The 55,309-nt window shown below is 65.6% G+C and carries 55 protein-coding genes, 5 tRNA genes, 1 other RNA gene and 1 pseudogene (1 of these 62 cut by a window edge); 24 read left to right on the top strand and 38 right to left on the bottom strand.

Annotated features, from left to right (window positions below):
* The 6 genes from SRU_RS00300 to rpmH all read right to left on the bottom strand — a co-directional run.
* Positions 1–150: the start of a zinc ribbon domain-containing protein gene (locus SRU_RS00300; RefSeq protein WP_162713321.1), read on the bottom strand. 483 nt of this gene lie to the left of the window's left edge; 150 of the gene's 633 nt are visible here — the first part of the coding sequence; it begins with the start codon at positions 148–150; its stop codon lies beyond the left edge, outside the window.
* A gap of 264 nt (positions 151–414) precedes the next feature.
* Positions 415–1,161 carry an acyl-[acyl-carrier-protein] thioesterase gene (locus SRU_RS00295; RefSeq protein WP_011402843.1) on the bottom strand — a complete coding sequence of 249 codons (747 nt, stop codon included), beginning with the start codon at positions 1,159–1,161 and terminating at the stop codon, positions 415–417.
* Positions 1,162–1,351: 190 nt separating this feature from the next.
* On the bottom strand, positions 1,352–2,737 hold the full coding sequence (gene mnmE, locus SRU_RS00290; RefSeq protein ID WP_011402842.1) for a tRNA uridine-5-carboxymethylaminomethyl(34) synthesis GTPase MnmE: 1,386 nt from the start codon (positions 2,735–2,737) through the stop codon (positions 1,352–1,354).
* A gap of 194 nt (positions 2,738–2,931) precedes the next feature.
* A complete protein-coding gene (yidC, locus tag SRU_RS00285; RefSeq protein WP_118825822.1) occupies positions 2,932–4,896 on the bottom strand; it encodes a membrane protein insertase YidC in 1,965 nt (654 codons plus the stop codon).
* Between the two features lie 178 nt (positions 4,897–5,074).
* Entirely contained in the window at positions 5,075–5,515 is a 441-nt protein-coding gene (locus SRU_RS00280; protein ID WP_011402840.1) for a ribonuclease P protein component, read from the bottom strand.
* Positions 5,516–5,527: 12 nt separating this feature from the next.
* On the bottom strand, positions 5,528–5,692 hold the full coding sequence (rpmH, locus tag SRU_RS00275) for a 50S ribosomal protein L34 (protein WP_043551668.1): 165 nt from the start codon (positions 5,690–5,692) through the stop codon (positions 5,528–5,530).
* Positions 5,693–5,864: 172 nt separating this feature from the next.
* On the opposite strand from rpmH, the gene SRU_RS00270 reads away from it, so the two are divergent.
* Positions 5,865–5,936 (top strand) — tRNA-Gly (locus SRU_RS00270).
* A gap of 96 nt (positions 5,937–6,032) precedes the next feature.
* Positions 6,033–6,106 (top strand) — tRNA-Val (locus tag SRU_RS00265).
* Between the two features lie 141 nt (positions 6,107–6,247).
* Here SRU_RS00265 and SRU_RS00260 read toward each other — a convergent pair.
* The 3 genes and pseudogenes from SRU_RS00260 to SRU_RS00250 form a co-directional block, all read right to left on the bottom strand.
* Positions 6,248–6,802, bottom strand: a complete 555-nt coding sequence (locus SRU_RS00260; RefSeq protein WP_112902660.1) for a PKD domain-containing protein — start codon at positions 6,800–6,802, stop codon at positions 6,248–6,250.
* A 61-nt stretch (positions 6,803–6,863) separates the two neighbouring features.
* Positions 6,864–7,709, bottom strand: a pseudogene (locus SRU_RS15865) (PKD domain-containing protein); the annotation flags it as partial.
* Positions 7,710–8,011: 302 nt separating this feature from the next.
* On the bottom strand, positions 8,012–9,079 hold the full coding sequence (locus tag SRU_RS00250; RefSeq protein ID WP_183956962.1) for an aminopeptidase: 1,068 nt from the start codon (positions 9,077–9,079) through the stop codon (positions 8,012–8,014).
* A gap of 333 nt (positions 9,080–9,412) precedes the next feature.
* Between SRU_RS00250 and SRU_RS00245 the strand changes: the two genes are divergently transcribed.
* Positions 9,413–9,619 (top strand): hypothetical protein, encoded by a 207-nt coding sequence (locus SRU_RS00245; protein ID WP_237701796.1) that lies wholly within the window; start codon positions 9,413–9,415, stop codon positions 9,617–9,619.
* Positions 9,620–9,658: 39 nt separating this feature from the next.
* Here the strand turns inward: SRU_RS00245 and SRU_RS00240 are convergent, their stop codons facing one another.
* Positions 9,659–10,228: a hypothetical protein gene (locus SRU_RS00240; RefSeq protein WP_118840449.1), complete on the bottom strand. Its 570-nt coding sequence runs from the start codon at positions 10,226–10,228 to the stop codon at positions 9,659–9,661.
* A gap of 165 nt (positions 10,229–10,393) precedes the next feature.
* Here SRU_RS00240 and SRU_RS00235 point away from each other — a divergent pair, with 165 nt between their 5' ends.
* The gene (locus SRU_RS00235; protein ID WP_162713315.1) at positions 10,394–10,852 is read left to right on the top strand and encodes a DoxX family protein; all 459 of its coding nucleotides are present in this window, start codon (positions 10,394–10,396) and stop codon (positions 10,850–10,852) included.
* Between the two features lie 712 nt (positions 10,853–11,564).
* Positions 11,565–11,786: a hypothetical protein gene (locus SRU_RS00230; protein ID WP_043551662.1), complete on the top strand. Its 222-nt coding sequence runs from the start codon at positions 11,565–11,567 to the stop codon at positions 11,784–11,786.
* Between the two features lie 104 nt (positions 11,787–11,890).
* Here the strand turns inward: SRU_RS00230 and SRU_RS00225 are convergent, their stop codons facing one another.
* From SRU_RS00225 to SRU_RS00190, 8 genes are all read right to left on the bottom strand, one after another.
* A complete protein-coding gene (locus SRU_RS00225) occupies positions 11,891–13,327 on the bottom strand; it encodes a DEAD/DEAH box helicase (protein WP_011402834.1) in 1,437 nt (478 codons plus the stop codon).
* A gap of 216 nt (positions 13,328–13,543) precedes the next feature.
* The gene (fabG, locus tag SRU_RS00220; RefSeq protein WP_011402833.1) at positions 13,544–14,293 is read right to left on the bottom strand and encodes a 3-oxoacyl-[acyl-carrier-protein] reductase; all 750 of its coding nucleotides are present in this window, start codon (positions 14,291–14,293) and stop codon (positions 13,544–13,546) included.
* Positions 14,294–14,476: 183 nt separating this feature from the next.
* A complete protein-coding gene (locus tag SRU_RS00215) occupies positions 14,477–15,283 on the bottom strand; it encodes a hypothetical protein (RefSeq protein WP_237701795.1) in 807 nt (268 codons plus the stop codon).
* Positions 15,284–15,383: 100 nt separating this feature from the next.
* On the bottom strand, positions 15,384–16,322 hold the full coding sequence (gene fabD / locus SRU_RS00210) for an ACP S-malonyltransferase (RefSeq protein WP_237701794.1): 939 nt from the start codon (positions 16,320–16,322) through the stop codon (positions 15,384–15,386).
* Positions 16,323–16,408: 86 nt separating this feature from the next.
* On the bottom strand, positions 16,409–17,413 hold the full coding sequence (locus SRU_RS00205; protein ID WP_011402830.1) for a beta-ketoacyl-ACP synthase III: 1,005 nt from the start codon (positions 17,411–17,413) through the stop codon (positions 16,409–16,411).
* 43 nt (positions 17,414–17,456) lie between these two features.
* Entirely contained in the window at positions 17,457–18,473 is a 1,017-nt protein-coding gene (gene plsX / locus SRU_RS00200; RefSeq protein WP_011402829.1) for a phosphate acyltransferase PlsX, read from the bottom strand.
* A 276-nt stretch (positions 18,474–18,749) separates the two neighbouring features.
* Entirely contained in the window at positions 18,750–18,947 is a 198-nt protein-coding gene (gene rpmF, locus SRU_RS00195) for a 50S ribosomal protein L32 (RefSeq protein WP_011402828.1), read from the bottom strand.
* Positions 18,948–19,116: 169 nt separating this feature from the next.
* Complete coding sequence (locus SRU_RS00190) at positions 19,117–19,620, bottom strand: YceD family protein (RefSeq protein WP_231847231.1); 504 nt, start codon at positions 19,618–19,620, stop codon at positions 19,117–19,119.
* Between the two features lie 370 nt (positions 19,621–19,990).
* On the opposite strand from SRU_RS00190, the gene rplM reads away from it, so the two are divergent.
* From rplM to dnaB, 13 genes are all read left to right on the top strand, one after another.
* Positions 19,991–20,437, top strand: a complete 447-nt coding sequence (gene rplM / locus SRU_RS00185; RefSeq protein ID WP_112902658.1) for a 50S ribosomal protein L13 — start codon at positions 19,991–19,993, stop codon at positions 20,435–20,437.
* Between the two features lie 54 nt (positions 20,438–20,491).
* The gene (rpsI, locus tag SRU_RS00180; protein ID WP_011402825.1) at positions 20,492–20,890 is read left to right on the top strand and encodes a 30S ribosomal protein S9; all 399 of its coding nucleotides are present in this window, start codon (positions 20,492–20,494) and stop codon (positions 20,888–20,890) included.
* A gap of 272 nt (positions 20,891–21,162) precedes the next feature.
* Complete coding sequence (rpsB, locus tag SRU_RS00175) at positions 21,163–22,125, top strand: 30S ribosomal protein S2 (protein WP_118825819.1); 963 nt, start codon at positions 21,163–21,165, stop codon at positions 22,123–22,125.
* A gap of 67 nt (positions 22,126–22,192) precedes the next feature.
* Positions 22,193–23,023: a translation elongation factor Ts gene (gene tsf, locus SRU_RS00170; RefSeq protein ID WP_011402823.1), complete on the top strand. Its 831-nt coding sequence runs from the start codon at positions 22,193–22,195 to the stop codon at positions 23,021–23,023.
* 184 nt (positions 23,024–23,207) lie between these two features.
* Positions 23,208–23,987: a UMP kinase gene (pyrH, locus tag SRU_RS00165; protein WP_011402822.1), complete on the top strand. Its 780-nt coding sequence runs from the start codon at positions 23,208–23,210 to the stop codon at positions 23,985–23,987.
* A 48-nt stretch (positions 23,988–24,035) separates the two neighbouring features.
* A complete protein-coding gene (frr, locus tag SRU_RS00160; protein WP_011402821.1) occupies positions 24,036–24,605 on the top strand; it encodes a ribosome recycling factor in 570 nt (189 codons plus the stop codon).
* A 66-nt stretch (positions 24,606–24,671) separates the two neighbouring features.
* Positions 24,672–24,760 (top strand) — tRNA-Ser (locus tag SRU_RS00155).
* Positions 24,761–24,879: 119 nt separating this feature from the next.
* Positions 24,880–25,764, top strand: coding sequence for a YicC/YloC family endoribonuclease (locus SRU_RS00150; RefSeq protein ID WP_011402820.1), 885 nt, complete (start codon positions 24,880–24,882; stop codon positions 25,762–25,764).
* A gap of 89 nt (positions 25,765–25,853) precedes the next feature.
* Positions 25,854–26,420: a guanylate kinase gene (gene gmk / locus SRU_RS00145; protein ID WP_011402819.1), complete on the top strand. Its 567-nt coding sequence runs from the start codon at positions 25,854–25,856 to the stop codon at positions 26,418–26,420.
* A gap of 133 nt (positions 26,421–26,553) precedes the next feature.
* Positions 26,554–26,847 (top strand): DNA-directed RNA polymerase subunit omega, encoded by a 294-nt coding sequence (locus SRU_RS00140; RefSeq protein ID WP_043551655.1) that lies wholly within the window; start codon positions 26,554–26,556, stop codon positions 26,845–26,847.
* Between the two features lie 182 nt (positions 26,848–27,029).
* The gene (gene coaBC, locus SRU_RS00135) at positions 27,030–28,271 is read left to right on the top strand and encodes a bifunctional phosphopantothenoylcysteine decarboxylase/phosphopantothenate--cysteine ligase CoaBC (protein WP_011402817.1); all 1,242 of its coding nucleotides are present in this window, start codon (positions 27,030–27,032) and stop codon (positions 28,269–28,271) included.
* 24 nt (positions 28,272–28,295) lie between these two features.
* Positions 28,296–29,159: a uracil-DNA glycosylase gene (locus SRU_RS00130; protein WP_011402816.1), complete on the top strand. Its 864-nt coding sequence runs from the start codon at positions 28,296–28,298 to the stop codon at positions 29,157–29,159.
* A 114-nt stretch (positions 29,160–29,273) separates the two neighbouring features.
* Complete coding sequence (gene dnaB / locus SRU_RS00125) at positions 29,274–31,898, top strand: replicative DNA helicase (RefSeq protein ID WP_112902653.1); 2,625 nt, start codon at positions 29,274–29,276, stop codon at positions 31,896–31,898.
* A 182-nt stretch (positions 31,899–32,080) separates the two neighbouring features.
* On the opposite strand, the gene SRU_RS00120 is transcribed toward dnaB, so the two are convergent.
* The 11 genes from SRU_RS00120 to nusB form a co-directional block, all read right to left on the bottom strand.
* A tRNA-Cys gene (locus SRU_RS00120) sits at positions 32,081–32,151 on the bottom strand.
* A 415-nt stretch (positions 32,152–32,566) separates the two neighbouring features.
* A tRNA-Pro gene (locus SRU_RS00115) sits at positions 32,567–32,640 on the bottom strand.
* Positions 32,641–32,659: 19 nt separating this feature from the next.
* Entirely contained in the window at positions 32,660–32,809 is a 150-nt protein-coding gene (locus tag SRU_RS15170) for a hypothetical protein (RefSeq protein WP_011402814.1), read from the bottom strand.
* Positions 32,810–32,812: 3 nt separating this feature from the next.
* Positions 32,813–32,977, bottom strand: a complete 165-nt coding sequence (gene rpmG / locus SRU_RS00110; protein WP_011402813.1) for a 50S ribosomal protein L33 — start codon at positions 32,975–32,977, stop codon at positions 32,813–32,815.
* Between the two features lie 74 nt (positions 32,978–33,051).
* Entirely contained in the window at positions 33,052–33,288 is a 237-nt protein-coding gene (rpmB, locus tag SRU_RS00105) for a 50S ribosomal protein L28 (RefSeq protein WP_011402812.1), read from the bottom strand.
* A gap of 193 nt (positions 33,289–33,481) precedes the next feature.
* Complete coding sequence (locus tag SRU_RS00100) at positions 33,482–34,303, bottom strand: phosphosulfolactate synthase (protein WP_011402811.1); 822 nt, start codon at positions 34,301–34,303, stop codon at positions 33,482–33,484.
* Positions 34,304–34,416: 113 nt separating this feature from the next.
* Positions 34,417–35,676 carry an ABC transporter permease gene (locus SRU_RS00095; protein ID WP_011402810.1) on the bottom strand — a complete coding sequence of 420 codons (1,260 nt, stop codon included), beginning with the start codon at positions 35,674–35,676 and terminating at the stop codon, positions 34,417–34,419.
* Positions 35,677–35,751: 75 nt separating this feature from the next.
* Positions 35,752–36,603 carry a hypothetical protein gene (locus SRU_RS00090; RefSeq protein WP_237701793.1) on the bottom strand — a complete coding sequence of 284 codons (852 nt, stop codon included), beginning with the start codon at positions 36,601–36,603 and terminating at the stop codon, positions 35,752–35,754.
* A 413-nt stretch (positions 36,604–37,016) separates the two neighbouring features.
* Positions 37,017–38,111: a redox-regulated ATPase YchF gene (ychF, locus tag SRU_RS00085; RefSeq protein ID WP_103015428.1), complete on the bottom strand. Its 1,095-nt coding sequence runs from the start codon at positions 38,109–38,111 to the stop codon at positions 37,017–37,019.
* Between the two features lie 85 nt (positions 38,112–38,196).
* The gene (locus tag SRU_RS00080; RefSeq protein WP_011402807.1) at positions 38,197–38,859 is read right to left on the bottom strand and encodes a metallophosphoesterase family protein; all 663 of its coding nucleotides are present in this window, start codon (positions 38,857–38,859) and stop codon (positions 38,197–38,199) included.
* Between the two features lie 52 nt (positions 38,860–38,911).
* On the bottom strand, positions 38,912–39,394 hold the full coding sequence (gene nusB, locus SRU_RS00075) for a transcription antitermination factor NusB (protein ID WP_011402806.1): 483 nt from the start codon (positions 39,392–39,394) through the stop codon (positions 38,912–38,914).
* A gap of 212 nt (positions 39,395–39,606) precedes the next feature.
* Between nusB and SRU_RS00070 the strand changes: the two genes are divergently transcribed.
* On the top strand, positions 39,607–42,051 hold the full coding sequence (locus SRU_RS00070; protein ID WP_011402805.1) for a DNA internalization-related competence protein ComEC/Rec2: 2,445 nt from the start codon (positions 39,607–39,609) through the stop codon (positions 42,049–42,051).
* Between the two features lie 665 nt (positions 42,052–42,716).
* Here SRU_RS00070 and SRU_RS15165 read toward each other — a convergent pair.
* The 4 genes from SRU_RS15165 to ffs form a co-directional block, all read right to left on the bottom strand.
* Complete coding sequence (locus tag SRU_RS15165) at positions 42,717–42,881, bottom strand: hypothetical protein (RefSeq protein ID WP_011402804.1); 165 nt, start codon at positions 42,879–42,881, stop codon at positions 42,717–42,719.
* A gap of 52 nt (positions 42,882–42,933) precedes the next feature.
* Positions 42,934–44,181: a 3,4-dihydroxy-2-butanone-4-phosphate synthase gene (ribB, locus tag SRU_RS00065; protein WP_011402803.1), complete on the bottom strand. Its 1,248-nt coding sequence runs from the start codon at positions 44,179–44,181 to the stop codon at positions 42,934–42,936.
* Positions 44,182–44,235: 54 nt separating this feature from the next.
* Complete coding sequence (gene yajC, locus SRU_RS00060) at positions 44,236–44,571, bottom strand: preprotein translocase subunit YajC (protein WP_011402802.1); 336 nt, start codon at positions 44,569–44,571, stop codon at positions 44,236–44,238.
* Between the two features lie 150 nt (positions 44,572–44,721).
* An RNA gene (ffs, locus tag SRU_RS00055) (signal recognition particle sRNA small type) lies at positions 44,722–44,821 on the bottom strand.
* Positions 44,822–45,128: 307 nt separating this feature from the next.
* Between ffs and SRU_RS00050 the strand changes: the two genes are divergently transcribed.
* Positions 45,129–46,181: a hypothetical protein gene (locus tag SRU_RS00050; RefSeq protein ID WP_011402801.1), complete on the top strand. Its 1,053-nt coding sequence runs from the start codon at positions 45,129–45,131 to the stop codon at positions 46,179–46,181.
* A 48-nt stretch (positions 46,182–46,229) separates the two neighbouring features.
* On the opposite strand, the gene SRU_RS00045 is transcribed toward SRU_RS00050, so the two are convergent.
* Positions 46,230–46,853 carry a hypothetical protein gene (locus SRU_RS00045; RefSeq protein ID WP_112902645.1) on the bottom strand — a complete coding sequence of 208 codons (624 nt, stop codon included), beginning with the start codon at positions 46,851–46,853 and terminating at the stop codon, positions 46,230–46,232.
* A 53-nt stretch (positions 46,854–46,906) separates the two neighbouring features.
* A complete protein-coding gene (locus SRU_RS00040) occupies positions 46,907–47,185 on the bottom strand; it encodes a metal-sensitive transcriptional regulator (RefSeq protein ID WP_043551648.1) in 279 nt (92 codons plus the stop codon).
* Between the two features lie 291 nt (positions 47,186–47,476).
* Between SRU_RS00040 and rpe the strand changes: the two genes are divergently transcribed.
* Together rpe and SRU_RS00030 are read left to right on the top strand one after the other, a co-directional pair.
* A complete protein-coding gene (rpe, locus tag SRU_RS00035; RefSeq protein ID WP_051010737.1) occupies positions 47,477–48,151 on the top strand; it encodes a ribulose-phosphate 3-epimerase in 675 nt (224 codons plus the stop codon).
* A 119-nt stretch (positions 48,152–48,270) separates the two neighbouring features.
* Positions 48,271–49,194, top strand: a complete 924-nt coding sequence (locus SRU_RS00030; RefSeq protein WP_112902643.1) for an SDR family oxidoreductase — start codon at positions 48,271–48,273, stop codon at positions 49,192–49,194.
* 67 nt (positions 49,195–49,261) lie between these two features.
* Here the strand turns inward: SRU_RS00030 and SRU_RS00025 are convergent, their stop codons facing one another.
* Entirely contained in the window at positions 49,262–50,188 is a 927-nt protein-coding gene (locus SRU_RS00025; RefSeq protein WP_103015433.1) for an SCO family protein, read from the bottom strand.
* 312 nt (positions 50,189–50,500) lie between these two features.
* On the opposite strand from SRU_RS00025, the gene SRU_RS00020 reads away from it, so the two are divergent.
* Positions 50,501–51,136 (top strand): RNA polymerase sigma factor, encoded by a 636-nt coding sequence (locus SRU_RS00020; RefSeq protein ID WP_011402795.1) that lies wholly within the window; start codon positions 50,501–50,503, stop codon positions 51,134–51,136.
* A 242-nt stretch (positions 51,137–51,378) separates the two neighbouring features.
* On the top strand, positions 51,379–52,374 hold the full coding sequence (locus SRU_RS00015; protein ID WP_011402794.1) for a tetratricopeptide repeat protein: 996 nt from the start codon (positions 51,379–51,381) through the stop codon (positions 52,372–52,374).
* 93 nt (positions 52,375–52,467) lie between these two features.
* On the opposite strand, the gene dnaN is transcribed toward SRU_RS00015, so the two are convergent.
* Entirely contained in the window at positions 52,468–53,601 is a 1,134-nt protein-coding gene (dnaN, locus tag SRU_RS00010; protein WP_011402793.1) for a DNA polymerase III subunit beta, read from the bottom strand.
* A gap of 132 nt (positions 53,602–53,733) precedes the next feature.
* Positions 53,734–55,308, bottom strand: coding sequence for a chromosomal replication initiator protein DnaA (gene dnaA / locus SRU_RS00005; protein ID WP_011402792.1), 1,575 nt, complete (start codon positions 55,306–55,308; stop codon positions 53,734–53,736).
* Position 55,309 lies beyond the last annotated feature (1 nt).

The following is a 55,309-nucleotide window of genomic DNA, read 5'->3' as shown; positions in this document are numbered from 1 at the left end:
CCAGTCGCGCGCCAGCAGGTCTCCGAGCTGCCAGGTGGCAAACAGGAGGCAGCCGACAATCCCGGCGGTGAACGCCACCTCAAGTCGCGTCCACTGCAACGCATCATCCGTCAACGAAGAGGCGCGCGAATCCGGCTGGGTCGACGTCACGATGGGTCCAATTGGTGTGGGAGAAGACAGGCCCTCACGGCCCTGGACGCAAAGGTTGATTCGGATGCCAGCCTGCGTGCGTCGTCGGCACCGCTTCACGTTGCCCAACCGTCCTCATTGCCAACGTACGTTGCGGGCCTCCTGCATTGCAACCCGGGGCCCTGCCTCCGGAGTCCGCAGGGACTTGGAGCGCGTTCGGCGGCCAGCGGCGATGGAACGGGACGCGTTCTCGTCCCGGGGCGGCGCACCGCACGCGAGGGATGCTCACAGCCACGTCGTTCGGACGAGCGCGAGCGTCTGATCCGACTCGGCGTGGGCCAGGCGGTGGCGCACGCGTAGCGTACCGCCGTCCTCGATCTGTTCGGCGGACGCCCGCACCGGGTCTCCAAGTCTGGTCTCCGCTTCGAACTGGACGGCGAACCCGAGGCAGCGTCGCTCGTCGAGCACGGCGGCGGGCAGGGTCTCCAGCGCCCACTCCAGATAGCGAACGTTGTTGACGTGCCGGTTCAGATCGAGGTCGTGGTACCGCGCCGTGAAGGTCTGTTCGCGGTCGGTGTGCGCCGGCGCCGAGAGGGCATCCAGATCCTGATCGATAGGACCTGGGCGATCGGGCCCCTCGATGTCGGCGAGAACGCGAGGGGGCCGCACCGGACGTCGCCGGTCTACGTCGAATACAAACCAGCGACTGGTCCCGCCCGCAAGAACCGTCCCCTCCTCATCGTGGAAAACGAACTCGCGGTGGGCAGACGCGCTTTCGAGCCCCGAGGGCCACGTTTCGATTCGGAGGGATTCGTTCTGGTGCGGGAGGCGCTCGACCTGCATGTGCATGAACGCAAGCACCCAGGCCTGCCCGTCGGCCCGGAGGTCCGTCATGGACACCCCGAGCTCAGCCGCATGCCGGCCCGCCGCCTCCTGGAAGTAGTCGGCGAGGGTGAGGACAGAGGCGGTGCCCTGCGGGGTTACGTCGTACGAGCGAACGCGGACCTCGTCGGTCCAAATGCCGGCGGTCACGAGCGGGATGCAGCTTGGAGAAAGAACCTACGGGCTGGCCTGAGGAGGAAAGGGCGGGGCGCGACCGGGCGGCCTGTGCGTCCCACCGTCGTCGTGGAGGGGCGGGCCTGCCCGGGTCCGACCGGCCAGGGCGGCACGGACCCGCACAGACCGGCGCTCCTGCGCTCGCGGTGCTGCTGCTCCCCCGGACTCACTTGCCGATGCAGAAGCGGGAGAAGATCTGGTCGAGCACGTCTTCGTTCGTGATCTCGCCGGTGATGGCGCCCAGCTCCTGGAGGGCCGCGCGCAGGTCGAGCGTCAGCATGTCGCCGGAGACGCCCGCGTCGAGCGCCTCTCGGGCCTGCTGCACGGCGTCGAGGGCGTCCCGGAGGTGCTGGCGGTGGCGCTGGTTCATGACGACCGGCGACGCCTCTGCGCGGCTCAGGTGCTCGGCGACCGTGTCCGTGAGGTGGTCGAGGAGCGGCTGCACCTCGTCGGCGTCCTCGCGCGCCTCCAGGGCGGAGAGCTTCAGCGACGTGAGGCCGTCGAGGGTGGCCACGGGCAGGTCGGGCGCCCGGTCGGCCTTGTTGCCGATGACGACGGGCTGCACGTCCGACCCGTCGTCGGCGAGGTCCTGGAGAAACGCGATCTCCTGGGAGTCGAGGCCGACCGTGAGGTCGTAGAGGTAGAAGAGCACATCGGCCTCCTCGATGGACTCGGTGGCGCGGCGCACGCCCTCCGCCTCGATCTCGTCGGCGGTGTCGCGCAGGCCGGCGGTGTCGACGAAGCGGAAGAGCACGCCTTCGATCTCCGCCTCCGCCTCGATCTCGTCGCGCGTGGTGCCGGGCGTCTCGCTGACGATGGCGCGGTCGTGGCCCACGAGCGCATTCAGCAGGGTGGACTTGCCCGCGTTGGGGCGCCCGCCGATGACGACCTGCACGCCGTCCTTCAGCTTCTCCCCCGTCGGGTAGGTGTCGAGCAGGTCTCCGAGGATCTCTTCCGTCTCGTCTAGCAGATCCTCCAGGCGCTCCCGGTCGGCAAACTCGACGTCCTCGTCCGAGAAGTCGATTTCCAGTTCCACGAGCGAGCAGAGGTTGAGCAGCTCCTCGCGGAGGTCGCCGAGCAGGTCGGAGTAGCGGCCCTTGAGGTGGGTGAGCGACGCCTGGTGGGCCTTCGTAGAGGTGGCGTCGATGAGGTCGGCCACCGCCTCGGCCTGCGCCAGGTCCATCTTGCCGTTGAGAAACGCGCGCTCCGTGAACTCGCCGGGCTCGGCCATGCGGGCCCCGTGGTCGAGCAGGCTCTGGAGCGCCATCTTCGGCGCCAGGTCGCCGCCGTGGCACGACACCTCGACGACGTGCTCGCCGGTGGCCGAGTTGGGGGCGCGGAAGACGGTGGCCACCACCTGGTCGATGTCGGTCCCCGCCTCGTCCGTCAACACCCCGACGTGGGCGGTGTGGCTGTCGGCGTCCGTAAGGGCGTCGCCCCGGAAGCACCGGTCGACGATCTCGATGGCGGCCGGCCCGGAGGTGCGCACGACGGCCAGCGCCGCCCGTCCCCGCGCCGTCGCGATGGCCGCAATCGTATCACTCTGACTCATCGTGGAACGTGGGACCGGTGAGGGGAGGATTGATCGGTCGCCCCCCGCAGAAGGCCACGGCCCCAAACGACCTCGGCCCGCGGATCTTTCCTCAATGACGGACACCGGGCCAACGATTCCGGGGGAGCCCGGACGGACTGTGCAGGACAGCCCCGCGGCGATCGGTTCCCTTTCCACCGCTCAACCACCCCGCTCTACTTCTGCTGTTTCTGGACCTCCTCCGCCCGTTCCATGAGCCGGGCGAAGAACCCCTTCTCCCCCTCGGCCTCCCCGTCCGAGCGCCCGTTCGTGAGGTTGCCGTCGTCGTCCTTTTCCTTCTCCAGCTGCATGTTGATCCACTTCTGCTGGGCCGCCGTGACGATGTTGTAGAAGAGGTAGTACAGGCTCAGGCCCGAGGCGAACCGGTTGAAGATGAAGAAGATGACCCCGGGCATGGCGTACATGAAGATCTTCGCCTGCCCGCCGGCCGCGCCGCCGCCGGTGGACTGCACCCGCATCGTCACGATCATGGCCAGCCCCATCAGGAGCGTGAAGCCCGCCACGTAGTCGCCGTAGAATGGAATCTCGAACGGCAGCTGCAGGATCTTGTCCGGCGCCGAGAGGTCCGCCGCCCAGAGAAAGCTCTCCTGGCGGAGCTGGATGGACTTCGGGATAAACTGGTACAGCGAGATGAGGATGGGGTACTGCAGGAACATGGGCAGACAGCCCCCGAGCGGGTTCACGCCCGTCTCGCGGTACAACTGCATCATCTCCTCCTGCTGCTTCTCCGGCTCGTCGTCGTACTTGTCCTTGATCTCCTGCATCTTCGGCTGCAGCTCCCGCATCTGCGCCATGCTACGGTACGACGACTTGGTGAGCGGGTAGACGACCGTCTTGATGAGGACGGCCATCAGGATGACAATCACGCCGTACGGGAGGCCGCCCCCGAAGAGCCAGGACGGGAGCCCGCCCCCGAGGTACGTGAGCATCGGGATGTAGAGGTACTCGGCGAGCGGCTTGGTCATCCACTCGAACCAGTCCCACCCGTAGTTGACCATGCCGTACAGGTTTCGGCCGTAGTCGGCCAGGCTGTAGTAGTCGATCGGGCCCGCGTAGAGGTGAAATTTGTCGACGTGGGTGGTCTCGCGCGGGAGGGGCATCTGGAGCCGGCCCGTGAGGTCCTTGAAGGCCGCCTCGCTGGTCGCCCGTCCTTCTTTTCGGCCGGTCAGGGAGGCCCCCAGGGCGGTTGCCGGACGGTCCGGCATGACGGCCGCGGTGAAGTACTTGTTCTTCACGGCCATCCACGACACGTCCCCTTCGATGCGCTTCTGGTTCTGGTCCGCGTCCGAGAGCGTGAGGCTCTGGATTTGTTCGCCGTTGCGGGCGAAGAGCCCCGTGTACCGGAGCTCGTCCTCCTCCCCGCCCTCCGAGTAGGGCATGCCGCCGTGCCAGGTCAGCTCGTACCCGTCGCTGGTGAGGAAGCTGCGGGGCCGCTCCTGCTCGATGGCGAGCCCGAGGTCGTAGTCGTCCGGGTGGAACGTGTAGGACTGGCGGAGCGCCCCGTCCCCGAGCTGCGCCTCGAAGGTGAGGGTCTTCGACTCGTCCTCGATCCGGACCGTGTCGGCCTCGGTGTCGGCCGAGAAATAGAGCGACCGGGTGTCGACGCGGCGCCGGGTGGGCGTCGTGAACGACAGCGAGAGGGTGCCGCCCGCCGTCGTGTCGACGATCTGGACGGGGTCCTCCTGGTTGAACTGCTTGTACTCCTTGAGCGTGAAGCGCTCGATGGTCCCGCCCTTGGTGGAGAGGACGACCGTGTACAGGTCCGACTCCACGACAATCCTGCGCTGCGTGCCTTCAAGGGCCGCGGCCGTCACGGAGTCCGGGGCCGGGGCCTCCGGCTGGTCCGCTTCGGGCTGCGAGGCGTCCGCGCCCGCATCCGCGGTAGACGGGGGCGCCGCGTCGGACGGCGCGTCGTCCGCCCCCGTGTCTGCCGCCGGGGCGGACGGGTCGGTCTGCTCGGTCGTGTCGGCCGGGCCCGCGGCCTGTTGGGACTGTTGCTGCTGGGGCGACGGGCTAAACCAGAAGATCCAGGCGAACATGATCACGGCGACCAGGATGGTCGCGATGATCACGTTGCGCTGGTCTTCCGGCTCGGGGTTGTTGCGGAGCGGAGAAGCCAAGGGACAGGGACGGGTTGGTGAATGCGTTCTCACATCGTGGGCCGGGGCCGGGCGTGCGGCGCCGGGCTCCGGGCCACGGCAGAGCCGATGTAACAGGGTAGGAAACGAGCGGCCGGGCGCAACGTGCCCGGAGCCGTTTCAAAATCGGCGTAGGATGGTCACGGCCGGCGCGGCGCCTTCAGTCGGCACGCTCGTCGAGCGAGGCGGCGGCGCGCCGCAGGGCCGGCGGCAGGTCGCGCCCGATGCCGTCGTCCGCCTGCTCGGGGGCGCCCCGGAACAGAATCATGACGATGAGCGCCTCGGGGCCACATACGAAAGGGTCCACCAGGGTGTACTGATGCACCCGGTAGACCTCTCGGAGGAGCCGACGGATCCGGTTGCGTTCAACACCGCTCTCGGCACGGGGGCCGGGCGCAAACCCGACCTGAAGCGGCACGTCGTGCCCGAGCACCGCCCGGTCCACGACGCGGTACAGGAGCCGCACGCAGCCCTTCGCGACCGTCCGGACGTCGTCGCGGGTCCGGTCGAAGAGGGACCGGATCAGGCGTCGTCGCTTCAGGCGGTACGACGGGGGAAACGTGAGGCGTCGCTGTTCGACGCGGTCGGGAACGTCGGACACGGGCACCGCCGGTTACACGGGCTTGCCGGAGTCTTCGTCGCTCACCGAGAGCTTGTCGCGGCCCTTCTTGCGGCGCCGCTTGATAATCTTCCGGCCTTCCTTCGTCTTCATGCGCTCCAGGAAGCCGTGCTTCTTCTTGCGCTTCTTCTGGCTGGGCTGGTAGGTGCGCTTTGGCATAACGGCTGCACGGTCGATGCGTAAGAAAATTTGTGCAACGAACTCTAACGGTGGGGGCACCGCCTTGTTTTGCCCACGGGCGACAAAGACACCGTCAAGACGCGGGGAGGTCCCGGCCGCCGCGCCGGAACCGACGGCCCATCCTCACATTTTAAGAAGTGAACTTTTTGATGCGGGAGTAGCTCAGTGGCAGAGCATCAGCTTCCCAAGCTGAAGGTCGCGGGTTCGATCCCCGTCTCCCGCTCCGTCTCTTTTGTTTTGGGTTGAGGGTTCAGGGTTGAGGGTTCAGGGTTGAGGGTTCTCTCAGTCAACCCTCAACGCGAGACCCTCAACGCACCTCGGGCGGTTAGCTCAGCGGTTTAGAGCACCTGCCTTACAAGCAGGGGGTCGCTGGTTCAAATCCAGCACCGCCCACTCTTGTCTTCAGGGCCTCCCTGGCGTTCAGGGCCCCCCTTCGAGCGAACGCCGAGTGAGTCCGATCAGAGTCGACCTCAGGCCCGGCGGGTTTCTTCTTTCCCGGCGCTCAGTGTCGCGGTCCACGTCTCCTTTGCGCCGTCACTCAAGCCGAACGGCCCACGCCTTGGGGGGCAGCGCCCGCCGGTACGTCTCGCGGGCCTGCTGCGCGGCCGCCTGCGTCTCGTAGCGGCCGACGACGACCCGAAAGTGGCGCTCCTGGTCGAGCATGTGCTCGACGATCCGCACCGACACCGGCGCGTCGGCGAGCCGATTTCGGTACCGCCGGGCCATCCGCTCTGCACCCGCAGGGTTGCGCATGGAGGCGACGCCGACCGCCCACAGCCCCGCCGGTTGGGGAGAGGGCCGCTTGGCCGTCCGCCGTTCGGCCTGCACCGTCATGGATCGCGTCTGGGTTCCCCCGTCGTTGGAGACGCGGACCTGGACCGTGTGCCGGCCCGGCCGCTCGAACGTGTAGGTGGGCGCCGGCCCCCTGGTGGCGGTGGTGCCGTCGACGGTCCATTGGTAGCTGAAAGGCTTTTCCCCCTCGACGGCCGTGCGGAGCTGCACCGGCTCGCCCACCCGAACCGGGTTGGGGCGCGCGGTGAGCGAGACGACCCAGGGCGCCTCCGGAGGCGACGGGGGGGGGCGACGCACGAGTGACCCGAATCGTCGTCGACGCCGTCGCCTCCCCGGCCTCGTTGTGGGCCGAAACGGTCACGGGATAGGTGCCCGGCCGGCGATACGTGTGCGTGACGGTCCGGCCCGTGCCCTCCGTTCCATCCCCGAAGCGCCAGCGGCGGTCGAGCGGACGGGCGGCCTCCTCCTCGTTGATCGTGACCGTAAACGTGGCCGTCGTGCCCGCCTCCACCTCGGCGGGGGCGTCGAGCGCAATGACCTCGGGCGCGGTCGGCGTCGTGAGGCTGAACCGGAGGCCGAACCCCAGGGGCTGGTTGACGGTGTCGAACGACCATCCCTCCGCGCCGCGCCCCCTCCCGTCGACTGCGTCGTCCGGAACGGTTGCGTGGAGGCGAGACTCGACGTAGAGGGAGACGGCCCGGCCGGCCCGAATGTCAATGCCGCCCCCCACGGAGGGGCCGATTCCGGTGTGCGTGGGCCCGCCGGCGGTCACGTTGAGGCCGGCGTCCAGGTAAAACGCGACCCGTCGGTCCGGCGCGCCGAAGGTGTAGCGCCCCAGCAGGTGGGACGTGTACCGCCGGTACGAGTCGGTCGCGGGGGCGGCGTTTCCCACCGACACGTAGCTGCCGGCCTGCCCGCCCAGGGCAAGGCCCCAGCGTGGAGACAGCTGGTACCCCAGCTCCCCCACCGCCACCAGGGGAAGACGACCTATCGCATCGGCACCGAATTCCTGGGGCGCACCGGCCCGCGGGCCCGCCAGGTCGCCGGTGTAGCCCGAGAGGCCGGCCCCGAGCTTGCCGTAGAACCCGTTGTCAAGGTGCTGGGCCTGCGCGGTGCCCACGACGCCCGAGAGCAAAAGCGCGACCCCGAGGAGCACGAGACGGCCGCCCCGCGAGCGGGGCACGTTGAGACTGCAAAGGTGCATGACGCGTCCAGGTTGATTCGTCCTCCCCCTCGAACGGGGAAGCCCAAGAAGTGAACCGGACATCCGGCGGGGACATCCGGGGTTCTGTTATCGCTGTCATGCGGAGGACATTAAGGACTGCAAGGCTGAGGGGCAGACGTTCTGGGGCGTCGCCCACTGTATCTCGGCCGAACGTCCGTCCACCAAACAGCTTTTGAAGGCGCTTTCGGGACGGCCGGCATGCCTCCAGGACGCGTGCCACGGCCGCTTCTCCTCTCACTCACGGCTCCGGAGGGCTCGGTTCGAGACGCGTCGGGGAGGCGCTACTCCCACACGAACTGCCCGCCCTCCTGGATCACCTCTCCGTCGAACTCGATGCGGCCAGCGCTCGTGTCGAGGATCATGTCGACGTGCACGGCGCTGTCGTTGCCGGTCTGCCCCTCCCCCACGTTGGCGTCGTAGGCCCGCCCGAGGGCGAGGTGGACCGTCTCGCCCATCTTCTCGTCGAAGAGCATGTTTTTGGTGAACCGGTCGATCTCGCGGTTCGTCCCGATGCCGAGCTCTCCGAGGCGCCGCGCCCCGTCGTCGGTATCGAGCAGGTCGTCGAGGGCCTCCTCGTTGCGCTCGGCGGCGGACTCGACCACCTCGCCGCCCTCGAAGCGCAGGCGCACGCCCTCCATCTCGCGCCCCTGGTGAATGAGCGGCTTGTCGAAGTGCACCGTGCCCTCCACACTGTCGGGCACGGGCGCGGTGAAGACCTCCCCGCTCGGCATGTTGTGGCGGCCGGCCGAGTTGATGGCGTGCATGTGCTCCACACTCATCTCGATGTCGGTCTCCCCGGCCACCACACGCACCGTGCGCGCCTCTTCGAGCCGCCGGCGGAGCTCCTCCTGGTACTCCTCGACCGCCGCCCAGTCGCGCAAAATCGCCCCGTACACGAAGTCGCGGTACGCCCCGAGCGGCAGGTCCGCGGCCTGGGCGTACGCGTTCGTGGGGTGCTGGGTGAGGCACCACCGCTTCGACAGGCGCTCCTCGATGATGGGCTTGTGCGCCCGGGAGCGCTCCGCGAGGCGCGTGCCGGAGACGTCGTTGAGGGCGGCCAGGTTTGGGGACGACCGCACGTGGATGGCCACGTCGCACGCCTCGTAGAGGGCGAGTGTGTGCTCGGGCAGCGAAAAGTCCCCGTCGTGGGCCTTGAGGTGCGCCCGGGAGGCCTCCCCCGAGGAGTACAGGGTCATCGGATTCGCCCCGCGGTCGCCGAGCTCCCGGTGCAGGGCCACCACAAGGTCGTGGGCCTCGGGGCCGGCCGCAATCACGACGTCGTCGTCGCGCTGAACGTCCGTCGACCAGTTGAGAAGAGTGCGGGCGTGCTCTTGAATGCGCTCGTCCATAACACGTATTCGATGCGGGGAAAGACAGTCGGGCGCCTGCGAGGGAGAGGTGCCGAACGGAACGACACACGGCGGTTCACGGTCGGGCCGGTCTCGTGTTCGGAACCCGTTTCGCCCGGGTTTCGGAGGCCCCGCCGCGCGGTCGTCCGTTTTATTCACTCGCATTCAACGACGTGTTCACGGATCCACAACGAAAAGGGTTGACAACCCGGGGGTCGATTTTGCTATTATGAGTAGTGAGATACTAATAGGAAAAGTGAGCCAGCCCCGCAGGGCGGGCTTTTTTTATTGCGGGCTCCCTTTTCTCCCCTCTCGTTCTTCAGCCCCCGTTCCGTGCACAACGTCGCCTACCGCCTCGCCCTGCTGATCAGCGTGGGCGGCCTCGTGCTGCTGGCAATGGCCGGGCCGGGCGATGACCTCCAGACGACCCTGGGCGCGATGGGGCTCGTCGGCGCGGGGCTTCTGGTGGGGCTTGGGGCGCTTCTCAGATTCCTGGGGTACATCGAAGAAGGGGCCGCAGACAGGGACGGGTCCCCGTGAGGGGGCGGGCCGATCCAAAAAACAATCCCGTCGGGGCTCCTAAGCGGACGCCAGGAGCACGGCCCGACGGAGCTCCGTCCAGCGGCCGTCCGTCTCTTCGGGATGGTGGGGGTTCTTTTCCCGCAGCCACATCTCCACGGTCGTGAGGTGCACGTCCCCCTCCGCACGCCGGGCCACCTCGCGGTATACGTCCGCGGTGGTCTCCGCGTCCGTCTCCCCCATCACGTCCCAGGCAAGGGTGGCGTAGTGTCGGGTGGTGGGGGGCACCTCAATCTCCTGTTCCACCGCGGCGGGGCCGAGGGCGCGGCGCCGCAACTCGTGGGCGACGAGCTGCTTCCGCACCTGCAACGCGTGGTACTGAAGGGCCGCCTGGACGTGCTCGGCCTGCTGCTCGGCCGTCATCGGGCCCTTGGTTTCGACGGGGCCCGGATCGGGAAGGCGTTCCTCCACCCGCTCCATTTCTTCCCCAATCGTCGCCCGGAGGGCCCGCAGGTCCGCAAGGCCCATGTCGTCGACCTGTGCGGCGGCGCGGTCGCGGGCCGTTTGCAGCCGCTCGCGCCACTCGGCCCGAAGCTGCTGGAGAGATCGGGGCGGGGCGTGCTCACCCATTGCGGACGGATCGGCAGTATATGGACTTGTGTGCGAGGAGTTGGTTTGACACGCCCCGGTCCGGCAAAGTGGTTCCGCCCCCCATCCAGCCCGAGACGGATCGTCCCCCGGCGGACACTTGTTACAGATCTGTTCGCCGCACCCGTCAACGCACATCTCCTGTCCATGCTTCGCAGTCTTGAAGCCCAGCGCGACCTCGTTCTCGACGCCCTCCGCGTGTACCTGGGGACCGGCTTGTTTTTTCGGGGGCTTGCCCTGCTGATGACAGACGGCGGGCTGCAACAACTGCTGGGCGCTACGGAGCCGGGCCTCGGACTCACGGGACTGTCCGTATACGTGATCGCGGCGCACCTCGTCGGCGGCGCCCTTCTCGCCGTGGGGCTCTATACGCGCCTCGCCGCCCTCGTCCAACTGCCCGTCCTCGTCGGGGCCGTCTTTCTGGTGCACTGGCGGGACGGCCTGTTGTCGGCGGACCAGTCGCTGGAGTTTTCGGCGCTGGTGCTGTTCCTGCTGCTGCTCGTGTGCACGTTCGGGAGCGGACGCTGGTCGCTGGACGCGAAGTGGCGACGCCCGCCGGCCCCGGTCGTGCCGGGGTCGCCCCGGCGCCCGGCGCCGCAAAACTGAAACGAGCGCCTCGTGCCCGTCCGCGGCAGCGTCCGCCCCCCCCACCGCAATTGGGGCCGGGAGCTACGCTCAGTCCCTCGTCCCCAGACCCCGGATGGGTGAGACTACAGTCCGTCGCGGGAGAGCAAACGGGGCCCTTCCTACGCCGGAGCCGTCCAGCATGCAGAAAAAGGGGCGCACTCGGCCCCGCTCAGAGCGATCTCGTTGCCCGCGGCAAGGGGACAGCCCACTCAGATCGACGCGAGCGTGCCTCGCACCTCCCACCGTGCCCGAATCTTACCCCAAAAAATGCCGACTCTGGACGTTGAGGCAGAACTCGGGGCCCGATTGAGCGACGCGACGACCCCCCGAAAAAGGGGGAGGTTAAGGACACGAGGCCCGAGAGAGGTGGAAAAACCGGACCAAAATAGGAAAAGCACCCTTGCGGCGAGGGCGCACTTTTTACTACTGTGACTGACCGTAGTATAACAAAACCACCCCCGGGGAACGCTTAATTTTAGCGTGACGATCTTGTAACGCTACCAGAGAGAAAAAGGGATGAGCTGTGCCGACGCTGCCGCCCTGCCCCACCTCTCTCACTCTTCACTCCCGCGCCCTCTACACCTACGCCCGCTCCCCGTTCGACCATTTACAGCTCGTCGGCCGTTTGCCCTTATCTCCCTGTCCTGCTAGGTTCACAATCCATAGCTTCCATGCACGAACCTACGCCCCCATGCCCGATCAATCTCTAACACCGGGTCAGGCGCTCGGCCGGTGGATTCTGCACGTCGTTGTTTTTCTTCTCTCCGGGGGCGTCGCGGCCGGGGCTTCGGCCCTTGCCTACCAGGCCATCGCACAGACGCAAACCCCGCTGGGCATCTACGCCGTCATCTTCGCCGCGGGCGGCTTCATCGCGTATCGGCAGACGGAGCGGGTGCTCGCAACTGAGGCGTGAGCCAGGAGGCGTGAAACGTGAGACATAATGCGTGAGGGGGGGGCGAGGCCGCAAGGAGGTGCCCCCTCACGCTTCACGCCTCACGAACCTTCACGCGTCACGAATCACTTCTCCTCCTCGTCCTCCGTCTTCGCCTCGGCGTACAGCTCGGTGATGATGGACGCCAGCAGTTCCGGCTGTTCGTCGGAAAGCTCTTTCACGAGCGGGACGAAGTCCTCGACGCCCGGCTCTTCGCCGTTGGCCGGGGCCTCGGCGTTCGCGTAGCGCTCCTGGAGCAGCTCACGGGCCTCGCTGTGCGGATCGGCCGGCAGCTCGGCCTTCTCGAGCTCGATGTCGTAGGTGTTGGCCATCCGCTTGAGCTCGTACTCGTCCTCGTGGGTGGAGAGGACGATCGTCGTGCCCTCTTCGCCGGCCCGCGCCGTGCGGCCGGAGCGGTGGATGATGTACTCGTGGTCCTGGGGCACGTCGTAGATGAAGACGTGGCTCAGGTCGGACACGTCGATGCCGCGGGCCGCCACGTCCGTCGCCACCAGCAGGCGGAGCTTCCCTTCTCGGAGTCGATCGAGCGCCTCCTCCCGGTCGCGCTGGGAGAGGTCGCCGGACATCTCGTCGATGTCGTAGCCCTTGTTCGAGAGGAACTTGTTGAGGTAGCTCACCTCCCGCTTCGTGTTGGCGAAGATGAGGGCCGACTCCGGCTCCTCCAGCTCCAGGAGCTGCGCCATCACCCGATCCTTGTCCATCGGGTTGACCAGGTAGTAGCGGTACTCGTTCTCCTCCACGCTCACCTTGTCGGTGCTGAGCGAGAGGAAGCCCGGGTCGTCCAGGAATTCGCGCGCCACGGACCGCACCTTCGGCGGCATGGTGGCGCTGTACATGTACGAGACCCGGTCCCCCGGCACGTGCTCGACAATGTCCTTCATGTCCGGGTAGAAGCCCATCGACAGCATCTCGTCGGCCTCGTCGAGCACCAGCATCCGGAGGGTGCTGGCGTCGAAGTTGTCCTTCTTGATGTGGTCGAGGATGCGGCCCGGCGTGCCGATGACGACCTGCGCGCCGTTCTTCAGGCCGTCGATCTGCGGCTGGTACCCGACGCCGCCGTAAATGAGGACCGCCTCCATGCGGTTCGTGCGCGGCGTCGCGATTTTCATCTGCTCGAACTCCTCGTGGATCTGCCGCGCCAGCTCCCGGGTGGGCGTGAGGATGAGAACCTGCTGTTCCTCCTTGTCCGGGTTCACCAGGTCGAACAGCGGCAGCAGGAAGGCGCCGGTCTTGCCCGAGCCGGTCTGCGACTGCACGATCAGGTCGCGCCCGTCGAGGGTGTAGGGGATGGCCTTGCGCTGCACGTCCATCAGCTCCGTCCAGCCGGCGGCGTGCACCGCCTGCTCCATGTGCCCGGACAGCTCGTCGACCGTGACCTCGTCCAGGGGCGGGTCCGGCTCGCGCAGCTCCGACCCAACCTCGTCGCGCCGCCGCTCCTGTTGGGCCTCAGAAGTCAGGTCGATGACGTTCGTGTACTTGCTCTGCGAAATATCGGCAGCCATGCGGCAAACGACTCGGGGTCAGGTTTCGGGGACGTCGAAAGGGGGCAGGATGAAACCCTCCGGCCGGGCGTCGAGCGTGCTCCGTCGCACGACCGGTCAAAGACGAGAAGAGTGGTACACTAAAGCAACACGAGTACAACGTGAGCCCTCCCGTGATCGATCCTCTTATTCCTTAACGGAATGCAAAAAGCGGGGACGGCGGCGGCGGGGTCGTGCCTACATCGAGAGCCCTCCGTTCACCTGCAGGACGTGCCCGGTGATGTAGTCGGAGGCCGGGGCCGCCAGAAACAAAACCGCCTCGGCGATTTCTTCGGTCGTGGCGAGCCGATCGAGCGGCACCGCGTCGAGGATGGAGTCCCGCGTCTCCTCGTCGAGCTCGTCGGTCATGTCGGTCTGCACGTACCCCGGCGCCACCACGTTGACCGTCACGTTGCGGCCCCCGAGCTCCTTGGCGAGGCTCTTCGAGAAGCCGACGATGCCGGCCTTGGAGGCGGCGTAGTTCGTCTGGCCCGCGTTGCCCGTGGTGCCGACGACGGAGGAAATGTTGACGATCGAGCCGCTCTGCTGGCGCATCATGGGCATGTACGCCGCCTTGCAGAAGTTGAAGGTGCCCTTCAGGTTCGTGTCGATCACGTCGTCCCAGTCGTCCTCCCCCATGCGGAGCAGGAGCCCGTCCCGCGTGATGCCGGCGTTGTTGACGAGCACATCGAGCGACCCAAAGTGCTCCGTCACCGCGTTGACGTGGGCCTGGGCGGCGTCGAGGTCGGCCACGTCCCCCTGCAGCGACAGCGTCTCGGTGCCCTGTTCTTCGAGCGACTCGACGAGGGCCGCCGCCGCGTCGGTCGACGAGCGGAACGTAAACGCCACGTGGGCCCCGGCCTCGGCGAAGGCCTCGACGAGGGCACGGCCGATGCCGCGCGTGCCGCCGGTGACGAGAACCGTGGAGCCGTGAAGGTCGACCTGCATAGTGCGGAGGACTGCGTGCTGTGAGCAGTGTGGTGAGGAGAAGCCCCGCCAATTTCGGAAGATTGGCAATCCCGTCCAGAAAGGCAAGGCTGCACGCGGTCCACACAGTCGGTCGGGCCGGTCGGGAATCGACGTCCGGGTCCGCCGGCAGATGAGGACGTCGCTGGCGAAGAACCGGTCCCGTCATCGCCGGGAGGAGCGCCCGGCGTCGTCGTCACGAACGCCCTTTTTCAGGCCCCGGGCGGTGTTCCCCTCGCCCCACCGCCAGGCAAACTCCTGCCGTCCACCCCCGCCCGTCCGGCGGACGCGGAGCTTCATGCCGGAGGCGTCGGCGAGAATGTCGGTTCCCTCCACCCGCCGGGAGAAGTAAAGCGAGTTGCGGCGATACAGCGCGGTCTCGCCGCCCGCCACGAAGGCCTCACGGAGGGGGCCGTGGTCCGACTGAACGGGGCGGTACGTATTCCCGCCCACGTGAAGCTCCGTGCGGGCGCTGGGCCCTGTGATGATGCCGTCCCTGCCCCGCCCGACGAACCAGTACACGTCGATGTGAATTGTCTCGGCGTACTCCTTGCGCCGCTCGTCAAGAACGTCTCGGGCCTGCTCCTCGCGCAGGGACAGCACCCCCCTCTCCGGCTGGAGGGACATGAGCGAGAGCTCGAGGCTCCAGAAGGTTGCGTAGGTGCGGTCTCGGATGCTGGGCCCCGTCCCGATGTTTTGGAAGCTCGCGGACCACTTTTCGGTGAGCGACTCGAAGTCGCGCTCGACCTCGAACTGAATCTTGCCGTCGGCCGCCGCAATGGTGAGGGCCTTCACGGAGTCGGGATGGTGATCCACGGTTCGTTCCGCGGGCAGGAACCGCTGGGAGATTTTGCCCTCGTCGACCGAGTAGGCGTTGCCCCCGCCGCACCCCACGAGGGCCATCGCGGCGAGGCACGCCCCGAAGAGCCAGCGAAGCGAGGAGCGGGGAGGCGGCAGGGCGAATGCACCCATGGGATTGCGGCGGTTGGAACGGAGACCGGCATTCAGCATCTGCACTGTGCAGGGTGTAGCACTCGTCCCCCCGACACGCGTTCCCCGCCCGGGTCCGTGGCTACGCCTCCGTCAGACGCGCAATCTCTTCGGGGGTGCCGGCCCCCATCGCCTCGGCCTCTTCGTCCAGCGTGCGGCCCACGAGGCCCTGCAGCACCTGTCCTGTTCCTACCTCCACGAAGCGGGCGGCGCCGTCTTCCTGCATGCGGCGAAGCGTGGGCGCCCACTGCACCGGCGAGAGGAGCTGCTCCCTCAGGCAGCGCCGAATCTCATCGGGGTCCGTCGTCGGCTCGGCCGTCACGTTCGGGTACACGGGGCAGCGGGGCGCCTCGACGGGGACCGCGTCGAGCACCTCCGCGAGCCCTTCGCGGGCGTACTCCATGAGGGGCGAGTGGAAGGCCCCGCTGACCGGCAGCGGCATGGCGCGCCCCTCCACCGCCTCCGTCGCCTGCTCCACCGCCTCCACGTCGCCGGAAATGACGATCTGGCCCGGAGCGTTGTAGTTCGCGGGCCGCACCACCCCGTCCCCGTTCGCGGAGATGTCTTCGCACACCTCTTCGACGTGGGCCGTATCGGCCCCCAGCACGGCCGCCATGCGGCCCGGGCGCCGCTCGCCGGCCTCGCCCATGAGCTCTCCGCGCCGGCGCACCACCCGCAGGCCATCTTCGAACGACAGGGCCCCCGCGGCCGCCAGCGCGCTGTACTCCCCAAGGCTATGCCCTGCCACCATGTCGGGCTCCGGGCCGCCCGCGTCGAGCACCGCCATGGCCGCCAGGCTGTGCGTGTAGAGGGCCGGCTGCGTGATCTCCGTCTGCTTCAGCTTTTCGGTCGCCGTGTCCGCCTCCGCCCCCAGCCCGAACATCAACGAGAGCAGGTCAGAATCGAGGAGGTCGTTGGCGGCCTCGAAGCAGGCACGGGCTTCGTCGTGCTGTTCGTAGAGCTCGTGCCCCATCCCCACGGCCTGCGAGCCCTGTCCGGGAAAAAGAAATGCAGTTGCCATGTCACGATTAAAGTGCAAGGTTCGAGAGGTGCGCTCAGGATCGCAATGAGGACGGGCGACCGGCGCCCCCGGTCGCCTTTCCATCGTCAGCCGTAGGCCCAGGTGAGGTGCCCGGCGCCCCAGGTCAAGCCGCCGCCGAAGGCCGTCACGATGAGGTCGTCCCCCCGCTCCAGCTCGTCCTCCCAGTCGTACAGGCACAGCGGAATCGTCGCGGCGGTGGTGTTGCCGTAGCGGTCGATGTTGACCATGACCTGCTCGGAGGAGAGCCCGAGCTGCTTCGCGGTCGCGTCGATGATGCGCTGGTTGGCCTGGTGGGGCACGAGGTAGTCCACCCCCGCCGCGTCGAGGCCATTGCGGTCCAGCACCTCCCTGCATACGTTCGCCATCCGGTTCACGGCGAGCTTGAAGACCTGCCGTCCCTCCTGCTGGAGATAGTGCATGTGCGCGTCGACGGTCTCGTGGGTCGGCGGGTTGAGGCTGCCGCCCCCTCGCATGCGCAGCAGTTCGCTGTGCTCCCCGTCGACGTGGTGGACCGCGTCGTGGAGCCCCGCCTCCTCGTCGGCCTCCAGCACCACCGCCCCCGCCGCGTCCCCAAAGAGGATGCAGGTGGTGCGGTCCGTGTAGTCGACGATCGAGCTCATCTTGTCGGCCCCGATCACGAGCACCGTCTCGGCCTGGCCCGTCTCGATGAACTGGGCCCCCGTCGTAAGGGCGTAGATAAAGCCGCTACACGCCGCCGACAGGTCAAACCCCCACGCATTCGACGCCCCGAGGTTGTCCTGCACGAGGCAGGCCGTGGCCGGGAAGAGCATGTCGGGCGTCACCGTGGCGACGACGATCAGGTCCACCGCGTCCGGCTCGATGCCGCGGCTGTCGAGGGCCTCCTGGGCGGCCGCCGTCGCCATGAAGGCCGTTGCCTTGCCGTCGTCCCCGAGGATGCGCCGTTCCTGGATGCCGGTCCGCGTGCGGATCCACTCGTCGCTGGTCTCCACCATTTCCTCCAGGTCGCCGTTGGTGAGCCGCGTCTCGGGAAGGTAGTGGCCGACAGACGTGATGGCGGCCTGCGGGGAAGCGGACGAGGGGGAAGGCATGGGACAAACGGACAGTGCGAAGAAGACGGGACCCGCCCGGGCACTACGCGGAGGAGGACTGAAACGCTTCTTCCAAGGCGTGGGCGACGTTCTCGGTGGCGATGGTGCGGGCCGAGTGAATCATCTGGGCAATCACGTCCGCCGTGGAGCGCCCGTGCCCCACGAGCACATTTCCGTTGACCCCGAGGAGCGGCGCTCCGCCCAGGGCTTCCGGATCGAACCCCTCGCGCACCTCGTCGAGCACCCCCGCCACGAGCTTCTGTTCGTCGGGGGCGAGGCCCTGGCGCTCCATCTCCTGCTGACACATGTCCGACAGGACCGTCGACATGCTTTCCCCAAACTTGAGGAGGGCGTTTCCAACAAACCCGTCGCAGATAATGATGTCGGCGGCGTAAAAGAGCAGGTCGCCCCCCTCTACGTTGCCCACGAAGTGCACATCGTCGGCGTCTCGGAGCAATTCGTGGGCCGCCTTGACTTGCTCGTTGCCCTTGCCCGGCTCTTCGCCGATGTTGAGAAGCCCGACCGACGGCGGGTCGGTCTTGAGGACCTGCCGTGCGTAGACGGTGCCCATTCGGGCGAACTGGAGGAGATGAGCCGGCTTGCAGTCGACGTTGCTCCCGATGTCGAGGACCACGGAGGACCCCTTCAGGGTCGGGAAGAACCCGGCGATCGACGGGCGCTCCACACCCGGGATGCGCTGCAGGATGAACATGGACGCCGCCATGATGGCGCCCGTGTTGCCGGCGCTCACGAAGGCGTCGGCGTGATCGTCGTGATGCGCCGCAAGGCCCTGGTGGATGGACGAATTGGGCTTCTGCTTGACGGCGGTCGACGGCGTCTCTCCCATGCCAATTGCCTCGGGGGCATCGACAATGCGGAGCCGCTCTTCAGGCGCCTCCGGGCGCGACGCCAGAAGGCCGTGGAGCTGCTCTTCGGGGCCCACGAGGAGCACCGACAGCTCGCCCTCCGTCTGGTGGAGGGCCTGAATGGCCCCCTCCACGACTGCTTCCGGGGCGTTGTCGCCCCCCATTGCGTCCACTGCGATACGCGATGCTGCCATACGAACCGTCCGTGTGTCTGCCAGAACATGCGTGCCGGAGAGACGCCTGTCGTCTCGCCGGAAGGGAGGGCACTGTTCCCCTCAGAAGTGCGGCGCCACTCCGGCGCAAACATAGGCGTACGCAGAGACAATCGCCGGACGCGCCTCCGTGTTCGGAACGAAGACCCGACAAAAAAGTAGCCAACCCGGGGCAGGACGCGCGACGCATGGGATGGGCCGGCCCCGAATGCGGGCCGCATCGGTGGGGAGGTGCCGGGCGACTGCCCGTTCCATCCCCTACGCGATCAGCTCGTCGGACGGCTCGATAACCTGACGGCCGCGGTAGTGCCCGCAGTGCTTGCACGCCCGGTGCATCACCTTCGGGTTGCCACAGTTATTGCACTCCATGAGCTGGGGGGGCTCCAGCTCATTGTAATAGGTCGAGCGGCGCTTTCGGGTGCGCGACTTCGAATGTCGTCGTTTCGGGACAGCCATGACTCAGGGTCGTCGGGACAATGAACGTCGAATTCGTGGCGGAAGTCCGCCAAGCGCCTCGGGCAAAGGCTCCCGTATGATGGAAGGATCCCCGTCGGTGTTCAGAAGCCCGGCCTCATTTCGCGTAGAATTTATACCGGTGGAGCGGGCCTGACGAGGGCGCACGGCGCTACTCATCGTCTTTCAGCTCTTCCAGGGCACTCCAGCGTGGGTCAACGGGGGCACTGTCGTCCTCGTCGGCGTCGTCCGTGCCCCCGAACTCTCGTTCAATGGGCTCGTCTTCGGCCCCCGGGGCAATGCGACGCTGCGGAATGGCGAGGAGCAGCGTGTCGCGGACCATGTCCGTGAGGTCGATCTCCCGGTCGGAGGCGTCGAGCGGCCGCACCTCCTCGAACTCGTCCCCCTCCTGCCCCACCATGGACGGCGGCCCGAAGAGCACGTTGTACTGGCCCTCCAGGGCCTCGTCGTAGGGCTGAAGGGTGCGATCGCACGTCAGCTCGGCCGTGGCCGTCGCGTGCATCTTCACCAGAATGCGGTCGCGGTGATACTGCAGCTCCGCGTCGACCTGCACGTCGCTGAACGTGGTGGGGTCCAGGTCGGCCTGGCTCGCCGAAGGGGCGAACTCCACATGGTGGATGCCCGTCGAAAGGGACGTGATGTCGATGGTCAGCATGCGACCGAGCGGGACCATTCAGTCAGCGCTACGAAGCCCAATTGGAATGATCCCCCCCGGTCAGAGTTCCTCTTCGTCCCGACCTCCGGCGGGGCCCCTCCCGTTTCGCCCCCCCTCTTCCCGCCCCCACCTCCGTCAAGATTACAGGAATCCCTTCGGGGCGCGAAAACCTGGTCCGCCCTCATCCGTGCGACAGTGACTGCAATAAATCTTTTGATGTGGGGACGCGGCGCCGAAGAGCATTTCGCACGCTGCTGATGCCTCCGCCCCCGGCGGGCTTCTCCGCCTTGCGGGGCATTCTCGTGGTGTTGCACCACCTCGTGCATCCGCCTCGTCCTCCGGACCTGTGCCAACCGACGGATTCCGACCGATGGACACGCAAAGCTTCAAGACCTTTAACGCCAAGCCGGACGAGGTGGAGCGCGACTGGTACGTCGTGGACGCCACGAACCAGGTCGTGGGCCGCCTTGCCTCCCAAATTGCTCGCGTGCTCCGCGGCAAGCACAAGCCGACCTTCACGCCGCACGTGGACACGGGCGACTACGTGATCGTGGTGAATGCGGACAAGGCCCGGTTCACAGGCAAGAAGGAGAAGCAGAAGGAGTACCACGAGTACAGCGGGTACCCGGGCGGCGATCACTCCCACTCCCCCGAAGAGATGCGTGCAGACAAGCCCACGTATATTATTAGGGAGGCCGTGGAGGGCATGCTGCCCACCGGTCCCCTCGGGCGGGATACGTTCAAAAAGCTGAAGGTCTACGCCGGCCCGGACCACCCCCACGAGGCCCAGCAGCCCGAGCCGCTCGACAACGCGTAGCGGTTCGCCTGTTCTTTTGCCGACGCACTTTTCCGAAATCCCGATTCCGTTCCTATGCCCAAGATGACCCAATACCAGGCCATTGGGCGCCGTAAGACCTCCACGGCGCGTGTGTATCTGCGCCCGGGCGACGGCTCCAGTTTCGTCGTCAACGAGCGAGACGCCGAGGACTACTTTCCGGTTGCCTGGCGCCGCCGCACCCTCGACCAGCCCTTCGACGTGACCGACACGATTGGTCAGTTCAACGTGAAGGTCAACGCTTCCGGCGGCGGCCTCACCGGACAGGCCGAGGCCATTCGGCTTGGCATTGCCCGCGCCCTCGTCGAGTACGACGAGGAGCTGCGCGCCCCCCTCCGCGACGCCGGCTACCTGACCCGCGACGACCGGATGGTCGAGCGCAAGAAGTACGGCCAGCCCGGCGCCCGGAAGAAGAGCCAGTACAGCAAGCGTTAGACAGTCGCGAATGGCGCGGCGCCGCGCCCCGAACGGGGTTCGTTCAGCGCCCGGCCTCCGCCGTTCAACGCTGCACCAATCAACCATACGGCCCGATGCGACAGTGGGTTGACCGCGCCTTGGGTTGAGAGCACGGGCGCGTGGGAGCGGCGCAGAGGATCTTGTGCCGTTCCACTTCCACGCCCCAACCTCCCCCCGAACCGTGGTTTCGCTGCGCAGGCGACGGTCGTAGTAGTGCAAACCCAATCTCCCACGCATTTGTAGATTCTACTATGGCTGACGAGACGACTACGGACACCCCTGACGTTCAGGACGAAGATGCCCCCGACGAAGACGCCCCTCAAACCCCGGACGACACCGCTTCGGACTCCACGGGCGAGGCAGCCGCTGCGGACACCGATGCAGACGCGCCCGACGAGAACGCCCCCGACGAAGATGCCCCCGACGCCGCGCCCCAAGACAAGGACGATGGGGACGACGCGCCGGAAGAGTCGTCTTCGGAGGAGGAGACCTCCCACCGCGTGACCATCGAGGAGCTGCTGAAAGCCGGGGCCCACTTCGGCCACCTGACGAGCCGGTGGAATCCGCGCATGGAGAAGTACATCTTCATGGAGCGGAACAACATCCACATCATCGACCTGATGCAAAGCCAGGTTCTCCTGGACGAGGCGGCCGAGGCGGCCAAGCGGTTTGCACGGCGCGGCAAGAAGATTCTCTTCGCCGGCACCAAGAAGCAGGCCGAGGACATCGTCCGCGAGCACGCTGAGGAGTGCGGCATGCCGCACATGGTCGACCGCTGGCTTGGCGGCACCATGACCAACTTCCAGACGATCCGGAAGTCGATTCGCCGCATGGAAGAGATCGAGCGGATGGACCGGGACGGTACGCTCGACAAGCTCAAGAAGAAGGAGAAGCTGATGCGGCTCCGCGAGCACGAGAAGCTGGAGGAGACGCTCGGCGGCATCCGCGACATGGCCAACCTGCCCAGCGCCATTTACATCGTCGACGTGCAGCGGGAAGACATTGCGGTGAGCGAAGCCAACAACCTCGGCATTCCGATCATCGCGATGGTCGACACCAACGGAAACCCGAAGAACATCGACTACCCGATTCCGGTCAACGACGACGCGCTGAGCTCGATCGAGCTGGTGACGTCGACCCTCACGGACGCCGTCCAGGAAGGCCTGCAGGAGCGCCGCATGAAGAAGGAAGAGAAGAAAAAGGCGGCCGCGTAGGGCCCACATCCCCCTCCATCGTTCCCGCGCTGCCCATTTCACCCGATCCCTCCCCAACTGACGAGACATGAGCGTTTCTGCCAAACAGGTAAAAGAGCTGCGCGACGCCACCGGCGTCGGCATGATGGACTGCAAAGAGGCCCTGCAGGAGACCGACGGCGACTTCGACGAGGCCGTCAGCCTGCTCCGCAAGAAAGGCCAGGAGGTGGCGGACGACCGTGCCGCCGTGGAGGCCGACGAGGGCCTCGTCGTGACGGCCGTGTCCGACGACGGCCACGCCGGCGCCATCGTCGAGATCAACTGCGAGACCGACTTCGTCGCCCGCAACGAGGACTTCCAGTCGTTCGCCGACACGGCGGCGGAGCGGGTGCTCGAAGAGACCCCCGACGACCTGGAGGCGCTGGAGAGCCTTCCCTACGAGGACGACGTGACGATCGAGGAGGAGTTGGTGGCCCTCACCGGCCGCATCGGCGAGAAGCTCACGATTCGCCGCTTCGACGTGCTCGAGAGTGAGGAGGGCCAGATCATCTCGTACGTCCACCCCGGCTCGAAGCTCGGCGTGCTCGTGGAGGTGCACGGCGACGGCGAGGCGGAGGAGACCGGCCGCGACGTCGCCATGCAGGTCGCCGCCCTCGAACCGATCGCCGTCACCCGGGACGAGGTGCCCGACGAGGTGAAGGAGGAAGAGCGCGAAGTGGCCCGCGAGGCCGCCGTCAACGAGGGCAAGCCCGAGCATGTGATCGACAACATTGTGGAGGGGAAGCTCGAGCGGTTCTTCGAGGACCACGTATTGATGGAGCAGGCCTTCGTGAAGGACTCGTCGGTGTCGGTAAAAGACATGCTCGACGACGCCGACCTGTCGGTGGCGCGATTCACGCGCTACGCCCTCGGCGACTGACGATGCGGGCGTGTTGCCCCTCGTCGGCCCCGCATCGGGCCGCAATCGGCTCGCGCCCGCACCGGACCGCCGCGCGGCCCCTCTCGTCCGCCCAAGCTGCCTCAACTCTGTTCCCCTTTCCCAGCGGGGAGTCGTCCGACGCCCGCACAGCGAACCCGAACACGCACCTGACGGTGCCTCCCTTATGAGCGCTTCCCCCGACGACGAATCCACTTCATCCCTTGACCACCAGCGTGTGCTGCTGAAGCTCAGCGGCCAGGCCCTGTTGGGGGACCGGGAGTTTGGGATCGACGAGGCCGTTCTCCGCACCTACGCGAACGAGGTCAAGACCGCCGTCGAGGCCGGGGCCGAAGTGGCCGTCGTCATCGGGGGCGGCAACATCTTTCGGGGGGTGGAGCACGCCATGGAGGGCATGACACGGGCTCATGCGGACTACATGGGCATGCTGGCCACCATGATCAACGGCATGGCGCTCCAGGATGCCTTCGAGCAGGTCGATCTCGTCACGCGCCTGCAGTCGAGCATCAAGATGGAGGAAATCGCCGAACCGTTTATCCGCCGCCGCGCCATCCGGCACCTCGAGAAGGGACGGGTCGTCATTTTTGGGGCCGGCACCGGCAACCCGTACTTCACGACCGACACCGCCGCCGCCCTCCGGGGGCTGGAGATCGACGCCGACGTGATCCTGAAGGGCACCCGCGTGGACGGCATCTTCACCGCAGACCCCGAGGAGGACGCCTCCGCCGAGCGCTTCAAACAGATCCACGGACAGGAGGTCATCGATCGCGACCTGCGCGTCATGGACATGACCGCCCTCACGCTCTGTCAGGAGTCGAAGATGCCCATCGTCGTGTTCAACATGGGCACGTCGAACAACCTGCGGCGCCTCCTCGAAGGAGAAACCGTGGGCACCCACGTGCATTGGGACGAGGCCAAGGCGTCCACCGAACGGGTGCCGGCCTGACGAAATTCCCCGCACCCACTCTCTTGCTCACCAACCGCCCTGTCGCCCATGCCCGACGACCCCATTCAGGACATTCTGGACGAGGCCGACGAGGAGATGGAGGAGTCGGTATCGTACATGCGTTCGGAGCTGCGCACGATTCGCGCCGGACGGGCCTCCCCGGCCATGCTCGAAAACGTGACGGTCGAATACTACGGCTCCCAGACCCCCCTGGAGCAGGTCGCCAGCGTGAGCGCGCCGCAGCCCGACCTCATCGTCGTGCAGCCGTTCGACCGCAACGCCATCGAAAACATCGAACGGGGCATCATGAAGGCCGACCTCGGCCTAAACCCGAACAACGACGGCGAGAAGATCCGCATTCCGATCCCGCCCCTCTCCGAAGAGCGGCGCAAGGAGCTCGTGGAGACCAGTCGCGAGCGGGCCGAAGAAACGAAGATTTCGATCCGCAACATCCGGCGCGACGCCAAGAACGAGATCCAGAACGTTGTTGAGGCGGAAAACTTCTCCGAGGACGTGCTCTACGGCGCCGAGGAAGACCTTCAGGACATCACCGACGCCCACACCGAAACGGTGGAGGGGCTTCTGGAGCAGAAAACCGAACAGATTATGGACGTTTAACCAAGACTCGACGGGGGAACTGGGGGGCGGCCTCGCCGTCCGCCCCGCTCCCGCCCGATGTGTGTTGGAGGGGTGACCGAGTGGTCGAAGGTGCTCGCCTGGAAAGCGAGTGTGCCGTTTTCACGGTACCGAGGGTTCGAATCCCTCCCCCTCCGCCGTCTGTCCCGCAGCCCGTTCCGTCCCGCACGCCCAGTCCCCGTCTTCCGCCCGGAAGGCGGGATTTCGAAAATGGGCCCCTCATTCGCGCTCCCACTCGTTCTTCCGCCTCCCCCTTATGATTCGTAGCATGACGGGCTTCGGGCGCGGCCACGCCAGCACCGAGGACGCCTCGGCGACCGTAGAAATCCAGTCGACGAACAAGCGCCACCTCAACATCTTCGTCCACCTTCCGGACCCGCTCCCCGAGGCGGAGTCGGACGTGCGGATGCAGATGAAGGAGGCCTTCGAGCGGGGCCAATTCGACGTCAACGTTTCCGCCGAGCTCAAGGGCGCGGACACCCTGCCGGTCGACGTGGACGCCGACGCGGCGATGCACCACAAGCGGCGCCTGGAGCAGCTCGCCGCGGCCGCACAGATCGAGGCGCCGATTCGGATCGATCACCTGCTGGAGTTTGAGGACATCTTTGCGGGGGAGGAGGAGCGGGAGGCGGCCAAGATTCAGCGCGCGTGGCCGGCCGTGACGCAGGCCCTCGACGCCGCCATCGACGACCTGCAGGCAATGCGCCGCGAGGAGGGCGACGCGCTGCGCGACGACCTGGAACGGCGCACCCGCGCCATCGACGAGCACCTCGACGCAATCGAGGCACGGGCCCCGGCCCGCGTGGAGGAGCGGCAGGCCCAGCTCCGCGATCGCCTCGGGGCGCTGCTCGACGACGAACACCTCGACGCCGACCGCCTCGAAACCGAGATGGCCCTTCTCGCCGATAAGCTCGACGTGACCGAGGAATGCGTCCGCCTCCACTCCCACCTCAAGATGTTTCGGGAGGCCCTCGACGCCGATGAGCCGTCCGGCCGCAAACTGAAGTTCATCACCCAGGAAATCCACCGGGAGGCGAACACGATCGGGGCCAAGGCCGACGACGAAACCATCTCCCGGGAGGCGGTGGAGATGAAGGAGGAGATCGAAAAGATTAAAGAGCAGATTCGAAACGTTGAATAGTCCGTCGAGCGTTGACGGGTGGGCGCTGAGCGTTTTGCGCGCCGGTACGCCCCACCCTCCCCCCTGCACACTCCCCCCTCAACGCCACCATGCCCGACCGCAACATCGTCGTACTGACGGCCCCGAGCGGCGCCGGCAAGACCACCATTGCCCATCGGGTACTGGAGGCGATGCCGGACATGCAGTTTTCCGTATCGGCCACGACGCGTGCCGCCCGCCCCGACGAGACGGACGGGGTGGACTACCACTTTCTCTCCCCCGAGGAATTTCGCGCCCGGATCGATGCCGGTGACCTGCTCGAGTACGAAGAGGTGTACCCCGATCAGTTTTACGGGACGCTCCGCTCGGAGGTCGAAGATCGGGCCGAGGACGGCCCCGTGCTGCTCGATATTGACGTGAAAGGGGCGCTCAACGTCAAGCGCATTTTCGGGGACGACGCCCTCATACTGTTCGTGGCCCCTCCGTCCCTCGACGAGTTGCAGCGCCGGCTCGAAGGACGTGGCACCGAGGACCGTGAGTCGCTTCAGGACCGCCTCGACCGGGTCGAGCAGGAAATGGATCGGGCCGACGACTGCGATGCGGTGGTCGTGAATGATGACCTGGACCCTGCGGTCGAGGAAACCCTCACCCGAATTCGTCAGTTTCTGAGTTCGTGACGGCAGGCACAAGGTACACCCGTGGGCGCGACTGGACGGTCGTCCCTTCGAACACGTGCCCATGAGGCCGCACACGCCACCGGCGCCCACCGCCCTGGCCCTCACCTTCTTTCGAAGTAGCCCCGTTCTACCCATGGCAATCGAAACGTTAGACCTGGACAAGCTGGCCGAAAAGACCGGCAACCTCTACGAGACCGTCGCCATTCTGTCAAAGCGGTCGCGGCAGGTGGCCTCCGATACGCGCTCGGAGCTGGACGACAAGCTGTCCTACTTTGAGGGCTTCGGGCCGGAGATGGAGGACGCCCGCATGCAGGAGGAGCAGGAGAAGGTCTCCCTCGAGTACGAGAAACAGCCCGAGCCGACGGAAGTCGCCATCGACGAGTTTCTCGAAGACAAGATCTACTACCGCAAGCCCGACGACGAGTAGTCCGCCTGTTCGGCTCGCACGTCCGTGAGGGGGGACGGACTGCACGTGCGGGCCGTGCTCCCAGGCGGACGATCCGTCGTCGCCCCGTCCCCGAATCCGGCGTGTGATGTCCCCCCCTGCGGGCGTGCAGACCAGGGACCCACCGACCGGGCTGTTGCTTCTTCGTTGCTCCTCTCCCACCGATGCCCACCCCCCTCGACCTGTCCGGACGATGTGTGGTGCTGGGGGTCACGGGCAGCATCGCGGCGTACAAGGCCGCGCTGCTCGTGCGGCACCTGAAGAAGACCGGGGCCGAGGTGCAGGTGCTCATGACCCCGGACGCCGAGCGCTTCGTGACGCCGCTTACACTCGGGACCCTCTCCGAGAAAGAGGTGTTGACGGACATCTTTCCGGAAAACGAGGAGGGGTCGTGGACGAAGCACGTCACGCTGGGCCAGTGGGGAGATCTTTTCGTCGTGGCCCCCGCCACGGCCCAGACGGTCGCCAAGCTCGCCCACGGCTTCTGCGACTCGATGCTCACGGCCACGGCCCTCTCCGCCCGCTGCCCGCTTCTGGTGTGTCCGGCCATGGACCGGGACATGTACCAGCACGCCGCCACGCAGGACAACCTGGAGCGGCTCCAAGAGATCGGGTACGAGGTGATGCCCGCCGCCCACGGCGAACTCGCGAGCGGCCTCGTGGGGCAGGGCCGAATGCCCGAGCCCGAGGCCATTCTGAAACGCGTGGCCGAGATGCTCGCAGAGACGGAGGCGCCCAGGGACGCGTCGCGGGCCGGGCACGACGTGCTCGTGACCGCCGGCCCCACCCGGGAGCCCATCGACCCGGCCCGCGTCCTCACGAACCCCTCGACGGGAACGATGGGCTACGCCCTGGCCGAAGCCGCGGCGGCGCGCGGCGCGTCGGTGACGCTCGTGACGGGGCCCACCGCCCTCTCTCCCCCGCCGGACGTGGAGGTCGTGTCCGTAGAAACGGCCGAGGAGATGAACGAGGCCGTGCAGGCCCGGCGCACGGACGCCGACTACGTGTTTATGGCCGCCGCGGTGGCCGACTACGCCCCGGCCGACCCGTCGACCTCCAAGCGGAAGAAGACGGACGACGACCGGGTCTTGCACCTCCGCCGCACCCCCGATATCCTACAAACCCTTGGGGAGCATAAGCAGCCCGGTCAGGTCCTCGTGGGATTCGCGCTGGAGACCGACGACCTCCTCGACAATGCCCGGCGCAAGCGGGACGAGAAGAACCTCGACTGGGTTGTGGTCAACGACCCGACGGAGGACGGGGCCGGCTTCGGGGCCTCCACGAACCGGGTGACGCTCCTTCGGCCCGACGGCGCGACCGAGAACCTCCCCCGGATGCCGAAGGCCGAGGTGGCCGAGGCCCTGCTCGACCGCGTACTGGCCGCCCGCCACGAGCAAAGCACGTAGCTTTTACGACCGCTCTCCCATCCGATGCACGACCTCCTCCGCGAGCTGCGGGCCATCGTCGAGCACGAACGTGCGCTCCACGGAGACCTGCTCCCCGTGCCCCCTGCGGAGGATGCGACGGAGGCCGCACCGTCTCCGTCCCCCGACGCGCCCCCCACCGAAACCGACACGCCCTCACACGCTGCCCCCGACGACGCTGGATCCGATCCCGATATGCCCAACTACGATCTGTTTGGCAACCAGGTAGACCCCGCCGAGGACCCCTCCCTGCCTCCCCCGGAGCGCATCGAGGCCCTCATCCCCGACGACGCCCCGTACAAGGACGCCGACACGCTGGAGGAGGTGGAGCAGTACTTCGCCGACAACGTGCTCGTGCCGATCGACGAGGATCGGGAAAACCCCGTCTTTGGCGTTGGGGACCCCGAGGCCGACCTCGTCATCATCGGGGAGGCGCCCGGACGCAACGAGGACGAAGAGGGCGAACCGTTCGTCGGCCGGGCCGGGCAGCTCCTCGATAAGATTCTCGACGCGATCAACTTCGAGCGGGAGGACGTCTACATCACTAACATCCTGAAAAGCCGCCCCCCTCGCAACCGCAACCCGAAGTCGGAAGAAATCGACGCGCACCTGCCGGTGCTCTACAAGCAGATCGCGCTGCTCCGTCCGAAGATCATTCTCACCGTGGGTAAGGTGGCCGGCAACACGCTTCTGGATCGGAGCTCCTCCCTCTCCAACCTGCGGGATCAGGAGCACGACTTCTACGGCATTCCCCTGATGGCGACCTACCACCCGGCCGCCCTCCTGCGTAACTCGCAGTGGAAGCGGCCCACGTGGGAGGACGTCAAGTTGCTCCGCACCCGCTACGACCAGTTGACGAACGAAGGTTGACGGACGAAACCTGATCGCCCCCGCGCCGGTCTTCTTGTCCGGGGAGCGCTCCCGACTCTGGACCCTGCGAACGGACGCGTCTTTTCTTCTCCCCAAGTCTTTTTCCTTCCGTTCATGGCTGAAAACGACGACTCCCAGCGGTTCAATATTGACGAGTCGTCCCAGTCGTCCTACCCCCTCGAAAAGATGCGAGGCGGCACGGGCGAGCAGCAGCGCGAGCAGGCACAGGCGGTCCACGAGCAGTCGGGGCGCGTCCCGCCGCAGGCCGTCGACGTGGAGAAGTCCGTCCTCGGCGCCATGCTCATCGAGCGGGAGGCCATTCCGCAGGCCATCGAGATCCTTCCGTCGGATGCCTTCTACGAGAGCAAGCACCAGAGCATCTACGGCTGCATCCAGGACCTCTTCGAGCGGGGCAACCCCGTCGACCTCGTCACCCTCACCGAGGAGCTGCGGCGCCGCGACAAGCTGGAGGAGATTGGGGGGGCCTACTACCTGACCGAGCTCACCACGCAGGTCGCCTCCGCGGCGAACGTGGAGTACCACGCCCGCATCATCGCGGAGAAGTCGCTGCTCCGCCGCATGATCGAGACGATGACGACGGTCGTGCAGAAGGCCTACGACCCGGGGGCCGATGCCTTCGAGCTGCTCGACGAGGCGGAGAGCAAGATCTTTCAGATCTCGGACAACCAGCTCCGCAAGGCCGCCGCCCCGATGAACGAGGTGGTGAAAGATACCCTGGAGCGTCTCGAGACCATCCACGGCCAGGACGGCGGCATTACGGGCGTGCCCAGCGGCTTTCCCAAGCTCGACGACCTCACGAGCGGCTGGCAGGACTCCGACCTCATCATCATCGCCGCGCGGCCCTCCATGGGAAAGTGCCTGGGGAAAGGCACACCGGTGATGATGTACGACGGACGCACCAAGCCCGTAGAGAAGGTGGAAGTCGGTGATCGGCTCATGGGGGACGACGGGTCACCGCGGACCGTGCAGTCTCTTGCTCGTGGCCGAGAACAAATGTACTGGGTTCGGCAGAAACGGGGAATGGACTACCGCGTGAACGAGAGTCATATTCTATCGCTCAAGAAGAGCCGTCGAGAGGGGGCGCGCGACCGGGGGTCGATTGCCGATATCTCAGTCCGCGACTACCTCGACCAGTCCGACAAGTGGAAGGACGACAATAAGGGGTTCAAGGTCGCCGCGGAGTTTCCCGATCAGCCCGTTCCCCTCGATCCGTATTTCCTGGGTCTCTGGCTCGGAGACGGGAAGTCGGACAACGCCCGCATCTACACCACTGACGAGGAGGTCATCACGGGACTTCAGGAGATTGCCGAAAAGCGCGGGGATACGATCAGCGTCTCGGACGAGCACCGCCGCTGCCCCGCCTACCTTGTGAAGAGTGGAGATCGAGGCGGAGCGATGGCCACCCGTGAATCTGTACAGGGCGCCCTGCGTGCGCTGGGCGTTCTGGGCGACAAGCACATTCCTCACCTCTACCTCGGCAATTCTCGCGGGAAGCGGCTTCGTCTTCTGGCCGGTCTCATCGACAGCGACGGCCACCTCAACGACGGGCACGGAGGCACCTACGAGATTACACAGTCGAGCGAACAGCTTGCCCGGGACATCAAGTTTCTGTGCGACACGCTCGGCTACCGAACCTCTCTGACGCAGAAAACGGCACGAATCAGCTCCACCGGGTACGAGTCCGAGGTGCACCGCGTCCGTTTCAATGGAAATGTAGATGAGATTCCCGTCCGGGTCGAGCGGAAAAAAGCCTCGCCGTGGACTGACGTTCGGGACTGGCGGATGACGGGAATCGACGTGGAGCCCGATGGAGTGGGGGACTATTTTGGGTTTACCCTTGACGGAAACGGCCGGTTTTTACTCGGGGATGGGACCGTCACTCACAACACTGCCTTCGCGCTCGCGTCGGCCCAGAACGCCGCCACGCACCCGGAGCGCTCGACGGGCGTGGCGATCTTTTCGCTGGAGATGGGCGCGCAGCAACTCGCCCAGCGCATGCTCACCTCCGAGGCCCGCGTGGACGCCCACCGGGCCCGCACGGGCCGCATGAAGGACGACGACTGGCAACGCCTGGCCCGGGCGGCCGGCGCCCTCAGCGACGCGGACATCTACATCGACGACACGCCGGGGCTCAGCGTGCTGGAGCTCCGCGCCAAGTGCCGCCGCCTGAAGGCCGAGCACGAGCTCGGGCTCGTGGTGGTCGACTACCTGCAGCTCATGCAGGCCTCCGGCGCCAACCTGCGCAGCGGGGCCAACCGCGAGCAGGAAATTGCCCACATCTCCCGCTCGCTCAAAGGCCTGGCCAAGGAGCTCGACATTCCCGTCATCGCCCTCTCTCAGCTCAACCGGGCCGTCGAGAATCGGGGCGGCGACAAGCGCCCCCAGCTTTCGGACCTCCGCGAGTCGGGCTCGATCGAGCAGGACGCCGACGTGGTCTCGTTCATCTACCGGGCCGAGCGCTACGGCATCACGGTCGACGAGCAGGGCAACTCCACCGAGGGCATCGCCGAGATCATCGTGGGCAAGCAGCGCAACGGCCCCATCGGCTCCGTCGAGCTGGCGTTCGTCGACCAGTACGCCCGCTTCGAGCCCCTCACCACGCAGTACGACAACCCCGGGGGCGGCCCGCCTCAGGGCGACGGCTCCGCCCCCATGCCCCCCGACGGGAACGCGGGCGGGGGCGGGGGCAACTCCTTCGAGGACGACGCACCCTTCTAGCCCTTCTAGTGCACACTGCGGCGTGCCGTCGGGGCCCCACTCTTCAAGCAGTTCGACGCTTTCTCTGCGGCCGCGGCCGCGGAACGGAGGGCATCGGCCGTCCGGTTCTCAGCACAAATATCGGCAGAGGGGCGTGAACGACGAAAAGCGCCCGCCGGGCCGAGCCCAGGGGCGCCTGCAGGAGGTGACGGGCGGATTCGAACCGCCGTAGGAGGCTTTGCAGGCCTCTGCCTGACCACTCGGCCACGTCACCAAAATGTATCCCGATGTTGTAATGAGGAGATTCCGGACTGAGTTCCTCTCCTCAGGGCGAGAACGACGGCCCGAAGTGTACGCCCGGCAGGATTCGAACCTGCGGCCTGCGGATTAGCATACCACTGCAGCTTTCGCTGCTCCCGATGACGCTCGGGATTTGTGGCCTGGACTGTCTCTTCGTCCCGAAGACGCCCGGGGCGCGATGCGTACAGTCTCTACGGAGCCTCAAGGTCGTCCTCTTGAGTTTCCACGGGGTTGCCATTTCACAGGATTCCCCGTTACGGCACCGTGCAGTCCACGCGTCGCCACGTGGACGCTCCTGTTGAAGTCCGCTGCTCTATCCAACTGAGCTACGGGCGCAGAGCGAAACATGGAGCTCTATTGATCACACGGAGCGGCTCTAGGGGTGGGTGTCGGGGCGGCCGGATTCGAACCGGCGACCACCTGCCCCCAAAGCAGGTGCGCTGCCAGACTGCGCCACGCCCCGAGTGGCGGTGGGCGCCCGTCTAGGTGAACTCCTTGGCCTCTTCAAGCTCCTCCTCGACGTCGTCGAGGGGGACGATCTTTTCACGGAAGCCGTAGTTGCCGTCTTCTTTTTCCTCGGCAACGATGAGCTTCGCCATCTTGCGCGAGGCGGATGTGCTCTGGTCTGCCATGGCTTATTTCTTCTCTCGGTGAAGGGTATGCTTCTGAAGGACGGGGTTGTACTTCATGAGCTCGAGCCGGTCGGAGGTGTTCTTCCGGTTCTTCGTCGTGTGGTAGCGCGACGTTCCCGGCTCCTCCGTGCACTCGAGTATGACCTGAACGCGATCACCTGTGGCCATCGGACTGTGGGTTGGTTGGTTGGGTCAGTTGCGGCTTCGAAACGCCACGGGGGCGCATCCAGCAACGAAGCGCCCTACACGTCGTAGCCCTGCTTGCGGGCCTCCTCCAAAACCGCCTGGATGCCCTTCTTGTTGATGGTCTTCAGGGTTTTCGAGGACACCTTCAGCTTCACGTGACGGTCCTCGGAGGGAATGTAAAACCGCTTTTCGTGCAGGTTGCGCTTGAAGCGGCGGTTGGTCTTCTGGTTGGAGTCGGAGACGCTGTTTCCCGTCACCGGCCCCTCGCCCGTGACGTCATCTTTGCGAGCCATAACGCACCTCTTGGGACGGTTCGTGTCTGTTGACGTGTCGTCGTTCCGAAACGACGCGGGCCGAGCGTGCGGCTTGTGCGCGTCAGATCGACAAGGTTGAAGGCGGCACTGCGGGGCTTTGTTCGTGAAGACACCGCAATTTCGATACGAGTTCTCGTCTCCCGCTCGTCTCGGGGCGTAGCCGTGCGCCCGCTCAGGAATGCCCGTCTCCCGAAGGGGAGCCGCCGGGAAGATGGGGCGTGATCCCCGGTGTGAGAAATTCAAAGAGCGTATCCCCGCGCAGGCCCAGGCGCAGCGTTTCGAGCGGGACGACCTCTTCGGGATGAATGTTGCCGAGGTTGACGTTGGCCCCCTGGTGTTTGATGAGCCAGGCCTGCTGCTTCTTGTTGGGGGCCTCGAAGATGATGTCGTGGGGGTCGACCCGGGACAAGATCTCGTCAACGAGCCCCGTCCGCACCTCGCCATTCGGGCGGAAGAGACCGGCGGTTCCGGCCTCTCGCGATTCGGCGGTCACCTTCCAGCTACCGGCCGCCAGCTCCGCCTGCATAAACTCAACCCACCGGTACGGGGCCATCACGTCGCTGGAGTCCTTGGAGCCGACCTCGCTCACGACGGTGAAGTCGTTCGCGAAGAGCTCGATGAAGTCCAGCTTGTCCTCGTGCGCCATCGCAACGGCCCCGGCGGAAATCTCGACGTGGTGTACGTCCAGGTCGTCGAGGAGGCGGCGATAGTCGTCGATCTGGTCCCGGAGGAAGTACGCTTCGAAGAGCGTGCCGCCGAAGAAAAAGGGAATGCCGGCCTCCCGGTAGACGTCCAGTTTCGTCTCCAGGTTCTTCGTGACGGCGGCCGTTCCCCACCCGAGCTTGGCAACGTCGATGATGTGGGCGGCCCCATTGAGCACATTTTCGACCTCTCGGGCCGACAGGCCCTTGTCCAGCATGTGGGTCAGCCCCCGCTCCCGCGGCTTTTCGGGACGGTCCGGAAGGCCGATCAGATCGAACGCGTCGTTGGTCATGAGAGTGAGGCACAAGACGGAAAAAGGACGACGCCCGGTCGAACGGCCGTACCGGGAGTTCTAATGGGACTGAACGGGCACCGGGTCCAACCCCTGCCCCAATGCCCGTCGACTCAGCCGTCCAGGTGCACGGCCCGGGCCGGCTCGATGGCGGCCGCCCGAACGGCCGGATACAGGGCGGCCAGCACACAAAGCCCAAACGAAACGACCGCGATGAGCACCACGTCGAGCGCCTGTACCGACACCGGATAGGCGTCGATGAGAAACGACTCGGCCTGGGCCATCGGCACAAGTCCGTAGTGCTGCTGCAGAAAGGCAAGCCCCAGTCCCAAGACGAGGCCCAGCCCCGTTCCGAGCGCGCCGATGAGCGCCCCTTCGAGCAGGAAAATGCGACGCACGTCTCCCCGAGACACGCCCATGGCCTGGAGGGCCCCCACGTCGGCCCGCTTTTCGATCACCACCATCGTCAGGGAGCCGACGATGTTGAAGGCCGCTACGATCACGATGAGCCCGAGGATGGCCGACGCGCCCCACTTTTCCAGCTGCATCACGTCGTAGAGCGACCGCTGAAGGTCGTACCACGTCTGCACGGTGTACCGGTCGGTCCCGAGCTTCCGCTGCAGGGCGGCCTTCACGCCCGCGGCCCGTTCCAGGTTGTCGAGGCGGAGCTCCACCCCGGTCACCCGGCCCTCGGTCCGAAACAGCTGCTGCGCCTCCGCCAGCGACACGAAGACGCGCTGGCCCTTCGAGGTCCCCTGCGACTGGAAGAGCCCCCGCACCTCGAAGCGCCGCACCGGCGGGCTGCCAAAGATGTTCGTGAGGGTGCGCTCCACGGCCGGTGCCGACAGCAACCCCACCGCGGTACTCGACTGGGTCCGGCCCGCCGGCACGAGCCCGGCGCGCTGCCCAAGTCGCTGATTCAGCACGACCCCCGGCACCCCGTCCGCATTCCGGCTCAGGTCGAAGCGCCCCATGGCCATCGTCGGGGCCGCCCCCTTCATCATGGACGCCTCGACCCCCCGGACGCGCACCACCCGATTGGCGTCGCCCGTGTTGTCGCTCATCAGCAGGGCCTTGCCCTCCACGTAGGGCGCCGCGGCCGTCACGTGCCGGGTCTCGCGAGCGACGCGGAGAAGCGAGTCCACGTTGGCGACGCCTTCTCCCTGCGCACTCACAACCCGGACGTGCGGATCGAGCGACACGAGAACGCCCCGCACGACGTCGTAAAACCCGTTCATCACGGAAAGCACCACGATGAGCGACGCAACCCCGAGGGTCACCCCCACCGTCGAGATGCCGGTGATGATTGAGATGAGCGACACCTCACGTCGGCTGGCCAGGTAGCGCCGCGCGATTTGGAACCGGTAGTCCACGGTGGTTCGTCGGTCGTCGGTCGATCAGCACAGAACGGGCCCTGGGCACGCCAGGGCCCGTCGGAAGACGCAGGACTACTCGCCGCCCAGCATCGGTTCGGGGTTCGAGAAAGCCCCCTCCGGGGGCGATTCGGGCAGCGCCAACTGATTGGTGAGGAGCGCCTGCTCCGCCCCGATGGCCTCTTTGCGCGACGCAAGGCGCACCGTTCCGTCCGCTGCCGACAGCTCCCGGTACTGCGTCCAGTCGTAGAACTGCGGCGGCGCGTCCTCCGGCATTCCCTGGAGGTGGTAGGCCCACCGGTCGAGCCGGCCCGTCTCGGTCGACACGTAGAGCCAGTACCGGTCGCCCGGAGTGCGCCCCACATCGTCGAAGGTGAGCTGGATCACGTCGTGCTCGGCCGTGGACGAGTCCGGCACGTAGGTGCGGTTGACGCCCGGATCGAAGGCCTTCAGGGGGGCCAACAGCCAGTACGTGTCGTTCACGAACCGGCCGTAGGCCTCTTCGCGGGCGGTTTCCGCCGCCGCTCCCGTCAGCTCGCTCCCGTTCAGGTAGACCGTGCCGCCCAGGCGGCCCTCCTGCGAGTCCCGAACGTTGACGAGCGCCACGTAGGAGGAATCCGGGCCGGCCGACCACTCCATCCGGTACGCGCCCGTGTTTCGGTTCCAGAGGTGTCGCGCGATCGTCTGGGCACCGCCCGGGGTCTCGATGCCAAAGTTAAACCGAAGGTACGGGGACGACGCCCACGCGTCGATCCCGTGGGCCTGGAGGAGCCGGTAGGCGACCGAGTCGGCCCGCGTCTCGGGCGCAATCGTATCGGTGGGGGAGACGGTGGGCTCGGAATTAGAGGCCGAGTCCGACGCGCAGCCCGCCCAGAGCAGGCCGCCCACCAGGAGCGTCGCGAGCAGCGACGAACGAACGCAGGTCATGACGAGAGACGTGTCGCTTGGAAGGACAGGACGCGTGTCAATATATGGGGCGGACCGCAGAGGTGCAGACCGGGCGTCTTGCACCTCCGGAGGCTGGATGGGGAACGCGTGCCCGCCCTTCGGGCCTCGCCTCCTCCCCCCAGGTAGACCGCACACGAACGGTACTGATGAGTCATTCCGAGCACAGCGAAGCGGAGCCGAGACACGAGCGAAGCGACTGATAAAATAAATCTCTTCGACGGGCAGCAGAAGCACCCGTCAGACCGATGAGTCCCGAAATCAGCATCCTCGCTGAGCCAGAACGATTCCCAGAGGATGACCCTGCAGGCCCCTTCGGCTCCCGCCTCCCTTCGATCGTCGGTCGCCCAGAAGGACGCTCGAAGAGACGTATTTCTTCGTGCTTACTTGGTCGCCTACACGTTGAACCGGAACTCCATCACGTCCCCGTCCTCCACCACGTAGTCCTTCCCCTCGGTCCGAAGGAGCCCCGCCTCACGGGCGGCAGCCTCGGAGCCAGCCTCATCGAAGTCCGAGAAGTGAATCGTCTCGGCCTTGATGAACCCCTGCTCGAAGTCGCTGTGGACCTCCCCGGCGGCCTGCGGGGCACGGGTCCCCTCCTCGATGGCCCAGGCGTACGCCCCCTTCTCGTCGGCCGTAAAGAAGGTGATGAGATCCAGCACATCGTACGCGGCGTGGATAAGCCGTTCGAGGCCGGCACGTTGCAGTCCCGAATCGTCCAGGAACAGCTGACGCTCCTCGGGATCAAGCTCGGTCAGTTGGGCCTCCAGCTCCGCCGACGTGACGACGACGCGGGTCCCTTCATTCTGGGCGATGGGCCGGAGCTGATCGACGTACGCGTTCCCGTCGGGCAGATCGTTCTCGCCCACGTTCGCAACGTACAGGACCGGCTTGTCGGTCACCAAAAACAATTCGTCAACGAGGGGCCGCTCGGCCGCTCCCGCCTCGAACGAGCGGGCCCACGCGCCCTCACTCAGGTGATCGTGGAGCCGTTCGAACACCTCCAGCTCTTCGGCGGCCTCCTGGTCCCCCTTCTTCGCGGCCGTCTTCACCGTGTCCAGCCGCTTCTCGACCGTCTCCAGGTCTTTCAGCAGGAGCTCTGTGTTGATGACCTCCACGTCCCGCGTCGGATCCACGGAGCCGGCCACGTGGGCCACCTCCTCGTCCTCGAAGCAGCGCACGACGTGAATAATGGCGTCGACCTCCCGGATTTGGGCGAGAAACTGGTTGCCCAGCCCTTCGCCCTCGGCCGCCCCCTCCACGAGTCCGGCGATGTCGACGAACTCGATGCTGGTGGGGATCGTCTCCGGCGACCCGGCCAGTTCGGCAACGCGGGGGAGCCGGTCGTCGGGAACCGGCACGACCCCCACGTTCGGGTCGACCGTACAGAAGGGGTAGTTGTCGGCCTCGGCCCCGGCACTGCTCAGCGCATTGAAGATGGTCGACTTGCCGACATTGGGGAGGCCGACGAGGCCGCACTGAAGAGACATTGGAGGATTGAGACCTGAACGGAAAGACGACCGGGATGCATGGCTCGGCCAACGGGTGCGTTCCTGCTCCGAGTTTAACGCAGGACTATCCGTCGGCGTACGGCACATCGATAAATTCGCGTTGCGGGAGGTGCACCGCCGTGAGGCGCCCCATGCCCGGCTTCATGTGGTAGACGCAGCCGGTGTCGATGAGAATCAGCTTCTCGTGACTGATGGGGTCGGGCTGGGGGGTGTGGCCACAGACCACGGTTTTCTCCCAGGCCAGCCCCGAGGCCTCCAGGTGCCCACGCTCCCACAAGAGCACTTCCTCATCGGGCTGATCCAGATTCTCTTCCACCGTGAGATCGGGCCGCAGCCCGGCGTGCACGAACAGGAAATCATCCGTCTCGTGGTACAGCTTCGTGTCCCGAACAAACTCGGCATGGGCGGCCGGGATGTGGACTTCCGAGCCCTCGCCCTTGAGGTAGCTCTGGAGCGTCGAGACCCCTCCGTTCATGCGCCAGAGGCTGAAGGCTCCCGAGTCGAGGTAGTCGATCATCATCGCCTCGTGGTTGCCCCGCAAAAACGTGCAGGAGATGCTCTCGCGCAGGTCCAAAAGCCGGTCGATGACGCCCCTCGAGTCGGGGCCGCGGTCGATGTAGTCGCCCACGAACAGGAGATGATCGTCCGACGAGGGGTTCAGCCGATCCAGAAGGGCGTTGAGCGACTCGAGGCATCCGTGGATGTCGCCGACGGCTATGAGTCCCATCGCGTGTGTCCTGCAGTGTGGGCGAAAGAAAAGGCGACCCGGGGCTTGTGACTCACGACGAGCCGGCCCGCTCCTGAATTGTATCCATTCCGATGAGGCCGCGGCCGGTTTTGTTGAGTCGCCCCTGGTCGTGGAGATCGAGCAGAATGGCGTCGATCACGCCGTTGACGAACGTGCCGCTTCGAGGGGTGCTGTACCGCTTGGCGATCTCAATCGCCTCGTCGACCGATACCTTCGGCGGAACCTCCTCGAATTTCAGCAGCTCCGTGGTTGCCATTCGGAGGAGGGACCGGTCGATGGCCGCGATGCGGTGGATCTCCCAGTTGTCCGCGTGCTTTTCGATAATCTCGTCGGCCTCTTCCATCGTCTTCAGTGTCTCTCGGAAGAGGTGCTCCGCAAAATCGCGCGTTGAGGGATCCTCGTCAAGCGGAACCCGGACGAGGGCGTGCAGGGCCTGCTCGGCGTCCCCGTCGGTCTGCTCGTTCGCGTAGAGCGTCTTCATGACCTGCTCGCGGGCGTCGCGTCGGGAGCTCATGGCGAACCGTTTGGGGGAGTGGAAAATGGACGACCCGCAAATGCGCGGAGACGTATTTTATTTTCTGAGGCGGAGTCAAGTTCGGTCCCGGACGTGGATTCCCCCAAATTTGGATTTGGGGGCGGGCCGTCCGTGCCCCGGACGAACGTTACGCTGCCCCCAAACGGTGTGTCTGTCCAGTCCGTGTTCCCTGCATGGAGGCGTGTCGGGCCATGGATCCTGACTCATCGGTTCACTGGGGCGCCTATCCGGCCCTTTACGTGGCGGTCGCCTTCGCGCTCGGGGTCTTCGGGAATTCGGTGTTCGAAGGGATCCCTTTTTCCCTTTGGCTGGGCGGCGCCGGGGCTGGACTTGCGCTGTTTGCAGGGATGCAGTGGTGGGATCGGACTCGGCTCGTTACCCTTGCGCCCCTTGGGCGGGTGCTGGCCGCTATCGTGGTGGTGGGGTGTGCCGGCGGGGCCCGTCATAGCATCCATCAGGGGCCGTCGCCCCGAGGGCTCGCCCCGGCGGCCGAGGCGAGCGACGATGCCGTGGCCGTGCAGGGCATTGTCGAAAATGCGCCGGAGCGGACCGACGAGGCGACCCAATTCGTGTTGGCGGTGAACACTCTTTTTGGGGCCCGGGATACGGCCGCGGTGGAGGGACGAGTGCGCGTTACGCTAAAGCCGTCCCCGTGGGCCAACACCGTCCCCTCGTTTCCCAGACTCCGTCAGGGCGACGTCACTCGGCTTCGTGGGTCGTTGCGGCGTCCCCCGGGCCTCCGGAACCCTGGAGGGTTCGATTATGCCGCGTACCTATCCCGGCGAGGCATCTGTTGCACCCTGTACGTCGACGCCCCCGACCGCGTCGCCGTACTTGGGGATCGGCGGGGACGGGTGCAGAATGCACTCGTCTTCCTGCGGGCGCACGTCCGCCGTCAGGTGGACCGGTACGTACCGAGCACTGGGGGACGGGCGGTGTTGCGGGCCCTGTTGCTGGGGGATCGGAGTCGCATCACCGATGCCCAGCGGGCTCGTTTTGCAAAGACGGGCCTTATGCATCTTCTCGCGGTATCGGGCCTGCATGTCTTCCTGGTCGGGATGGTGCTGTACGCATTGCTTCGCCCGTTTTTGCTGCGCCTGCGGCTGCGGTGGCGCACAGCGGAAGTTGTGCGGGCCGCACTCACGATCACGGTGCTGGTCTTCTACATGTTGCTCACGGGAGGGCGGCCGTCGGTCGTGCGGGCCGTGATCATGGCGACGTTGTTCATCGGCGGCATCTTTTTCCAGCGGTCGGCCCATTCGCTCAACACCCTCGGTGTTGCGGCCCTCGGGCTGCTTGCGGTCCGGCCCCCAATGTTGTTTGACGTCGGGTTTCAGCTGTCGATGGCGGCTGTGTCGGGAATTGTGACGCTCAATCCCCGATTCCTGGAAATGGTACCGGATCGGTATCGGACATCTGAGGCCCTGGACTGGGTGCTGTCCACCGGTACGACATCGGCGGCCGCCATTCTGGGAACGGCCCCGGTCCTGCTCTATCACTTTGGGTGGGTGTCGGTCGCCGGGCTGCTCCTAAACATGGTCGGGATTCCGTGTACCGGACTGGCCCTTACGTCGGCGATCGCCACCGTGGCAGTGGGGGGACTGTGGCCCACGGCGGCCGCCTCGTTTGGCAGTGCGGCGGACGTGTTCCTGCAGGGGCTTCTTGCCACGTCCAGGTACGGAGCCGCGTGGTTCTCGTGGGCGGGCATCCGAATGGCGACGCCGGACCTATGGGAACTGACCGCTCTTGGGGCGGGACTGATTGCCGTAGCACAGTGGCCGCGGCCTCGTCTCCGATGGCGTTGGATTGTCATTGGGGGGCTTTTCATGACGGCATCCGTCTGGGGGCCCGTAGTCGGAGGCGGGACGGCGCCGACGCTCGACATCGTATTCTTCGATGTGGGGCAGGGGGATGCTGCCCTCCTCAAAACGCCCTCGGACCACCATGTGCTCATCGATGCCGGTCCTCGGTCCCCAAGTGGGGCGACTGCGGAGTTCGCGGTTCTTCCGTTTCTACGACGATGGGGGATTCGTCGGCTGGATCTCGTCGTGGTCTCTCATTCTGATGAGGATCACCTGGGGGGCCTTCCAACACTCCTACAGGCAGTACGGGTGGACCGAGTGGTTCACAACGGCTGCTCTGTGGATACGGATCTGTATAGTCAAACCCGTCGTCTCCTTCGTCGGAACGGGGTCTCCCGACAGGCCGCTCATCGAGGGGATACCCTTCAGATGGATTCGTCAATCCGGACAGAGGTTCTCAGTCCTCCCGGGCGAAGTACGCTGGCAACAGAAAACTATGGGGACGTAAACATCCTGCTGCCGGGAGATATCGAGAAGGCCATTGAACAAAATCTGGTCCGTACGTACGGAGAGAAGCTTCTAGGACACGTGGTGAAGGTCCCCCATCACGGATCGGAGACCAGCAGCCGTCCTTCGTTCGTGCGTTCCGCGTCCGATTCCACGCAGACGCATGCGGTGGTCAGTGTGGGGCACAGCTCCCGGTACGGAATGCCAGACGCTAGAGTGATCCGTAGATGGCGGCGAGAAGCACGGCAAGTTCACAGCACGGCCGACAGGGGGGCGGTGTGGATGAGGACTGACGGTGAAGAGGTATGGCGTCTGCAGTGGCAGTAAGAGGGCCTTGTGCCAATGCATGGTACGTGAGCGTTTGTGCGATTCTGTTCTCACAGTATTCCTTCGTGGGAATATCCTCTACTTGAGATTGATACATGATTGGATATCGGTCTTCTGAAGGAGATCCATCCCCATCGTCGTTCTTCTGCGTCGGCACTGGTCGCGAGTCAAGTTATCCACATCCCCTAGTATGGATGAGGCACTGGGGATTTTTTAAAAGATGTGGTTGTTATTATTAGTCGTGTGGAAATGTGGATAACTGGGTTGCCCACAACTGAGCCGTCCGGATGTGGACAGTCGCCCGAGTCGTTCACAGGGTTATCCACAAATGGGGACCTCCTAAAAGCCGGCACACGGCGTTGAAGGCCGATGCAGGGCTGGTTTTCCACGTTTCCACGGCAATCCACAAGAAAAGCCGGGAGTTTGTGGACGTGGTTATGCACACTCGTCCACAGTGTGCACGAGGCGGGGACGAGTGTGGATATCCCCATGAGTTATGCACGGCCGACGGATCCTCAATTTTCGTGCACGGATTATCCAGACGTTATCCCCCACTTATCCACGAGTTATCCACAATCTTGTGGATAAAGGGGATTCCGCGGAGATACGGAGGGGGCAAGGCGGCGTGTCCCGAACGCTCTCCCGGGGAGAACGGGGGGCGGGGGCTACTCCTCCGTGACCGTAAAGAGGCGGTAGACGCAGAAGCCGGCGATTAGGGCCGGCCACAGTGCGGCCAGCCAGTCGCCGGCCTGCAGACGAATCACCGTGAGAGACGCGCCGAAAATAGCAATGAGCGCGTAGATGACCTGAAAGATCTGGGTGCTAGACATACGGAGGAGGGAACGGGACCACGGACACGAACGAGGGGGAAGGGCTTCGAGGCTATGTGCCGGCGTCGATGAGCTCCATGAGAAGGGGCGTGAGCCGGTCCGCCGCGACGGTCGACAGGTGGTCTCGGGCCTCCGTGGGCAACTCGATCGGCGTCTGTTCGACGAGCTCGAGGCCGTACCCGGCCAGCCCGATTCGCTTTCGGGGATTGTTGGTGAGGAGTCGGAGCTTGCGAATGCCGAGGTCCCGGAGAATCTGGCACCCGATGCCGTAGTCGCGGTGGTCCATCTCGAGCGACACGTCCGTGGGCGCCCCGTCGTCCTGGTTCTGATGGCGCTCCAGATCCTTGAGTTTCGAGAGGAGGCCCTGGCCGTGATTGCTCTGCATCATGTAGAGAATGGCGCCCGTGCCTTCGTGCTCCACCTGGAGCAGGGCCTCGGCCAATTCTTCGCTGTACGATTCGCGCCGTGCGGCGAGCACGTCCCCCAGCACGTTCTGGGAGTGTACGCGAACGAGGACGGGCTCGTCCTCGGCCCAGTCGCCCTTGAGCAGGGCCAGGTGTACGTCGCCGGTGAGTGTCTCCTCGTAGGCGACGACCTGAAAGGTGCCGAACGCGGTGTCCAGGTCCACTTCCGCCGCCCGCTCGATGAGCCGCTCGTTCTGCATGCGGTAGGCAATCAGGTCCTGGATCGTGATGAGCGGCATGTCCAGGGCCTGGGCCCGCTCGCGGAGTTGAGGAACGCGGGCCATGCTCCCGTCCTCGTTCATAATCTCGACGAGGGCCCCGGCCGGTTCCAGGCCGGCGAGGCGGGCAAGGTCCACGGCCGCCTCGGTGTGTCCCGCACGCCGCAGAACCCCTCCCGTGCGGGCCCGAAGCGGAAAGACGTGCCCGGGGCGGGCAAAGTCGTACGGAGAGGCGTCCGGGTCGGCCAGGGCACGGATCGTCTTTGCACGGTCCGCCGCCGAGATGCCGGTGCTCGTGCCCTGGCGGTAGTCGACCGAGACGGTGAAGGGGGTGCTGTAGAGCGACGAGTTGGCGTCGACCATCAGGTCGAGGTCCAGCTCCTCGGCCCGCTCAGGCGGGATGGCCGTGCAGAGGAGGCCGCGTCCTTCCTTCGTCATGAAGTTGACGAGGTCGGGCGTCATGGCCTCGGCCGCTCCGATGAAGTCGCCTTCGTTTTCTCGATCTTCGTCGTCTACGACAATCGCGAGCCCGCCGTCCCGGATGGTAGCGAGGGCGTCTTCGATGGTGTCGAAGGGCTTTTCCGAAGACGGGGAGGAACTGCTGGGGGAAGAACTCATGGTGGGGGGCGGACCCGTTTGGTTCGGTCCCGAAAGGATACGAAGGAGGCAGAGCTACTCCTCGTCGTTGGCGAGGCTCGCGATGGAGTCCTTGTTGAAGCGCAGCCGCGTGCCCTTGCTGTTGACCTGCGCCAGAACGCTGTCTTCGTCGATTTTCTGAATGGTGCCGTGGACACCGCCCACGGTCACGATTTTGTCGCCCTGTTCCAGGTTTTCGACCATCTCCTGGTGCTCCTCTTCGCGTTTTTGCTGGGGGCGGTAGATGAAGAAGTAGAAGACGCCGATAATGAGAACCAGCGGGAACAAGAGGCCGACAATGCCGCCGCTGCCGCTGCCGGATTGGCCGACGAGGAGAATCGGATCCAGGGCCGAGAGAAGAGGAGAAAGCATGGTGGGTGTGTTCGAAAGTCAGAATTCGGGAGGGGACGCAGTGTCTCCACGACAGGGAGTGAGAACACTGCGCATCGCCCAGTAAACGGGGCGGGAAACGGCCGGTTCGCCCGAACCGGGATGTGGCCGTGGGCGGCCACGACAAAAGAAAAAGGGCAAGCGACCCGCAGCGCGCCGCTGCGACCTCCTACCGCTGCTGCCTTCCGGCCCTGACGGGGTTCAGAGGGAGCTGGCCGTGCGGGACTTGCCCTTTGTCGGTGCGGGGAATCCCCGCGAAATGTTGTGCTAAATGAGACAGTGCGTCTGCCGAACGGTTCCCTAAACCGAGACCGTTCCGCTGAAAATGCCATCAAGCCCGTAGGCATGTCCGTTTCGGGGCCCTGATCGAGAGCAAATCGGCCCCGCGCAATCCTGCAGGGAGGATCAGAACGCGAACGAGACGGGCGAACCTCGGAAGGACGGCGCTGTTCTGCGAAACGACTGTTTTCGTTTCCGGATGTGATGCCGCCGACGCCGAGGCTGGGACCAACGCATCCCCCGACAACAATCCAGGCCCCATGTCAGGACCGCTTCCCTCGCCGGAACGCATCGTTGCTGCCCTCCGGACGGCGATCGGGGCCGGGGGGGAGCAGGGGCCCCGACCAACCCCATCACGAAGAACGACCCAGAACGACGGGGTGCCGTCGGGCTTCGGCGACGACGAGAAGCCGGGGCCCCTCCAGAAGGAGGACGCGGAGGCGACGAAGGCGTGGGTGGAGGACACGGTCGACGCATTTCGGGCGGCAGGCGGCGAGATCTGGACCGGGGCCGCCGATGACCAGGCGCAGGGGGGCGGCGCCGTGGACCCGGTTCCCGAAGAACGCCCCGCCGGGGCGACGGGGCCCTCCCCCGCCTCGTCGGAGTCAGAGAGGGAGCCTGCGGGAACGTCCGTGTCCGGCGGAGCAGTGGGGGAGGAAACGCGCCAGTCCGATGAGGGAGCCGATGCCCCCGACGACCTCGCGCTGGCGTTCCGTCGGGCCTTCTACGCGAGGCGAGTACGGCGCCGGAGGCCCTCCCAGACGGGTTCGAGCGAGGAATCGCCCCGATCAGCTGCGGTTCCTGCCCGCCCGGCGTCGTCGTTTCTCTGGATCACCGGTCGTTCGGAGGGCAGTACGACCGCCATCGGCATCCACAGCCTATCTGGGTCCCGTGCCCGACGGGCCGGCGCATTCCTTCTGCGGGGGGCGGGAAAGACACCCTATCACCATCTGAAGCGCATTCGGCACCACCCTGACCCGCGCATTTTCCTGAAGCCTGTGTTCTGGCGGGCCGACGCCGATCGGGAATCGCCAGTGGCCGACCATGTGGACGGCACGTGGACCCCCGAGGCCACCAAGGGGACCCTCCGGGCGCTACGGGAGCGGGCGGTCACGATCAACCGACGAATTCGCGACGCGGTCGAGGAAGGCGAGGCACGAGTGGGCACTGACGCCGAGCGGCGACTGCTCTTCTTTGTTGCCACGCGAACAGAGGCATTCTCGCGACGTCGAGTCGGAGGCAGCGTCGTCTACCCGCGGCTCACGCCCCTCCTCGAGAGAACGAGAAGAGAAGAATCGGGCCGGGATCCGTGATGCTTCGCGGGGCAGTCCGGTCGAAAACAGAACACACCCGCAGCCCCACTACGTAAAATCGTGGGTGCGATCGAGGGGTCGGCCGCGCGACAATTCGTCCTCGACGTCCTCCACGATCGCCTCGATGCGACGCCGAACGGCGGTGATGGCCGGCTTCAGCGGATCGATGGCGGTCGCTTCTTCCTGAAGGTCCGCCTCAATCGTTTGGGCCCGGTCAAGGAGGGTGCGCAGCGCGGAGAGGTGTGCCTCATGGCGTTCGAGTTGGTCCTCGCGGAGAAACTGAATGATGGTATGGGCGAGGCGGAGGCACGCGCCGAGGCACTGATCCCGGGTCAGGTCGAGATTGCTTGCTGTCGTTTCTAGAAGCGACTTTGTGGCACGACGCACCGCGTGTGTCGTCCGCGTGCGTGGACGAGGCTGGTCGCGGGCCTTTTCCACAAACCGGTGTCGGGTGTCTTCGCCCTCGTCCTTCAGGAAGGACACGGTGAGTTGAGCCGCCATTTCGGCTCCCTCCTGTTCCGAGACGTCCCAGTGGGCGGCCAAGGCCTCTTTCGCCTCCATGGCGTCCTTGCTGAGCTTAAACTTGACGTGGACCGTTCGTCCCCCTTTACGTCCGTCACCGGAGGGCGACCCGTCGTCCGGGGATGAGCGGTTGGCAAGGAGGTCCTCCATATTCCGAGTGTCTCAGGTGGACGTACGAGGCCGTCGGGCGTGGTGGCGACTGGCTACAACTCCTTTTCGAGCAGTCCGATGATTTCGTCGTAGCTCTCCTGGGCGGCCTGCTCGTCGCCCGACCGGATTGCGTCGGTCACGCACGTCTCCAGGTGATTTCGGGTGATGGCACGCCCCACCGACTTGAGGGCCTGCTGCACTGAATGAATCTGGTCGAGAATGTCGCCGCAGTAGCGGTCCTCCTCGACCATTCGCTTCAGGCCTCGAATCTGGCCCTCGATACGGCTGAGGCGATCGGTAATGTCGTCACGGTCGGCGTCGCGAACCGGCATGGGAGTGGGGGCGAGTGAATGAGCGAGCTGAGGCCCGGGCACTGGGTACGTGTTGGGGAGCATCCTGCCCCCCCCTACTTCCCCGTGGAAAAGGATGTTTCTCCGACGGGGGGATCGGAAAAGATGTACGGTGGGGAGACTGCCGGGATCAAAATGGAGGGCTCCATCGAGCCTTTCACCGAAAGATTGCGGTTCGTCTTTTTGTTCATCCGAGTGCGCCTTTTATTCTAAGTGTGTCGCTTGCCCTCTGCTCCTGATCGCGTTTTTTTCCTCATGCCTGCCTCCCCTACGATGCCGACACTCGCGCCTTCGATCATTGCGTCCGACTCGGGACGATTTGCCGCCTGTGCCGATGAGGTCCTCGGGGCCGGGCCCGACTGGCTTCACGTCGACGTAATGGACGGGCACTTCGTCCCGAACATCACCATCGGCCCCGACGTGGTGCGGACCCTCCGGCCCGTGGCCGACGAGCACGACGCGCAGCTTGACGTGCATCTCATGATCGAGGAGCCTCAGCAGTACGTCGACACGTTCGCCGATGCCGGGGCGGACATGCTTACCGTGCACGTAGAGGCCTGCCCCCACCTGCACCGGGTCGCCCAGACGATTCGGGCCGCGGGATGTGAGGTCGGGGTTGCGCTCAACCCGGCCACCCCCCTCGGCCACCTCGAAGGCATTCTGCCCTTCGTCGACCTGGTGCTCGTCATGTCGGTGAATCCGGGCTTCAGTGGGCAAAGCTTCATTCCGGAATCGACGGCGAAAGTGCAGCGGGTGCGTCGCCAGCTCAATGCGCTCGGGTCCAGTGCGTACGTGGAGGTGGATGGGGGGGTCACCCCAAACAACGCGATGGAACTGGTGCGGGCCGGAGCGGACGTACTGGTTTCCGGAAGCGCCGTGTTCGGCGGGGAGCAGTCCGTCCCGCAAAACGTCGAGGCCCTCCGGAACGCGCTCACCCTCACGGTGTGACGGGCTCCCCCGAAGCCCGCACACACAAGCCTTTGTGGCACGCAGCTCGCCGATCCGCGCGGCCGTAGCGGCCCCGTGATTGCCGGCGGGGAACCCACTCACCGAACGCAGTAGGGGCCATGGAGAACCCGCGTTCCGACCTGAAGGACATGAGCGGCACGGTGTGCGTGGTGACCGGGGCCAACTCGGGCATCGGGAAGGCCACGGCCGCCGAGCTCGCCCGCCTCGGGGCGCGGGTGGTGATGGTGTGCCGGGACGAAGGGCGTGGGCGAGAGGCCCAGGCCGAACTCCGGGCCGAGGCCCGGACGGCCCATCCCAGCCGTGCGGACACAATCGACCTCCGCATTGCGGACCTCAGCGTGCAGGAGGAAGTCTATCACCTTGGCGAGACGCTCCGGGCGGACTACGACCGGCTCGATGTGCTCGTGAACAATGCGGGCGTTTTCCTCGAGTCGAGGGAAGAGACGGTCGATGGCGTGGAGGCCACCTTCGCGGTCAATCACCTCGCCCCGTTTTTGCTCACCCATCTTGTCTTGCCCCGCCTCCGCGAGACGGCCGGACGGGCCGGCGAGGCCCGTATCGTCACCCTCAGCTCGGAGGCCCACCGGGGCGTAAGTATGGACTTCGACGATCTCAATGCGGAGACCGGCTACAACCCGCTGCAGGCCTACGCCCAGTCGAAACTCGCCAACATTCTTTTTACCCACGAGCTGTCCCGTCGCCTGCAGGACGAGGGCGTGGTCGCGAACGTGGTGCACCCCGGGATCGTCAACACCAACATCTGGCGCGGTTCCGGCTGGATTTCCCGAATTGCCCGTCTTTTCTCGTGGCTGTACAAGCGCCCGGAGGAGGGCGCGCGCAACGTCGTCTACCTTGCGGCGTCGCCCGATGTGGAGGGCGTCACGGGCCAGTACTTCAAAGAAACCGAGGTGGTGAACCCATCCCCCGAGGCCTACGACGAGAAGGCCGAGGCGCGTCTCTGGCGGATCAGCCGGGAGATGACGGGGCTCGCCGAGGTGGACGAGGACGGGGCACCAGGATAGGACGGCGGGGCGTGCGGGCGTCGTGTCTCTTTTCGCGGGGGCGTCCCTGAGGATGTCCCAACGCCCATCATGCCTGTTCGTCAACCATCGCGTTGAGCCCTTCCTCGTGTGCCGTCTCGAGCTGCTCGTTTTCGCGGCGCCAGAAGACAAACAGCGCGGCCCCCATTACGATCACCGTGAGGACACTGCCGTACTGCATTAGCTTGAATGCGCTCGCGGAGTAGGAATTCGAGTCTGGATTGAATCGCGCACAGGCCAGAAAGGCCTTGTCGACGACATTGCCGACCGTGCCATCGGAGGCCTCGACGAGCGCCGTCCGCAGGTCGCCCGGGGCCGGGTCGAGGGTGGTAAAGTAGCGGGTAATGGTGCCGTCGCCACTCAGGAAGATGATCGTCGTGGGGTGGGCAAACTGCTTCTCCTTCTCCGGAAGGGGCTGGTAGCGGAAGCCCACCGAGTCGGTAAGCGTTTCGATCGCTGCCTGGTTGCCGGTCAGAAAGTGCCAGCCGTCAACCGTCTCTTCGGGACGGTCCAGAAACGTGGCGTAGCGCTCCTGGGCCTTTCGGGCCATCTTGGGGCCTTCGTAGGGGCTGATGTCGACGGTGAGCACTTTGAATTTGTCGCCGGCCGTCCACGACATGCCGCTCAGGGATTTGGTGAACTTCTGCAGCTGAATGCGACACAACTGGGGGCACCGGTGGTAGTTGAGGGTCAGCATGACCGGCGTCGACCCGTCGAAGTACTGACTGAGACGGACCGGCTCTCCCTGCTCGTTTTGAAACGAGAGGTCCTTCGGGATCGTCGCGCCGAGCTTCTGGTCCACCCCCACGTTCTCAAGCTGGTCCGGGGTGCGGCTGGTTCGCTGGCCGGTGGCCGTTGAGGCAAAGGCCCCGACCCAGAACAGCGCGAGGGCCGTTGCCAATCCGAACCGAACGACTCCGAGCCGAAAGAAGGGGCGGGGCTGCCCGCCCGCCTTCGCAGGACGTGTATCGGGCATAGGGAATGAAAGGAGGTTCGAAAAATTCCGTCTAGTTAAATCCGGCACGGCGCCAAAAGTTTGCAGGGCCCCTTCGGGGAGGCCATTTGTCCCGCACACGCAGTTTCCAGGTCGATCGTGTCGGGGGGGCGACCCGTCAGACAAGAGAAAAGCCCCTTCGTCTTACGAAATGCTTCTTCTGTCGCGGCGATTCGGGCGAAGGAGCGATACCGTTGATGTCCGTGGCGTTGTGCCTTATAATCACCTACGTTAGGGGAATAACAAAAACATCTCGTCCAAGCTCGCTGCCATTCCTTCTGCGCACGGGGCCCCATGTCCGTTCCTTCCTCCGAGCTCCGGACCGTGATCGATCGGCTGCCGTTTTCGGTAGACGATACCGACGCCGCGAACGAATCCTTTCGGCGGTGGCGGGACGAAGAAGACCCGAAGGCCAAACGCCACGCGGACCTCTGGACGTATTGCTACGTCTGTCGGTACTTCCTCGGAAAGTCGGCCCGAGGCACCTTCGACAATCCGTCCGACGCCGACGAGCTGATCACGAGGGCCTACCGCAAGGTGCAGGAGAACCGCGACGGGGTGCGGAATGCGGCCCGATACGCCAACTGGGTAAGCGTGGTGTGTAAAAATACACTTCTCAACTACACCCGGCGCAACCAGTTTTCCGAGTCGATCGACGGGGAAAACCGGTTCACCCTCACCGCCGAAACCACAAATGCGGTCGCGGAGGTTGGCTTTGTGCAGGAAGCGCTCGTGGAGGCGATTGAGGGACTCCCGAACTATTTGCAGGAGCCGGCCCGCCTCTACTTTTTGGAAAACCGAGAATTTGAAGAAATCAGCGAAGCCGTCGGGAAGCCCGTAGCGACGGTTCGAACATACAAGCACAAGGCCATGAAGGAGCTCCGTACCGATGAACGCCTCCGTGAGTACGTGAACCAGACCGACTTGTAGGCAGAAAATATAAAATTATCGTTTAGCTGGTTATACGTGCAAACTTGGAGTGTCTTCTCAAGTCCCCATAGGTCCGCCTGTTCTTTACGTGATTTCCCGAAAGAGAGGCTTCCCTCGTGTTGAATTGTAGCACGTCGGGATGGACCCCTCTCGTCTTCTCGGAAGCAGACTCCGCCCATACTGGGGCCCTTCCGGAGCGTCGGTGGACTTCCTTTCGCATGTAGTCGTGTAGCGTGTCGCTCATGAATGACGTTGAAGAACAGATCCTTTCGTACCCCCACCTTTCTCGGGAGAAACAGCGGGACATCGAGGCATACGTGGAGCAAAACCCGGAGTGGGCCCCCCTGCTTAACGACATCCGGTCGGTCGAGAGCCTCGCGTCGCACGAGAGCACAGGGCCTCCCTCCGACCCCCTCTTTGCCACCTACGTAATGGTGCGCCACCTGGACCGCGGGGAGACGAAGTCGGCCCGGGTGCGGGAGGCGTTCGCCCGGTTCGAGGCGCGCATTGCGGAGGACAGTGCGCTCCAACGCGAGGTGGAGGCGGCGGAGCGCCGGCTGAGGGAAACAGAAGCGGCGGTCGATCCGGTCTCGCACTTCGAGGCACTCACGGAGCACGACCTGGAGGTTGAAGAGGGAGCGAACGTGCAGGCCCCCGACGCGGCCGGTGCGGAGCCGGGATCCTCATCGGCTGCTTCTTCCTCCTGGTGGGACGTGATTGGGGGGCTTCCGCGGGGCGTACCCCGGGGCGTAGCCGTCGCAGTAGTTCTCGTGGCGCTATACGGCGCCCTGTACGGCATCAGCCTCACGACGCAATCGACCCTCGACCGGCTTGCTGCCATGGAGGTCAGCGATCAGGTCGTCGACAACTACGCCAGTGCGAGGATGCGCAGCGCGGCGCCGGAGGCTTCGTCGGCGGCCGACGAGCGGTACCTGGAGGCACTCTCGATTTTAGAGAAGGCACGCATCTCCACGTTGGGGTTGTTTCCCCGGTACGACACCGACCGGCTCGACCGGGCCCAGAAGCGTCTCGGAGCGGTTTTGGAGAAGGCGGAGCCCAACTCGTTCCTCGCGCTTGAGGCACACTTCTATCTCGGAAAAATTGCGCTTGCGCAGGAAAACGTTGACGCCGCGCGGACGCACTTCAAGACCGTCGTACAGCGGGAGGGCCGACAGACCCAGGAAGCCTACGAGATCCTGAAAACCCTTCAGCAGGAGTACAGCGGAACCCAGCCGTAGGCCCTCCCCTTCCCAAACAGCACTGGGGACCGGTGCAACACGCCGGCCCCCAGTCTAGACACGGATCGCGATGGGATCTCGCTCCGGGCGAGATTAGGCGTAGGTGTTGAGCATCACCGGCATGATGAGCATGAGAATGTCCTCGTCGTCGGCGCCCTCGCGGGGCAACACAATGCCGGCCCGGTTCGGGGAGCTAAGCTCGAAGACCACCTCGTCGCACTCGACGTTGCTGAGCACCTCCGTGAGGTACTCCGAGTTGAAGCCGATCTCCATCGGTTCGTTGTCGTAGTCGCAGTGGATCGTCTCCTCGGCCTCGCTGGAGCGCTCCACGTCCTCGGCCGAGATGGTGACGGTATCGGCCGTGATGTCGAGCCGAATCTGGTTCGTCATGCTGGAGGAGTAAAGGCCCACGCGCTTGACGGCGTTGAGCATGTCCTCGCGGTTGACGACCAGATTGCGGTCGTTCCCGTCCGGGATGACAGACTGGTAGTTGGGGTAGGTCTCGTCGATGAGGCGGGCCAGGACCCGAGACTCGCCGAATTCGAAGCTCACGTGGCTGTCGTCCACCCGGACGGTACAGATCTCGTCGTCCTCCACGATCCGCCCGGCCAGCTTGGTGGCCTTTTCCGGCACAATGAAGTCGGCAGACGTGTCGGCCCGGAGCTCCGGCAGGGTGAGCTTGACGAGCCGGTGCCCGTCGGTCGCCACCACCGAGGTTTCCTCCTCGCTGACCTGAAAGTACACGCCCATCATGGCGGGGCGCAGGGCGTCCTGGCTCACGGCGAACGCCGTCTTGTCGATGGAGCGGCCCAGGAGGCCCCCCTCCACGTTGATCTCGTGCTGCTCCTCCAGCTCCGGCAGCTCCGGATAGTCCGATCCGTCGTGGCCCACCATTTTGTAGTGGCCCTGATCGGTATCCATCCGAATCTCGAAGTCGCTGTCCGCCGCGAACTCAATGGGCAGGTCCGGCAGCGCCCGGAGGGTATCGATCAACCGCTGGGCCGGCACCGCGATGGGGGTGCTCTCCGGCGTGCCGTTCTTTTCGAACTGAACCGGCACGGTCTGGATGATCGAGATTTCGAGATCGGTGGCGCTCAGACGCAACGTGTCCCCGTCCCGCTCGAAGAGGATGCACTCCAGGATGGGCATCGTGCTCTTCGACGGAACGGCGCCCTTAACGGTGTTGAGCGCCTCGAGGAGGTCGGCGCTGGAGGCAGTAAATTTCATGGGTGTCGGCGCGTTGCGGAAAGGAAGCGTCGAGGAACTCTGCGTGGGAATAAAGAGATGCAAAACCGCATCTATGACTCTGTACGGAAGGGGGCGACGAAAGATTCAGCCCCAAGCGGGCCTTGCCGCTACTCATTGGCCGTGGCGTTCGAGCTTCTGCCCGATGGCATCCACCGTGTCCCGGAACGACTCGTCGTCCGCCATCCGGTCCTCCACGGCGTTGTTGGCGTGAATGACGGTCGAGTGGTCCCGCCCGCCGAAGTGGAGGCCGATGTCTTTCAGGGAGTGCTGGGTGTGCTTCTTGGTGAAGTACATTGCGATCTGACGGGCGCGGGTGACGTCTCGCTTGCGGGTCTTGCTCCGCATTTTCTCCTGCGAGATGCCGAGGTGCTCGCAAACGATGCGTTGAATGTCGTCGACCGTGAGGGTGGCGGCCCGCTCCTGAAAGAGGTCGTGGAGCACCTCTTTGGCGAGGTCGAGGGTGATGTCGAGCTGGTGAAGGGTGGCGTGGGCCAGAAGGCGGATCAGCGCGCCTTCGAGCTCACGGATGTTGCTTTCGATGCTCTGGGCAATAAACTCGACAACGTCATCGTCGAGGTCGATCCCGTCGTCCTCGGCCTTGCGGCGGAGAATGGAGATGCGAGTGTCGAGGCCTGGGGGCTTCAGGTCGGCGGAGAGGCCCCACTGAAAGCGAGACAGCAACCGCTCCTCGAGGCCGTCGATCTCGCGCGGCGGACGGTCCGCCGACAGCACAATTTGGTTGCCCGCCTGCCGGAGGGCGTTGAAAATGTGGAAGAACTCCTCCTGGGTTTTCTCCTTGCCGCCGAAAAACTGCACGTCGTCCACGATGAGCACGTCGACCTGCCGGTAGAACGTCGAAAACTCGCCGATCTGGTTTTCCTGGATCGACTGGACGAACTCCGTGGTGAACCGTTCACTGGAAACGTAGAAGACGGTTTTCGAGGCGTCCCGGGCCGCGACGTGGTTCCCGATGGCCTGAATGAGGTGGGTCTTGCCAAGTCCCACGCCGCCGTACACGAGAAACGGATTAAAGCTCGTTTCGCCCGGATCGGTAGCGATGGAGTGGGCGGCGCTGCGAGCGAGGCGGTTGCACGCCCCCTCGATGAAGCGGTCGAACGTGTAGCTGTCGTTGAGCTGGTTGTCGACCTCGGCGTTCTTTAGGCCCGGTATGGCAAACGGGTTCTGGACTGGAGGGGCGCTTTTCTCGTCGCCCTCGGCGCCTGCCTGCGCGTCGTCGGGGCGGGCTTCATCGCCGGACGGGGCGGGCGCGGACGGCTCCGAGGACGACGCGGAAGCCTCCGACGAACTGGGCGGCGCCTCCGGCTCGTCCGGCGCGTTGGGGGGCGGAGCCGACTCCGGGTCGGCCGGCCGGGCCGGAAGCTGCATGGAGGCGCCCCGGTCGGGGTCCTCCGGGTCGTCCTGCTCGATGACCACGTCGTAGACCAGACGGCCGTGGGGGCCGAGCACCCGCGTGACCGTCTTTCGGAGCAGAGAGAAGTAATGCTCCTCAATCCACTCGTAGTAAAACCGGCTCGGAAGTTGGATCGTCAGCTTGCGCAGGTCGTCCTCGTCCTCCAAGGAGTGGGCCTCCAGCGGCTCAAACCAGGTCGTGAAGCTCTGGCGGCTCACATTGTCCCGGATGATGTCGAGACATTCGTTCCAGGCGCGGTCGGCGGACTGATCCATT

The sequence above is a fragment of the Salinibacter ruber DSM 13855 genome (assembly GCF_000013045.1).
Taxonomy (GTDB): Bacteria; Bacteroidota; Rhodothermia; order Rhodothermales; family Salinibacteraceae; genus Salinibacter; species Salinibacter ruber.
This window is presented reverse-complemented; position numbering and strand designations above follow the sequence as displayed.

What these genes read in the sequence shown, in the direction of transcription:
- SRU_RS00080 (WP_011402807.1), bottom strand. Translation starts at nt 38,859, where the DNA reads ATGGGACTCATAGCCGTCGGCGACATCCACGGATGCCTCGAGTCGCTC.
- SRU_RS00215 (WP_237701795.1), bottom strand. Translation starts at nt 15,283, where the DNA reads ATGGGTGCATTCGCCCTGCCGCCTCCCCGCTCCTCGCTTCGCTGGCTC.
- SRU_RS00070 (WP_011402805.1), top strand. Translation starts at nt 39,607, where the DNA reads ATGGATCCTGACTCATCGGTTCACTGGGGCGCCTATCCGGCCCTTTAC.
- SRU_RS00205 (WP_011402830.1), bottom strand. Translation starts at nt 17,413, where the DNA reads ATGCCTTCCCCCTCGTCCGCTTCCCCGCAGGCCGCCATCACGTCTGTC.
- dnaN (WP_011402793.1), bottom strand. Translation starts at nt 53,601, where the DNA reads ATGAAATTTACTGCCTCCAGCGCCGACCTCCTCGAGGCGCTCAACACC.
- SRU_RS00020 (WP_011402795.1), top strand. Translation starts at nt 50,501, where the DNA reads ATGTCCGTTCCTTCCTCCGAGCTCCGGACCGTGATCGATCGGCTGCCG.
- SRU_RS00025 (WP_103015433.1), bottom strand. Translation starts at nt 50,188, where the DNA reads ATGCCCGATACACGTCCTGCGAAGGCGGGCGGGCAGCCCCGCCCCTTC.
- frr (WP_011402821.1), top strand. Translation starts at nt 24,036, where the DNA reads ATGCCCGACGACCCCATTCAGGACATTCTGGACGAGGCCGACGAGGAG.
- SRU_RS00190 (WP_231847231.1), bottom strand. Translation starts at nt 19,620, where the DNA reads ATGCTGACCATCGACATCACGTCCCTTTCGACGGGCATCCACCATGTG.
- SRU_RS00240 (WP_118840449.1), bottom strand. Translation starts at nt 10,228, where the DNA reads ATGGGTGAGCACGCCCCGCCCCGATCTCTCCAGCAGCTTCGGGCCGAG.
- ribB (WP_011402803.1), bottom strand. Translation starts at nt 44,181, where the DNA reads ATGAGTTCTTCCCCCAGCAGTTCCTCCCCGTCTTCGGAAAAGCCCTTC.
- tsf (WP_011402823.1), top strand. Translation starts at nt 22,193, where the DNA reads ATGAGCGTTTCTGCCAAACAGGTAAAAGAGCTGCGCGACGCCACCGGC.
- SRU_RS00015 (WP_011402794.1), top strand. Translation starts at nt 51,379, where the DNA reads ATGAATGACGTTGAAGAACAGATCCTTTCGTACCCCCACCTTTCTCGG.
- SRU_RS00140 (WP_043551655.1), top strand. Translation starts at nt 26,554, where the DNA reads ATGGCAATCGAAACGTTAGACCTGGACAAGCTGGCCGAAAAGACCGGC.
- dnaA (WP_011402792.1), bottom strand. Translation starts at nt 55,308, where the DNA reads ATGGATCAGTCCGCCGACCGCGCCTGGAACGAATGTCTCGACATCATC.
- mnmE (WP_011402842.1), bottom strand. Translation starts at nt 2,737, where the DNA reads ATGAGTCAGAGTGATACGATTGCGGCCATCGCGACGGCGCGGGGACGG.
- SRU_RS00045 (WP_112902645.1), bottom strand. Translation starts at nt 46,853, where the DNA reads ATGGAGGACCTCCTTGCCAACCGCTCATCCCCGGACGACGGGTCGCCC.
- plsX (WP_011402829.1), bottom strand. Translation starts at nt 18,473, where the DNA reads ATGGCAGCATCGCGTATCGCAGTGGACGCAATGGGGGGCGACAACGCC.
- SRU_RS00100 (WP_011402811.1), bottom strand. Translation starts at nt 34,303, where the DNA reads ATGACCAACGACGCGTTCGATCTGATCGGCCTTCCGGACCGTCCCGAA.
- fabG (WP_011402833.1), bottom strand. Translation starts at nt 14,293, where the DNA reads ATGCAGGTCGACCTTCACGGCTCCACGGTTCTCGTCACCGGCGGCACG.
- SRU_RS00250 (WP_183956962.1), bottom strand. Translation starts at nt 9,079, where the DNA reads ATGGACGAGCGCATTCAAGAGCACGCCCGCACTCTTCTCAACTGGTCG.
- rpmB (WP_011402812.1), bottom strand. Translation starts at nt 33,288, where the DNA reads ATGGCTCGCAAAGATGACGTCACGGGCGAGGGGCCGGTGACGGGAAAC.
- rpmF (WP_011402828.1), bottom strand. Translation starts at nt 18,947, where the DNA reads ATGGCTGTCCCGAAACGACGACATTCGAAGTCGCGCACCCGAAAGCGC.
- SRU_RS00090 (WP_237701793.1), bottom strand. Translation starts at nt 36,603, where the DNA reads ATGACCTGCGTTCGTTCGTCGCTGCTCGCGACGCTCCTGGTGGGCGGC.
- SRU_RS00225 (WP_011402834.1), bottom strand. Translation starts at nt 13,327, where the DNA reads ATGGCTGCCGATATTTCGCAGAGCAAGTACACGAACGTCATCGACCTG.
- SRU_RS00030 (WP_112902643.1), top strand. Translation starts at nt 48,271, where the DNA reads ATGGAGAACCCGCGTTCCGACCTGAAGGACATGAGCGGCACGGTGTGC.
- gmk (WP_011402819.1), top strand. Translation starts at nt 25,854, where the DNA reads ATGCCCGACCGCAACATCGTCGTACTGACGGCCCCGAGCGGCGCCGGC.
- rpmH (WP_043551668.1), bottom strand. Translation starts at nt 5,692, where the DNA reads ATGCCAAAGCGCACCTACCAGCCCAGCCAGAAGAAGCGCAAGAAGAAG.
- SRU_RS00040 (WP_043551648.1), bottom strand. Translation starts at nt 47,185, where the DNA reads ATGCCGGTTCGCGACGCCGACCGTGACGACATTACCGATCGCCTCAGC.
- SRU_RS00230 (WP_043551662.1), top strand. Translation starts at nt 11,565, where the DNA reads ATGCCCGATCAATCTCTAACACCGGGTCAGGCGCTCGGCCGGTGGATT.
- SRU_RS00235 (WP_162713315.1), top strand. Translation starts at nt 10,394, where the DNA reads ATGCTTCGCAGTCTTGAAGCCCAGCGCGACCTCGTTCTCGACGCCCTC.
- ychF (WP_103015428.1), bottom strand. Translation starts at nt 38,111, where the DNA reads ATGTCTCTTCAGTGCGGCCTCGTCGGCCTCCCCAATGTCGGCAAGTCG.
- rpe (WP_051010737.1), top strand. Translation starts at nt 47,477, where the DNA reads ATGCCGACACTCGCGCCTTCGATCATTGCGTCCGACTCGGGACGATTT.
- SRU_RS00150 (WP_011402820.1), top strand. Translation starts at nt 24,880, where the DNA reads ATGATTCGTAGCATGACGGGCTTCGGGCGCGGCCACGCCAGCACCGAG.
- pyrH (WP_011402822.1), top strand. Translation starts at nt 23,208, where the DNA reads ATGAGCGCTTCCCCCGACGACGAATCCACTTCATCCCTTGACCACCAG.
- coaBC (WP_011402817.1), top strand. Translation starts at nt 27,030, where the DNA reads ATGCCCACCCCCCTCGACCTGTCCGGACGATGTGTGGTGCTGGGGGTC.
- yajC (WP_011402802.1), bottom strand. Translation starts at nt 44,571, where the DNA reads ATGCTTTCTCCTCTTCTCTCGGCCCTGGATCCGATTCTCCTCGTCGGC.
- rpsI (WP_011402825.1), top strand. Translation starts at nt 20,492, where the DNA reads ATGCCCAAGATGACCCAATACCAGGCCATTGGGCGCCGTAAGACCTCC.
- rpsB (WP_118825819.1), top strand. Translation starts at nt 21,163, where the DNA reads ATGGCTGACGAGACGACTACGGACACCCCTGACGTTCAGGACGAAGAT.
- fabD (WP_237701794.1), bottom strand. Translation starts at nt 16,322, where the DNA reads ATGGCAACTGCATTTCTTTTTCCCGGACAGGGCTCGCAGGCCGTGGGG.
- dnaB (WP_112902653.1), top strand. Translation starts at nt 29,274, where the DNA reads ATGGCTGAAAACGACGACTCCCAGCGGTTCAATATTGACGAGTCGTCC.
- rplM (WP_112902658.1), top strand. Translation starts at nt 19,991, where the DNA reads ATGGACACGCAAAGCTTCAAGACCTTTAACGCCAAGCCGGACGAGGTG.
- SRU_RS00050 (WP_011402801.1), top strand. Translation starts at nt 45,129, where the DNA reads ATGTCAGGACCGCTTCCCTCGCCGGAACGCATCGTTGCTGCCCTCCGG.
- nusB (WP_011402806.1), bottom strand. Translation starts at nt 39,394, where the DNA reads ATGAGCTCCCGACGCGACGCCCGCGAGCAGGTCATGAAGACGCTCTAC.
- SRU_RS00130 (WP_011402816.1), top strand. Translation starts at nt 28,296, where the DNA reads ATGCACGACCTCCTCCGCGAGCTGCGGGCCATCGTCGAGCACGAACGT.
- SRU_RS15170 (WP_011402814.1), bottom strand. Translation starts at nt 32,809, where the DNA reads ATGGCAGACCAGAGCACATCCGCCTCGCGCAAGATGGCGAAGCTCATC.
- SRU_RS15165 (WP_011402804.1), bottom strand. Translation starts at nt 42,881, where the DNA reads ATGTCTAGCACCCAGATCTTTCAGGTCATCTACGCGCTCATTGCTATT.
- rpmG (WP_011402813.1), bottom strand. Translation starts at nt 32,977, where the DNA reads ATGGCCACAGGTGATCGCGTTCAGGTCATACTCGAGTGCACGGAGGAG.